The sequence below is a fragment of the Methylophilus methylotrophus DSM 46235 = ATCC 53528 genome, from assembly GCF_000378225.1.
GTDB classification, from domain to species: Bacteria; Pseudomonadota; Gammaproteobacteria; order Burkholderiales; family Methylophilaceae; genus Methylophilus; species Methylophilus methylotrophus.
Map to the genome: position 1 here is coordinate 1 of NZ_KB905142.1, position 57671 is coordinate 57671.

General features: G+C 50.3%; 47 protein-coding genes and 1 rRNA gene (1 of these 48 running past the window's edge). 42 read left to right on the plus strand and 6 right to left on the minus strand.

Annotated elements, in window-relative coordinates:
* Nucleotides 1-52: 52 nt before the first annotated feature.
* From rrf to F463_RS0106710, 15 genes are all read left to right on the plus strand, one after another.
* Nucleotides 53-166: ribosomal RNA gene (gene rrf / locus F463_RS0106640) — 5S ribosomal RNA — on the plus strand.
* Nucleotides 167-394: 228 nt separating this feature from the next.
* Nucleotides 395-1102, plus strand: coding sequence for a 2-C-methyl-D-erythritol 4-phosphate cytidylyltransferase (gene ispD / locus F463_RS0106645; RefSeq protein WP_018986282.1), 708 nt, complete (start codon nt 395-397; stop codon nt 1100-1102).
* Nucleotides 1099-1581: a 2-C-methyl-D-erythritol 2,4-cyclodiphosphate synthase gene (ispF, locus tag F463_RS0106650; protein ID WP_018986283.1), complete on the plus strand. Its 483-nt coding sequence runs from the start codon at nt 1099-1101 to the stop codon at nt 1579-1581. Before ispD ends, ispF begins: the two co-directional genes overlap by 4 nt.
* 6 nt (nt 1582-1587) lie before the next feature.
* On the plus strand, nt 1588-3417 hold the full coding sequence (locus F463_RS0106655; RefSeq protein WP_033413222.1) for an ABC transporter ATP-binding protein: 1830 nt from the start codon (nt 1588-1590) through the stop codon (nt 3415-3417).
* A 192-nt stretch (nt 3418-3609) separates the two neighbouring features.
* A complete protein-coding gene (gene gspG / locus F463_RS0106660) occupies nt 3610-4032 on the plus strand; it encodes a type II secretion system major pseudopilin GspG (protein ID WP_018986285.1) in 423 nt (140 codons plus the stop codon).
* Nucleotides 4033-4038: 6 nt separating this feature from the next.
* Nucleotides 4039-5211: a type II secretion system F family protein gene (locus tag F463_RS0106665; protein WP_018986286.1), complete on the plus strand. Its 1173-nt coding sequence runs from the start codon at nt 4039-4041 to the stop codon at nt 5209-5211.
* Nucleotides 5208-6890: a GspE/PulE family protein gene (locus tag F463_RS0106670; protein ID WP_018986287.1), complete on the plus strand. Its 1683-nt coding sequence runs from the start codon at nt 5208-5210 to the stop codon at nt 6888-6890. The genes F463_RS0106665 and F463_RS0106670 overlap by 4 nt, the downstream gene beginning before the upstream one ends.
* The gene (locus F463_RS0106675; protein WP_018986288.1) at nt 6871-7707 is read left to right on the plus strand and encodes a hypothetical protein; all 837 of its coding nucleotides are present in this window, start codon (nt 6871-6873) and stop codon (nt 7705-7707) included. The genes F463_RS0106670 and F463_RS0106675 overlap by 20 nt, the downstream gene beginning before the upstream one ends.
* Complete coding sequence (locus tag F463_RS0106680) at nt 7697-8263, plus strand: PilN domain-containing protein (RefSeq protein WP_018986289.1); 567 nt, start codon at nt 7697-7699, stop codon at nt 8261-8263. The genes F463_RS0106675 and F463_RS0106680 overlap by 11 nt, the downstream gene beginning before the upstream one ends.
* Nucleotides 8260-8877: a hypothetical protein gene (locus tag F463_RS0106685; RefSeq protein WP_018986290.1), complete on the plus strand. Its 618-nt coding sequence runs from the start codon at nt 8260-8262 to the stop codon at nt 8875-8877. Before F463_RS0106680 ends, F463_RS0106685 begins: the two co-directional genes overlap by 4 nt.
* Entirely contained in the window at nt 8867-9496 is a 630-nt protein-coding gene (locus F463_RS0106690) for a hypothetical protein (protein ID WP_018986291.1), read from the plus strand. The genes F463_RS0106685 and F463_RS0106690 overlap by 11 nt, the downstream gene beginning before the upstream one ends.
* 59 nt (nt 9497-9555) lie before the next feature.
* Nucleotides 9556-11541, plus strand: coding sequence for a type II secretion system protein GspD (locus tag F463_RS0106695; protein ID WP_088177812.1), 1986 nt, complete (start codon nt 9556-9558; stop codon nt 11539-11541).
* Nucleotides 11541-12053 (plus strand): type II secretion system protein, encoded by a 513-nt coding sequence (locus F463_RS0106700; RefSeq protein WP_018986293.1) that lies wholly within the window; start codon nt 11541-11543, stop codon nt 12051-12053. Before F463_RS0106695 ends, F463_RS0106700 begins: the two co-directional genes overlap by 1 nt.
* Nucleotides 12040-12432, plus strand: a complete 393-nt coding sequence (locus tag F463_RS0106705) for a type II secretion system protein (RefSeq protein WP_018986294.1) — start codon at nt 12040-12042, stop codon at nt 12430-12432. Before F463_RS0106700 ends, F463_RS0106705 begins: the two co-directional genes overlap by 14 nt.
* 13 nt (nt 12433-12445) lie before the next feature.
* Nucleotides 12446-12934: a type II secretion system protein gene (locus F463_RS0106710; RefSeq protein ID WP_033413240.1), complete on the plus strand. Its 489-nt coding sequence runs from the start codon at nt 12446-12448 to the stop codon at nt 12932-12934.
* A 6-nt stretch (nt 12935-12940) separates the two neighbouring features.
* Here the strand turns inward: F463_RS0106710 and F463_RS0106715 are convergent, their stop codons facing one another.
* Nucleotides 12941-13702 (minus strand): lytic transglycosylase domain-containing protein, encoded by a 762-nt coding sequence (locus F463_RS0106715; RefSeq protein ID WP_018986296.1) that lies wholly within the window; start codon nt 13700-13702, stop codon nt 12941-12943.
* Between the two features lie 176 nt (nt 13703-13878).
* Here F463_RS0106715 and epsA point away from each other — a divergent pair, with 176 nt between their 5' ends.
* The 17 genes from epsA to F463_RS0106800 all read left to right on the plus strand — a co-directional run bounded on the left by epsA (nt 13879) and on the right by F463_RS0106800 (nt 43922).
* Nucleotides 13879-14712, plus strand: a complete 834-nt coding sequence (gene epsA / locus F463_RS0106720; protein WP_245545157.1) for an XrtB/PEP-CTERM-associated transcriptional regulator EpsA — start codon at nt 13879-13881, stop codon at nt 14710-14712.
* A 265-nt stretch (nt 14713-14977) separates the two neighbouring features.
* On the plus strand, nt 14978-15700 hold the full coding sequence (locus F463_RS14165; RefSeq protein ID WP_018986298.1) for a PEP-CTERM sorting domain-containing protein: 723 nt from the start codon (nt 14978-14980) through the stop codon (nt 15698-15700).
* Nucleotides 15701-15757: 57 nt separating this feature from the next.
* On the plus strand, nt 15758-17254 hold the full coding sequence (locus tag F463_RS0106730) for a hypothetical protein (RefSeq protein ID WP_026295386.1): 1497 nt from the start codon (nt 15758-15760) through the stop codon (nt 17252-17254).
* Nucleotides 17255-17416: 162 nt separating this feature from the next.
* The gene (locus F463_RS0106735) at nt 17417-19063 is read left to right on the plus strand and encodes a ShlB/FhaC/HecB family hemolysin secretion/activation protein (protein WP_018986300.1); all 1647 of its coding nucleotides are present in this window, start codon (nt 17417-17419) and stop codon (nt 19061-19063) included.
* Between the two features lie 40 nt (nt 19064-19103).
* Nucleotides 19104-29114 carry a filamentous haemagglutinin family protein gene (locus F463_RS0106740; RefSeq protein WP_018986301.1) on the plus strand — a complete coding sequence of 3337 codons (10011 nt, stop codon included), beginning with the start codon at nt 19104-19106 and terminating at the stop codon, nt 29112-29114.
* 323 nt (nt 29115-29437) lie between these two features.
* On the plus strand, nt 29438-32515 hold the full coding sequence (locus tag F463_RS0106745) for an ExeM/NucH family extracellular endonuclease (RefSeq protein ID WP_018986302.1): 3078 nt from the start codon (nt 29438-29440) through the stop codon (nt 32513-32515).
* Nucleotides 32516-32572: 57 nt separating this feature from the next.
* The gene (locus F463_RS0106750) at nt 32573-33331 is read left to right on the plus strand and encodes a PEP-CTERM sorting domain-containing protein (protein WP_018986303.1); all 759 of its coding nucleotides are present in this window, start codon (nt 32573-32575) and stop codon (nt 33329-33331) included.
* 47 nt (nt 33332-33378) lie between these two features.
* Nucleotides 33379-35670 (plus strand): 5'-nucleotidase C-terminal domain-containing protein, encoded by a 2292-nt coding sequence (locus F463_RS15250; RefSeq protein WP_018986304.1) that lies wholly within the window; start codon nt 33379-33381, stop codon nt 35668-35670.
* 34 nt (nt 35671-35704) lie between these two features.
* The gene (locus F463_RS0106760; protein ID WP_245545158.1) at nt 35705-36205 is read left to right on the plus strand and encodes a PEP-CTERM sorting domain-containing protein; all 501 of its coding nucleotides are present in this window, start codon (nt 35705-35707) and stop codon (nt 36203-36205) included.
* A gap of 319 nt (nt 36206-36524) precedes the next feature.
* Nucleotides 36525-38201, plus strand: coding sequence for a DUF2341 domain-containing protein (locus F463_RS0106765; protein WP_018986306.1), 1677 nt, complete (start codon nt 36525-36527; stop codon nt 38199-38201).
* Between the two features lie 9 nt (nt 38202-38210).
* Nucleotides 38211-38621: an ExbD/TolR family protein gene (locus F463_RS0106770; protein ID WP_018986307.1), complete on the plus strand. Its 411-nt coding sequence runs from the start codon at nt 38211-38213 to the stop codon at nt 38619-38621.
* Between the two features lie 3 nt (nt 38622-38624).
* Entirely contained in the window at nt 38625-39029 is a 405-nt protein-coding gene (locus F463_RS0106775; protein ID WP_018986308.1) for an ExbD/TolR family protein, read from the plus strand.
* A gap of 2 nt (nt 39030-39031) precedes the next feature.
* On the plus strand, nt 39032-39736 hold the full coding sequence (locus F463_RS0106780) for a TonB C-terminal domain-containing protein (RefSeq protein WP_018986309.1): 705 nt from the start codon (nt 39032-39034) through the stop codon (nt 39734-39736).
* A 50-nt stretch (nt 39737-39786) separates the two neighbouring features.
* Nucleotides 39787-41397, plus strand: a complete 1611-nt coding sequence (locus F463_RS0106785; RefSeq protein WP_051082056.1) for a putative porin — start codon at nt 39787-39789, stop codon at nt 41395-41397.
* A gap of 132 nt (nt 41398-41529) precedes the next feature.
* Nucleotides 41530-42093 carry a hypothetical protein gene (locus tag F463_RS0106790; protein WP_245545159.1) on the plus strand — a complete coding sequence of 188 codons (564 nt, stop codon included), beginning with the start codon at nt 41530-41532 and terminating at the stop codon, nt 42091-42093.
* Between the two features lie 37 nt (nt 42094-42130).
* Nucleotides 42131-42820, plus strand: a complete 690-nt coding sequence (locus F463_RS0106795) for a CAAX prenyl protease-related protein (RefSeq protein WP_018986312.1) — start codon at nt 42131-42133, stop codon at nt 42818-42820.
* 124 nt (nt 42821-42944) lie between these two features.
* Nucleotides 42945-43922 carry an EpsD family peptidyl-prolyl cis-trans isomerase gene (locus tag F463_RS0106800; protein WP_018986313.1) on the plus strand — a complete coding sequence of 326 codons (978 nt, stop codon included), beginning with the start codon at nt 42945-42947 and terminating at the stop codon, nt 43920-43922.
* Nucleotides 43923-43992: 70 nt separating this feature from the next.
* Here F463_RS0106800 and F463_RS0106805 read toward each other — a convergent pair whose 3' ends face one another.
* The 5 genes from F463_RS0106805 to F463_RS0106825 are packed head-to-tail and all read right to left on the minus strand — an operon-like array spanning nt 43993 to nt 48531.
* A complete protein-coding gene (locus F463_RS0106805; protein WP_018986314.1) occupies nt 43993-45402 on the minus strand; it encodes a DUF4350 domain-containing protein in 1410 nt (469 codons plus the stop codon).
* A complete protein-coding gene (locus F463_RS0106810) occupies nt 45395-46141 on the minus strand; it encodes an ABC transporter permease (protein WP_018986315.1) in 747 nt (248 codons plus the stop codon). The genes F463_RS0106805 and F463_RS0106810 overlap by 8 nt, the downstream gene beginning before the upstream one ends.
* 12 nt (nt 46142-46153) lie before the next feature.
* Nucleotides 46154-46786, minus strand: coding sequence for a response regulator (locus F463_RS0106815; protein WP_018986316.1), 633 nt, complete (start codon nt 46784-46786; stop codon nt 46154-46156).
* Between the two features lie 13 nt (nt 46787-46799).
* On the minus strand, nt 46800-47153 hold the full coding sequence (locus F463_RS0106820) for a hypothetical protein (RefSeq protein WP_018986317.1): 354 nt from the start codon (nt 47151-47153) through the stop codon (nt 46800-46802).
* Entirely contained in the window at nt 47140-48531 is a 1392-nt protein-coding gene (locus F463_RS0106825) for a histidine kinase (RefSeq protein WP_245545161.1), read from the minus strand. The genes F463_RS0106820 and F463_RS0106825 overlap by 14 nt, the downstream gene beginning before the upstream one ends.
* 277 nt (nt 48532-48808) lie before the next feature.
* Here F463_RS0106825 and F463_RS0106830 point away from each other — a divergent pair, with 277 nt between their 5' ends.
* From F463_RS0106830 to F463_RS0106875, 10 genes are all read left to right on the plus strand, one after another.
* On the plus strand, nt 48809-50605 hold the full coding sequence (locus F463_RS0106830; protein WP_018986319.1) for a methanol/ethanol family PQQ-dependent dehydrogenase: 1797 nt from the start codon (nt 48809-48811) through the stop codon (nt 50603-50605).
* A 98-nt stretch (nt 50606-50703) separates the two neighbouring features.
* Complete coding sequence (gene moxJ, locus F463_RS0106835; protein WP_018986320.1) at nt 50704-51546, plus strand: methanol oxidation system protein MoxJ; 843 nt, start codon at nt 50704-50706, stop codon at nt 51544-51546.
* Nucleotides 51547-51583: 37 nt separating this feature from the next.
* The gene (gene moxG / locus F463_RS0106840; protein ID WP_018986321.1) at nt 51584-52192 is read left to right on the plus strand and encodes a cytochrome c(L), periplasmic; all 609 of its coding nucleotides are present in this window, start codon (nt 51584-51586) and stop codon (nt 52190-52192) included.
* Between the two features lie 82 nt (nt 52193-52274).
* Nucleotides 52275-52550 carry a methanol dehydrogenase [cytochrome c] subunit gene (locus tag F463_RS0106845; RefSeq protein WP_018986322.1) on the plus strand — a complete coding sequence of 92 codons (276 nt, stop codon included), beginning with the start codon at nt 52275-52277 and terminating at the stop codon, nt 52548-52550.
* A 127-nt stretch (nt 52551-52677) separates the two neighbouring features.
* Nucleotides 52678-53697 carry an AAA family ATPase gene (locus tag F463_RS0106850; protein WP_018986323.1) on the plus strand — a complete coding sequence of 340 codons (1020 nt, stop codon included), beginning with the start codon at nt 52678-52680 and terminating at the stop codon, nt 53695-53697.
* A 29-nt stretch (nt 53698-53726) separates the two neighbouring features.
* Complete coding sequence (locus F463_RS0106855) at nt 53727-54665, plus strand: DUF58 domain-containing protein (protein ID WP_018986324.1); 939 nt, start codon at nt 53727-53729, stop codon at nt 54663-54665.
* Nucleotides 54662-55588: a hypothetical protein gene (locus F463_RS0106860; RefSeq protein WP_018986325.1), complete on the plus strand. Its 927-nt coding sequence runs from the start codon at nt 54662-54664 to the stop codon at nt 55586-55588. The genes F463_RS0106855 and F463_RS0106860 overlap by 4 nt, the downstream gene beginning before the upstream one ends.
* Nucleotides 55589-55590: 2 nt before the next feature.
* Nucleotides 55591-56622 (plus strand): vWA domain-containing protein, encoded by a 1032-nt coding sequence (locus F463_RS0106865; protein WP_018986326.1) that lies wholly within the window; start codon nt 55591-55593, stop codon nt 56620-56622.
* A complete protein-coding gene (locus F463_RS0106870) occupies nt 56619-57221 on the plus strand; it encodes a hypothetical protein (RefSeq protein ID WP_018986327.1) in 603 nt (200 codons plus the stop codon). The genes F463_RS0106865 and F463_RS0106870 overlap by 4 nt, the downstream gene beginning before the upstream one ends.
* Nucleotides 57221-57671 carry the 5' end (the start) of a vWA domain-containing protein gene (locus F463_RS0106875; RefSeq protein WP_018986328.1) on the plus strand. The gene runs 653 nt beyond the window's last position, so the window shows 451 of its 1104 coding nt (coding positions 1-451); the start codon lies at nt 57221-57223; its stop codon lies off the right edge, out of view. The genes F463_RS0106870 and F463_RS0106875 overlap by 1 nt, the downstream gene beginning before the upstream one ends.

Genomic DNA, 57671 nt, shown 5'->3' on the forward strand with positions numbered 1-57671 from the left:
TGCATGTCACATGTCCCTTGTGGATATGTCAGGCATAACATTACCAGTTATGTTTGGGGACAATAGCGGTTTGGAACCACCCCTTCCCATCTCGAACAGGGCCGTGAAACGAACTTGCGCCAATGATAGTGTACTCTTCGTATGCGAAAGTAGGTCATCCCCAAGCTCCTTACACAAAAACCCAGCACAACACTGCTGGGTTTTTTATTGCTCCGCGCAGTTAGACATGACTATTCGTTAGTCATTATTCTTACTAAACATCAATAATCTTCATTATTGATATCGGTTATGCGTTTGCACATCAATAGCATCTAGCTAGCTCGTAACATAAAGTCCGTTCTCGATTGTCTGCTGAAACAAAAGTAAGTGAATCTCTGCATGATAAAATGCTTGGATGACTCAATACCATGTTTTGATTCCTTGTGCCGGCAGTGGTTCACGCATGCAGAGTGCCTCTCCGAAACAATATTTACCCCTGAACGGGAAACCAATCCTCCGTCATGCCATCGATATCTTTGAGGCGATGCCTATTGTTAGCCAAATATTTATTGTGATCGCTGCTGCGGATGCCTATTGGTCAGATGAGCTTTTGCAAGGCTGTCATAAAACAAAAGTATTGTCTTGTGGCGGTGAGAGTAGGGCAGCGAGTGTTTATCAGGGCTTACAAGCGCTGGTATCGCAAGTCGATAGTGAGGATTGGGTGTTGGTGCACGACGCTGCGCGTCCAGGTATTGATGCGGAGATAGTGCAGCGATTGATTGATGCAATGCAGGCACAAGATATTGGTGGCTTGCTGGCATTGCCTTTGGCCGATACCTTGAAGCGTGCAGATGCCACACAGCATGTTTCGGCCACGATTCCGCGTGAGGCATTGTGGCAAGCGCAAACTCCGCAAATGTTCAAAATAGGCATGTTGGAACAAGCATTGGCAAGTTGTTTAGAACGTCAACCTACCGATGAAGCCCAAGCCATGGAATGGGCTGGATATAGTCCCAAACTGGTATTAGGCGATTTAAAGAATTTAAAAATAACGTATCCGCACGATATTGCCGTGGTTTCGGCATTGATGCAGGCTACGCAGAGCGAACAGGATACACGATGATTCCTTTTAGAGTTGGTCACGGTTTTGATGTGCACGCCTTGGTGACGGAGCGAGACTGTATTATTGGTGGCGTGAATATCCCTCATTCTCACGGCCTGGATGGGCATTCAGATGCAGATGTCTTATTGCATGCGATTTGCGATGCATTATTAGGCGCGGCTGCGTTAGGTGATATTGGCAAACACTTCCCCCCGACAGACATGCAATACAAAGGCATTGATTCGCGGACATTATTGCGACATGTGATCGCCTTACTCAATGACAAAGGTTACCTCGTTGGTAATATTGATGCCACTGTAATTTGCGAGGCGCCAAGACTCGGCAAACATACTGGCCAGATGTGTATCAACATTGCGGCGGATTGCAAGATAGAGACCTCGCAGGTGAATGTGAAGGCGACCACTACAGAAAAACTGGGCTTTACCGGGCGTAGCGAGGGTATTGCTGCAGAAGCCGTTTGTATCATTTATTCCAAGTAGTTTTTTATGCGAGTGTTTAGCCGTTTTGAGTCATTGGTTTCTCCGTTTCCACGGGAAATCCTCACTCACCTTCCTACCCGTTTCTGGCCTTTTATGTGGGCATGCTCTTATGGCATGCGCCGTTATATCCTCGTCATGACCGTGCTTACGGCTTGTATTGGTTCGTTCGAGGCACTTTTGTTTGCATTGATGGGTAAGGTGGTTGATAAGCTGACAGCAATCTCACCTTCCCAGTTATGGACTACACACCATTCAACCCTATGGTTGGTAGGCGCGATCCTGATGGGCAGTACCTTGATCATCGTCCTGCAAACACTGCTTAAACACCAGACATTGGCAGGTAACTTTCCAATGCGTTTGCGCTGGCAGTTCCATCAACATATGCTGAATCAAAGCATGGGTTTTTACCAGGATGAGTTCGCAGGTAGAGTGTCGGCCAAGGTCATGCAAACGGCACTGGCTGTGCGTGAGGTATGGTTTATCCTGGCCGATATTATGGTCTATGTGTTGCTGTATTTCGCGACCATTGTCACTGTTGTTGGTAGTTTCCATCCATGGATGGTGTTGCCATTCTTAGGCTGGCTGTCATTTTATGCCTGTGCGCTATTCTATTTTATTCCACGTCTGGCCAAAGTTTCACAACGTCAAGCGGATGCGCGCGCCTTGATGACAGGGCGAATTACGGATGCCTATACCAATATTTCAACCGTGAAGTTATTTTCGCATGCCGGCCGTGAGGCAGACTATGCACAGTCGGCGATGCAGGAGTTTTTGGATACTGTACATGGTCAAATGCGCATGGTGAGCTGGGTGGAAAGCATCAACCACTTTTTAAATATGTGCCTGATTATCGCCAGTGGTAGCATGGTGTTGTGGTTGTGGTCGCAAAGTCTGGTGGCGGCAGGGGCGGTTGCGGCGGTGATGGCGATGAGTTTGCGCCTCAATGGGATCTCGCATTGGGTGATGTGGGAGCTGACCTCATTGTACGAGCAAATCGGGACCGTGCAGGATGGCATGAATACGCTGTCCATCGAAAACCGCGTGGTGGACGTGCCGGATGCCGTGGCCTTAGATGTGCCCAAAGGTGAAGTGGTGTTCCAGCAGGTGAATTTTTCTTATGAAAAACAAGCCCCCTTGCTGCAAGATTTTGACCTGCATATTCTGCCGGGAGAGCGTGTCGGCCTGGTGGGGCGGTCCGGCGCCGGCAAGTCGACCATCGTCAATTTGCTCATGCGTTTTTATGATATCCAGGCTGGACATATCCGCATTGATGGACAGGCGATTGATCGTGTGAAACAGGATTCGTTACGCCAGCAAATCGGCATGGTGACTCAAGATACCTCCTTGTTGCACCGTTCAGTGAGAGAAAATATTTTATATGGTCGCCCGGACGCCTCTGACGAGGAAATGATCATGGCTGCTAAACGCGCAGAAGCCCATGACTTCATACTGACATTACGCGATGCCAAAGGTCGTACCGGTTACGATGCGCATGTTGGTGAGCGCGGCGTTAAATTGTCTGGCGGCCAACGCCAGCGGATCGCCATTGCGCGTGTCATGCTTAAAAATGCGCCTATTCTGGTGTTGGATGAAGCCACCAGTGCGCTTGATTCTGAAGTCGAGTTGGCGATCCAGCATCACCTGGCACAATTGATGGAAGGCAAAACCGTGATTGCGATTGCTCACCGACTATCGACCATTGCTGCGATGGATAGACTCATTGTATTGGATCACGGCCGTGTTGTTGAAACCGGGACACACCATGAATTGCTGGCTCAGGATGCGATTTACGCTAAATTGTGGACTCATCAAAGTGGTGGTTTCCTAGGGGAATAATACACGCTAGAAAAGATTCACTTCATGTTTTAAATTGAAACCAGTGCCAAACAGCACTGGTTTTTTCTTGTGCGATTGCCCGCTTCAGGCGCCAACCAAATATTACAAATATGACAGACTGTCATATTACCGCCACTTTTCTGCAATCTAATCTGCTTAGTATTGTCATCAAATTTTCATGGAGTGTTTACGATGTTTGGTCGTTCTGTCCGCAAAAATCAAGGCTTTACCTTGCTTGAGCTATTGGTCGTGATGGTCATTATAGGTTTGCTGGCGGGCTATGTTGGACCTAAATACTTCCAGCAGATTGGTAAATCCGAGGTGAAGACAGCCAAGGCACAAATTGCGGCATTGGAACAGGCGCTGGACCAGTACCGACTCGACGTCGGGCATTATCCTGCGACTGAACAAGGTTTGCAGGCGCTCATGGCAAATGCGGATAACAATGCGCACTGGAGTGGCCCTTACCTGAAAAAAGAAGTACCGAACGACCCTTGGGGTAAACCTTACCAGTACCGTATGCCTGGACAGCATGGTGAATACGATTTGTTTAGTCTGGGCAAGGACGGGCAGGTGGGTGGCAGCGACGAAGCACAGGATATCACCAACTGGTAAACAGCCATGTACTATCAGGCAAAAGTTCTTAATGGCTCCACCCTGACCATGGTCGAGCTGCAAGCAGACGATGAGCAGGATGCCTATGCGCAGCTAAAGTCCAAAGGCTTGATGCCAGTGTCGCTGCATGCACAAAAAACAGCGAAAACTTCCAGGCGAGAAGCTTTTCCATTGGCATTGTTCAGCCAAGAGTTGCTGGCATTGCTAGATTCTGGCCTGAATTTGGTAGAGGCGATTGATGCACTTTCTTTACGCCAGGACCATACGCGGGCTGTTTTGCAAAGCATCCTGCAATCGCTACAGCAGGGCAAATCTTTTTCTGCGTCGCTGGAGCGCCAGCCGACGGTCTTTCCTCCTCTATATATAGCCACTGTCAAGGCGGCTGAACGCACCGGTGATCTGGGTAATGCCCTGTCGCGGTATATCGCTTATGACAACCAGGTATCCTTGCTCAAAAAGAAAATCATCAGTGCCTCGATTTATCCGATGTTGCTGATCGTAGTTGGTGGATTGGTCATTGCTTTTTTAATGGGATTTGTCGTCCCTAAATTCAGCAGTGTGTATGAGGGTACAGGCGCTGATTTGCCCTGGATGTCACTCATGATGCTTAGATGGGGCGCACTGATTTCACAACATGGCGGAACTATGATGGCGATCTTGGCAGGCATGATCATAGGCTTAGTGCTGCTGTTCAAAACGCCTGCTACGCGCCAGTCTCTGCTCAAAGCGATTTGGCGCATTCCGGCGATAGGTGAAAAACTGCATCTTTACCAGCTTGCCCGTTTCTACCGCACATTAGGCATGTTGTTGGCGGGCGGCACACCCATCATGACGGCGCTAGATTCGCTTGGTGGCTTGTTGGATAGCAGCATGGCCCGCAGTCTGCAACAGGCGAAAACCATGATCAGCCAAGGTCAGCCACTATCTCAGGCGTTTCAAACAGTAGGGATGACGACGCCCATTGGCGAACGCATGCTACTGGTCGGTGAGCGTGGCGGCAACGTCGCACAGATGATGGATAGAATTGCCAGTTTTTATGATGAAGAACTGGCGCGTTGGATCGACTGGTTTACCAAGTTGTTTGAGCCTTTATTAATGTTGTTTATCGGCTTGGTCATTGGTGTGGTCGTGCTCCTGTTGTATATGCCAATTTTTGAACTGGCAGGGCAAATCCAATGAATCAGCCCTTACCTGTGCTATCCGCCGATCTGCTGTCGCAGGCGCAAATGCAGGCGCTCCAGCAGCAACGACGTGTAATCGAAGTGCTGGAGGACTTGGTCCCTCTAGACAATGAATCCTTGGTCAGTCAGTTGGCCCATTTGCTGCATTACCCGGTGGCGACCATGCGTGAGATGCGCGAATGGCAAGTCGCTTTTGAGGTGGTCAGCTATAACGATGCGCAGCAGAAGGAATGTCTGGCGTTTTATGATGCGCAACAAACCCTCATTCTGGTGTTTGCCGACCCATTTAACCGCCAACTTCTATTGTGGGCTCAACATGCCGTACCGCAGGAGGTTGAATGGCGTTTGGCACACCGGTTAGAGATCAGCGCCTACCTGGCGGGTGAAGAAGAAACCATGCGCGCCATGGATGGTGTTGGACTGCCTGCCGAGCAGGGGCAAGAGGGCGACGAAGAAGTGGTCATGCAGCTGTCGCTCAAATCTATCCACGAAGACGCCAACCCTATTGTCAAGTTGATTAACTCGACGTTGTACGATGCCCTTAAAACCGGGGCCAGTGATATCCATCTGGAAACACATCCGGGCGGACTAGCTGTCAAATACCGGGTTGATGGCGTCATGGCCAGTATTGCCAATAGCCCCGGATTGGATAATGCAGAACAGGCGATTTCGCGAATCAAGGTCATGGCGCAACTGGACATCGCCGAGCGCCGTATTCCGCAGGATGGCCGTTTTAAAGTCCATGCCATGGGGCGCTTGATTGACTTCCGTGTTTCCATCATGCCGAGTGCATTTGGTGAGGATGCCGTATTGCGGGTGCTGGATAGAAAGGCATTAACTGAGCAGGCGCAAGGTCTGAGCTTGAAAGCCCTGGGATTTGATGCAGATGTCATCGCCCGCTTCAGGAAACTGGCCAGTGAACCCTATGGCATGGTACTGGTCACCGGGCCCACCGGTAGCGGCAAAACCACTTCACTCTATGCCGCGATTTCGGAAGTGAATACGGGTTTCGACAAAATCATCACCATTGAAGACCCGGTGGAATATCAATTACCTGGCGTACTGCAAATCCCGGTCAATGAAAAAAAAGGCCTGACGTTTGCTCGTGGCCTGCGTTCTATTTTGCGGCATGACCCCGACAAAATCATGGTCGGTGAAATCCGTGATGCCGAAACCGCCCAGATTGCCGTGCAGGCTGCACTCACCGGCCACCTCGTGTTTTCTACCGTGCATGCCAATAGTGTGCTGGATGTGATTGGCCGTTTTATGCACATGGGGGTGGATCCTTACCATTTTGTCTCCGCCGTGAATGGCATTATCGCCCAGCGCCTGGTACGCGCCTTGTGTCCGCAATGCGCAGAACCGTTTGTGCCAGATGAGGAAATGGTTACTGCCTCCGGATTGACTTTGGAGCAAGCATCCAACATGCAGTTCAAGCATGCCAAAGGCTGCGGTCACTGCCGCGGCACTGGTTACAAAGGGCGTAAAGCCGTCGCAGAAATACTGGTGCTCAATGATGAGTTGCGCGAGATGATTATCGCTCGGCAACCGATACGACAATTAAAAGAAGCCGCGGCCAGGAATGGCATGCGCACCATCCGCGAAGCCGCGGTGAGCGCTGTGGCCGAAGGCATGACCAGTTTGCAGGAGATCAACCGTGTCACGTTTATTGCCTGATATTCGGTGGTGCGGTTTAACCAGGATACTGGTTTTGTCTGACCAGTTGTGGGCTGAGCATTGGCCAGCGGGTTTGCGTTCGCGCCGGGTAGTTGTGCAGGTCGCTTGGCCTGGCCCACAAGACCAGCCTCTTTCAGCGGCCTTGCAGGCCGGCTTGTCCCAACTCCCAGCGACACGTTGGCAACGCATAGAAGTTTATCTGGCAGACAGGCATGTGCATTTGCTGCTATTACCCGCGATGGCGCAGTCATTACAAGTATTTAGCTGGTCTGGTGAAGAGCAATTGGCTTATGCGCGAGCTGTGTTGATGCAAACGTATGGTGAAACCGCGCGTATATGGCCATTTCGTTTGCAGGATATCCGCCAGCCACAAGATTGCCTGTTAGCGGCAATCCCTGCACTGCAATCAACGGAGTTGCATGAATTACTGAAAGGAAGCGCGGTGCAATGGTCAGTGCAGCCATATGCTTCGGCCTTGTGGGCACGCACACGCTTACCTGAGAGTGGGAGTGTGCTCATGGCAGAATCCCAGATGTTGCGCCTGATACAGTTAGAGCAAGGCCGTATTTTGCATGTGTCCAGCTTGGCAGTTGACCTGTCTGACCTGGCGTCAATCACCGCCTGGCTGATGCGTGAACGTACCTTGCTGAGCGTCCAAGCCTCCGCATGTTACTGGCTTATCGAGCCAGGTTGCAGTGCCATGGCCATGACAGGCGGCCATGTAAAACAGGCATTGTCTGCACACTTTCCCCTGCAAAATTTATATGCTACGCATGCGGTGACCACCTTGTGGCAGGAGGTGATGCATGTGGCTTGATCCTGATTACCAGCTGGAGTTTTCCCGGCCAGCATTTGCCTGGCGCAGGTTGCGTTGGCCAGGCGGGCTGGTGATGCTGGGCCTCGCAGCATTGGTTGCCGTCGAATACAACCGGGTGGTTGATCAGCAGTCGCAATTGCAAATATTGGTAGAACGCCAGCAACAACTTGTTGCCTTGGGTGCCAATCAGGTCCAATCCGCGCCCGCACCGCTACAGGTAGTCGCCAAGCAGGCTGCGGTCAAACTGAGCCAGCCTCAACAAAAAGCAGCAGAAAAAATTGTGCAGCAGCTAAATGTGCGCTGGTTTGATTTGCTGCAGGCGCTGGAATCGCAGCAGGTACCAGAGATTGCCTTGTTGCAGCTATTGCCGGATGCCAACCGGGGGCAATTTGTGCTCTCTGGAGAAGCAAAGAGCTACCAGGCCTTGCTCAAGTATGTTAGCCAATTGCAAACAGTGGAGGCGCTTGACCAGGTGCATTTGCAGAAACACCAGGTCAACGAAAGCCATCCACAACGTCCGGTCAGTTTTGAAATCCAGGGAGGGTGGCAGCCATGAGTCAGTTGCGTTTGCCAACCCTCATGACCTTGCTGTGGCTGGTGCGCCGCTGCTCCTGGTATCTGGGCTGGATACCTATGCTGGTTTCCGGCATGTTGTTACTGATATGGGCAGGATTACTGCAGCAGCAAGCAGCCCAAGAAATACAAATCGATGCGCTGCAAAGCGACATCCGCCAACTGGCCATCAAACCAGTGGAACAGGCACCACAGGAAACTGTTGTGATCGAAAAAGTGCAGACCGTGACGCCTGAGCCGGTCCAACTGTCTTCGCTTTGGCAGCAATTACCTGCTTTTAGTGATTTATCTCCCCGCATGATACAGATCGCCAACCTGGCGCAAAAACGGCAAATACTGCTTAACGTGGGGGATTACCAATGGCAGGCGCATCAAGTTAAAGATGCCAGCCATGACATTCAGCAGTTTGATATGCGTTTCACTATCCAGGCTGATTACATCACCTGCAGACAGTTTATCCTGGATGTATTGCGCAAATATCCTTCAATGGCATTGACCGGATTAGAGCTGCGTAAAAATGAAACGGTGCAGCCGACCATTGAGGCCACACTGACATTTTCAGTGTTTATCCGCGGAGAACAGGCACATGCCTCCTGATTCCAAAGCTGCCACCTCCCCGATAGTATGGGTTGCATTTCTGTTTACGCTGGGGCTAGTGTATTGGCAATGGTCGCAAGAGGGCAGCACTGTCCCATCTGAAAACATGTTGGCCAAACCAGCCTTGCCATCACGATCCCCCGCTACCGAGGCTGTCACTAGCCCCGAATCAGTAAGGGCCGAGGAGCCTGATGTTACCAATGCTTCTGACACATCATCCGAAGTAGCCACCTACTTTACACGTGCGCTACCTGTAAAAAAAGCCAGTCATGTTTTATTTGCCGCGCATGAGTGGTTGCCCCCGCCACCTAAACCACAACCGCCACCGCCACCCCAGGCACCACCGTTACCTTATGCCTATGTTGGCAGCATGCAGGATGTCGCAGAGAGTGACATCGTCATTCTCTTGCAACAGAAAAAACTATTGTTACCCAAAATTGGTAGCAAGGTCAGTCCACAGTGGCGGCTGGACCGTGAAGATGCCCAAGCGGTGTATTTCACTTATTTGCCGCTAAATAAAGTAGTGAAGTTAAGTAAAACAAAAACAGTCACAGCCAGCCAGCGCCAGGCCCCTGCCAACGCTGAAAACAATTATTCAGAAGAAATGTTTAACCAATGAGCGCTTTAAATTTGAGTTCAAACGCTATTCTAGGGAGAGGAGCCCAGTACGTGCCAACCATGGTCGTAATGGGTTTGTCAGTATTGATGCTATCGTCTTGCGGCTTGTTTCCACCCAGACTAAATGCGACGACCCCCGAGGGCAAGGTGCATGAGTTGGCGCAGCAAGTCGCCGAACATCCGACAGATGTGGTGTTGCGTAACCGCTGGTTCCGCGAACGTGAACTGGCGATTAATGCCTTATCGGCAGAGGCGGAGGCAGCGGATGCCAAAGGCGATATTGCTACCGCTAAACAAGTGTATGCCCGTATCCTCACCTTGGATCCGCATCATGTCAAAGCACTGGATTATGAACGCGCCAGTGAGCGTGACATCGTCTTGCGCAAACAGCTTGAACAGGCCAAGCAGCATCTGGATAAACCAAAGCAGGCTTTAAAAGAAGTGCAGGATATCTTGCTGGAGCAACCCGCCAACGTAGAAGCACGGGCGTTGGAAAAACAGCTGCTCGCACAAGAACCCAAAGCGCGTGTTGCCTTGCCACAATTGCAAAGCAACTTTAATAAACCCGTGACACTGGAATTACGTGATGCCAATGTCAAAATTGTATTCGAGGCCTTGTCACGTGCCACCGGCATCAACTTTGTGCTGGATAAAGACATCAAGCCTGAAACCAAGGCCTCGGTATTTGTGAAAAAAATGCCGATTGAAGATGCCATTGATATGGTACTTTCGAGCAATGGTTTGCAGAAAAAGGTGTTGTCGCCCACCAGTGTGCTGGTATACCCGGCCACCCAGCAAAAAAACAAGGATTACCAGGACCTGCTAATCCGCAACTTTTATTTTGCCAATACCAGTGCCAAACAATGTGCCGATATGTTGCGGACCATCCTGAAGATACGCGATGTATATGTAGATGAGCGTCTCAATATGTTGGTGTTGCGCGACAAGCCGGAAGTGATGGCGCTGGCAGAAAAAATGATCAAGGCCCAGGATATCGCTGATCCGGAGGTTATGCTGGAAATTGAGGTCATTGAGGTTACCCGCAACAAACTACAGCAATTGGGGATTGGATATCCTACCAGCCTGACCGTGCTCAATGACCCACTCACTCTTGAAACTATCAAGCAGATCAAATCTAGTACCGTCGGTGTGAGTCCAGCACCGAATGTGCAATTTAGAGCCACCGACAGTGACCTTAATTTACTTTCCAATCCACGCATCCGGGTTAAAAACAATGAAAAAGCCAAAGTGGTTGTCGGTAACAAAGTGCCTGTGATTACGACCAATGCCATTCAGGGCGGAGTTACTTCGGAAAGCGTCTCTTACGTAGATGTAGGGTTAAAGCTCGATGTGGAGCCCAAGGTGATGCTGGATGACTTTATCAGTATCAAGGTCGGACTGGAAGTCAGCTCACTGGGTGAGGCGGTCACCCTCAGCAATAACTCCAAGGTATTCAATATTGGTACACGAAACGCCAGCACGGTACTGCGTCTCAAACATGGGGAAACACAGATCCTGGCTGGCCTGATTCAGGATTCTGAACGTAAAAATGCCAACAAAGTCCCAGGGCTGGGTGACATTCCCTTGTTGGGCCGCCTGTTCTCGAACAATACCGATGAAAAAAATAAAACGGAAATTGTATTAGCAATTACCCCTAAAATCCTCAGTAATGTCACCTTGCCTGAAGCTACTTTTTCTGAGTATTGGAGTGGAACAGAAACGGTCATTTCAGACAAGCCACTATTGAATAACCAGCCAGCGACTCTCAATCAAAGCCGTAGTCAACAAATCCGCGAGTTGCAGTTACAGCGTCAACGTGAGTTGAATGATGGGGACAATGCTCAGGACGGTGATGCATCTGAGTCCTCACCTCCTGAGACTGCACCTGCCAGCGAACCAACGGCGATCCCGCCCCCTGACGCGGCACCTGTCAATTCGGGTGCCTCAACAGCACCAGCCAATGCGGCGGGTGGCTTGACCAACAATACCAGTGACTTGCCCGAACAAGGCACCACAAGCTTACCTGCGCCCAAGGAGATACCTTAATGGGAAAATGCGCGCATTGCTTGTCTCATACGCGTTTTTACTCTGGGTTTACCCTAATCGAACTCATGGTGTCACTGGTGATTGTTGCGATCATGGCCAGTGTGGCAACCCCCATGGTCCAGCTGACCCTGCAGCGGCAAAAAGAACAACAGCTACGCGAACATTTGCGGGAAATACGACGTGCGATAGATGCTTATAAAAAAGCCGCTGATGACGGCCGTGTGAAAAAGAATGCCGATACCAGTGGCTATCCTCCAAATCTGCAAATATTGGTGGAGGGGGTCGAGGACGCCAAGGATGCCAAACATGCACGTATTCGCTTTTTACGGCGAATTCCGCAGGATCCTATGTTAAATGGGCAGGCCAATGCCAGTTTAGGTCAAGCCCCAGCGTGGGGCTTGCGTAGTTATGACAGTCCGCCAGATCAACCGCGCTACACACAAGATGTGTATGACGTTTATTCACTGAGTCCCAGAACAGGAATCAATGGAGTGCCTTATGCACAGTGGTAGAAAGCGCAAGACCGCTACCGGTTTTACCCTGGTGGAACTGCTGGTGGTGCTATCAATCCTGGCATTGCTGCTTTCTTTAGCTGTCCCACGTTATTTTTCGGGGGTGCAACGCGCCAAGGAGCAGGCACTCAAGCAACAGCTCACGACCACGCGCAAGGCCTTGGATGAATTTTATGCGGATCAGGGACAATACCCCGACACCCTGCAAGAGCTGGTCGACAAGCATTATCTGGATAAATTGCCATGGGATCCAATAACCGAACGTAATGATGGCTGGGTCATCACGCCACCAGAATTACCGCTGGTTGGGGGCGTGTATACCTTACACAGCAATGCAGAAGGCCAAGCCACTGACGGTTCGGCATATGCCGACTGGTAGGGCTTTTGGCGACATGTCTAAACAAATGGGGTTTTCTTATATAGGCGTCATGGTGACGCTGGTGATTGCCGCGATTGGCCTACAGGGCGCGGCCGTCATGTGGCAACAGCAAAGCCAGCGCAGCAATGAGGCAACGTTGTTGGAAACGGGCGAGGCCTACCGATTAGCGATTGGCCGATATTACGAATCTACCCCGCAGCCAGTCAAACAATATCCGGTGCGGCTGGAAGAGCTGCTTGAAGACAAGCGCTTCCCGGTATTAAAACGCCATATCCGCAAACTTTACCCTGATCCATTTGTTGCGAAACAAGGCATGACATTAATCATAAAAGACGGCCGCATTATCGGTGTGCATAGCCAGTCGTTATTGGCACCCATCCGTAACGTCGGCTATCAAGCGTTTCAGGAAGGCTTTCAAAAAGCCAAGCACTATAGTGAGTGGCAATTTATCTATGAGCCGAATACGCTGGCAGACCTCGAGCAGGCCTGGGTGAATCGCTAAGGCCTGTTAGTGGTTGACTTGGGGTGAGCGAGCTTTAAAGCTTTGATAATACCCCAGCACCCTGGGTACATATTGCCGGGTTTCGGTAAAAGGGGGAATGCTGTGTTGATGTGCTTTCACTGCTGCCGGGCCAGCATTATAGGCTGCCAGCGCCAACGTCACATCGCCTTCAAACATGTCTACCATGCGCTTTAAATAACGTGAGCCCCATAGTATCTGCTGAGGGACGGACCATTGCCTCACAGGCACTGTCGTCATCGTCTTGGCCGTGGCTGGCATTACCTGCATCAGACCAAAAGCGCCCTTACGTGAAACGGCTCTGGGATTGTAGCCGGATTCGGTAGCAATCACGGCATGAATCAGCGCCGGCTCCAGCTGTGTTACTTCTGCCGCTGCCTGCACCTCTGACTGGTAAGGCAGCTTGCCAGACTGCCAGCGAACTGGCTTGGTATGGTTTGCTGTCGTTAATTCCTCTGTTGGTATGGCTTCTGTGTCTGTATTGCTAATCACAATTTCAGATGCGTCTGTATTATCCAGCACGATGTTTCCGGCAAGTATCTCATGTTCATCAGTCACGCCTGCATGAGCAATATTTTGCTGGCAAACCAGAATCAGGCTAAGCCAGCAAGCAGCGAATAGGCTTTGGTTAAGTCTAGGGCAAGTTGAAAACATGATGGGGAGGATTCTGGCATGCGCATGTGACAACGCCAAGACAGCCGGACTGATGCATTTCAGCCGCTGTTTGTCGGTCTGTCGCAGCTTTACCATGCTCAAAACGTAAGCCGATGTAAAGAAAAATCATTGTAAAACAACGTCTTGCCAGCATAGTTCTCTTTTTAGTCCGATGTCATGAATTCATCAATGAACTGACATGCCGCAATCATTTTTCTGTCACAAATCATGCGCAAACTTGCTGCACATTAAATGATAAATGTGTCGTACACATGGATACCACAATGACAGGGATAGATCAGGTCAGCGACCAATGGGCGTTGGCGCTGAATGAAGAGCAGCGTGCAGTATTTATGGAAGTGATTGAAGAATCGTTGCGCTTGCAGCATCGCTCTCACTTCTTTAACTGGTTACAACGCGGGTTTCAGTGTTTACTTGCTCACGAGGTCGTCGTGATCGGCGTGCGTGGTTTGGAGCGCGCTAGCTACGATTATGAATATCTGACCTCCAGCCGCTACTTTGGTGATACCCAGTTTGACCAGGTGCTGAGTGAAGAAGATGGCCTTGTTCATGAAGCCTTCACGCGCTGGAGCCAACTGGGCATGCCAGTGTTTTATCATACAGACACGTTATCCCAGCAATACAGTCAGTATGCTGTTGAGCATGTAGAGGCAGATCGCATGCTGGCTTCTGAGCTCAAACGGTTTGTGGTACATGGCTTTGGCAATGAGCATAGCCGCATTGCAACCATGGTGATGTTCGGGCGCTTGAGTTCACCAGCGAATGCCCAAACGGCTCATCTGTTAGAGCTTTTAATGCCACACCTTCACTGTGCCATTGTGAAAGTGACTGCAAATAAAAGTCCTTCTGTGCTGTCTACGCCTGCGCGCAATGGTCGTATCAAACCCTTAAGTAAGCGTGAACTTGAAGTGCTGGAATGGCTGCAGGCAGGTAAAACCAATTGGGAAATCGGGGGCATCATGCAGGTCAGCCCGCTCACCATTAAAAACCATGTGCAGAATATCCTGCGCAAGCTGGATGTAGAAAATCGCAGCCAGGCCGCCAGCAAGGCTTTGAAACTAGGCCTGATTCATAGAAGCCAGTAAATTTTCAAGCATGAAACTCACAAGAATTTCATGCAAACATAGTCCGATAGGACTAGTCATGTTTTAAAGAATGTCATCTCCCCTCCTTAAACTCTTTCAAGTTTGATCGGCTGGCAAGTGCATTTTGTTTCAGCTAGTCCATGTGGACTAACTGCAAATCACATGTATGACATGCTGGCCTGACAATATTCGTGTGTTGTGTTTTAAATCGCCATCTTGATGGTTTGTTCTTTCAGCAGTTTTAAAAATTTTTAAGGAGAAGTTTATGAAATTTCAATATAAAGCTTTAGTAGCAGCTTTGGCGTTATCTGTGTCTTCATTCGCAGGTGCAGCAACGACAGCTTCAGGTGACGGTAGTTTTTGGTTGACCTTGATTGATCGTGACACCAGCACTGCAGTGTCTTTTGAAACTGGGTTGACTTACAGTACTTTTAACACCATTGGTCAAGGTGCAGCAGCAAGCTTCACGTTGCCATTTACTTTTGACTTGTCAGCTGACTCAGCATTTCAAAGCTTTATGTCAACTGCAAGCAGCAATTTGTTTTACGCTTTGTATGCTGGTGATAACCTGGGTACGCAAACCTCAGCAGGCAGCCGTGGCATGATCATCAGTTATGACTTACGCGAAGATCAGTCAGTTGTCACGATGAGCCGTACGCAATTGGTCACATCTAATTCAGCCATCGATCTAGCGCTTGCTAACAACAATATGGCTGATTACTACAGTGCAGACAAAGCTGCTGGCAATGGTGCGACCACAATCAGAGAAGTGGGTGAGGCCATGGGTTTGATTCAGTACACCAACAGATCAAACAATGCCACCGACAATTATATCTTTGCTGATAACAATAATCCGATCACTGTGAACTTTACACGTGCTGGTGTGCTGAGTATCAGTGCTGTACCAGAGGCAGAGAGCTATGCCATGTTTATGGCTGGCCTGGGTTTGATGGGTGCTGTGGTTCGCCGTCGTAAGGCCGCCAAATAATGCGCGTTGGGGATGCATATCCCCAATGAACATCAACTTATTTTTAAGGGAACGATTATGAAACTGAAACATATTGCATTTGCAATCGCCGGCATGTCATTTAGTTTGCTGGCTAATGCTTTGACACCCGCACAAATCGAAGCTGCACGCAGCGCTGGTACATTACAGCAAGCTTGGATTTCTGGCGCAACTGCACCAACCAAAACCATTTACGAGGCTTGGAGCCGCGGCTGTAATCAGGCTCAAGCTAAATCCATTTATACGACAATTGCCGCTACAGACGCTAATGGCAATCCTACATCTAATGTGCCGGGTTCATTGGGTAACTATGTCGCGTACGCATGTACCCGTGGTAACACGCCTTCTGTATTGTATGTGACCTTAGATGGTGGTTCGCTCAACGCCTACACCCCACACACGATTAATGCCAAGTTGGCACGTATTCGTTATGCAGGTACTGCATTAAACACTGCCAATGGTTGCGCATCAACAACCACTAGCTACACTGATGCGACAGACACACGCAACAATGCCACTGTTTATAAGCAATGTAAGCAAGTAGGCAGCAACCTGCCTGCCACAGGCCCTACTCCAGCAACGAATGCAGCTAACGCTGCGGCAGTGGCTGCTGACGCCAACGCGCCACAATTGCCAGTGGGTGGTTTTTCTGACGTAGAAGCAGCCTTGTTCCCAGCCAGCATTGGTGGTGGTAGCCTGGCAGGTAAAGGCACTGAAGCAAACGCCGGTTTGCTGCAAGGGTTTGGGGTAGCGGTCAGTGTGCCTTTGTACCGTAAACTGCAAGAGGTGCAAGGCATCACAGAAACATCCGGTTTTGATGTTGCCAACGCTCCTTCTTTGACCAAGGCGCAAATCACAACTATTTTGCAAGATGGTGGTGCTGTGAGTGCAGCAGAGTCCTGGGCGCCGATTTTTGGCGCGGATAATACAGGTGAAGAAGCTGTGATTGTGCAACGTCGTGTGGATACCTCTGGTACACAAGCTAGTTCCAATGCTTTCTTTATGGGCAATCCATGTTTGGGTAATGCAAGTCAATTGATCCCTGCCGCAACCACCTCTGGTGCTTATCAGGTTGTGCTGAACTCAGGTTCAGGCAACGTCAAAGGCAATATCACCACTGCGACTACTAACAATCGATTCGCTATTGGTGTGTTGTCTTTGGAGAATGATTATCGCGTTGAAAGTGCTGCCAACGCCGGTTATCGTTTTATCAAAATTGATGGCGTGCATCCTGAAGATGGCGATACCACTAACGCGCGCGTGGCCATGGCCTCAGGTAAATACCCATTTGCAATGGAGTTGAAAACATTTGTTTCAAGCAATCCAGTGTTTGGTGCAGCTAATAGCTTTGCTCGCACCATTGTTCCAACCTTGGCAACTGCGTTGAAAAATCCAGCAGCTGCACAGTGTGCCTTGTTGCCACGCGGTATTGCTTTAACGGCAGATGGTGGCAACACTTCTTGCGAGGCCGGTGTGACACGTGCTGTATTAACCAAGTTTGGCAAAAACTGCGCACCAGCGGTGTTGTTTGAGTAATTGATTTTTTACAGCCTTTACCGAGGTTGTGTGAATACAACGCACCCCCACAAGGGGTGCGTTTTTTATTGTTTGTCGCGTGTAACGGACTAGTCCGTTTCATGAGCTTGAAACAAAACTTTAAGAAAATGCAGGCTCTATTGATTTTCTAACGAGTTTGTTTTGCATCTGTCTATCCTGCCCCATTATTGTTTTGCTTTGGCTGCACTGTTGAGTGCAGGCTATGCTTTACCTTCATTGGCCGAAAATGTTGAGTCTCAAACAGACCATATCAAGACCGCCGCTGCTCCTTCAGCAACGCCAGAGGTTCTCACCTTTGATGTATTTGAATTTCAGGTGGATGGCAATTCCGTATTCACCAATGCTGCCATCGAAAAAACAGTCTACCCGTTTATGGGCGAGCAAAAAACGATTGAAGATGTTGAGCAGGCGCGTTCTGCCCTGGAAAAAGCCTATCAGGATGCGGGCTATTTAACTGTTTCAGTGTCTATACCGCAGCAAGAGGTGAACGCTGGCCTTGTAAAGTTGCTGGTGACTGAGGGGGCTGTAGAGCGGCTAAAAGTAGTAGATAGCCAATACAACACCCATACTGAAATTAAAGCACGCGCGGGTGAGTTTGCAGAGGGAAAAGTGCCACATTTCCCCACAGCGCAAAAAGAGTTAGCGACCTTAAACCGCAATCAAAACCGTCAGGTCAATCCTGTGCTACGCCCAGGTCAGACGCCGGGTAAAGTGGAAGTCGATTTAAAAGTCCAGGACAAATTGCCATTGCATGGTAATTTGGAGCTGAATGATCGGTATGCACCTAACACCACAAAGTTGCGCTTAAATGCCGGGTTGCGTTATGAAAACCTCTGGCAAAAAGATCATAGTTTGGGTGTGAATGTTCAGGTATCACCTGAAGATACCAGCGAGGTGAAAGTATTTTCTGGCACTTATATCATCCCACGTTTAAATGGCGATTACTTTGCTGCTTATGCCGTCGTTTCTGACAGTAATATTGCTGCTGTGGGTGATATCAATGTCGTGGGTAACGGCTACATTGCGGGCGCACGTTATATTCACCCCCTACCATTGCTGGAAGGGTATTACCATAGCCTAACCCTTGGCGCTGATTACAAAATATTTAAAGAATCCCTTACCTTGCAAGGCGCAGATACCAATATCAATACGCCTATTTCCTATTTTGCAACCTCATTAGGCTACGACGCCACTGCACAAAGCAGCTTGGGCCAAACTCAAGCCTCTTTGGTGCTGAATATGGCCCCTCGGTTACTGGGGAATACCTCAAAAGAGTTTGATGCCAAGCGCGATGGCGCCGGAGCAAACTATATTTTTATACGGAGTGATGTGAAACAGTTGTATACGCATCCCTCAGGTTGGGCTGTTCAAGGCAAACTGGCCTGGCAGCTTGCCAGTCAACCACTTATCTCCACCGAGCAATTCACTGCTGGTGGGCTGGATTCTGTGCGTGGTTATCTTGAGTCTAGTCGATTAGGCGATAGTGGGTTTTCTGGTTCTGTTGAATTACGTACACCCTCTATCAATAAATATTTCAAAGAGTACCGCTTTGCAGAGTTCATAAAAGAACTGTATGCGTTTACTTTTATTGACGGTGGTTACGTAAAAATTCGCAATGCTGCAGGTTTGGAGCCCAGCTATGAGCTCTATTCCGCTGGTTTTGGTGCCAGATTAAAAACGCATTCAGGTGCTTTTGCCTATGTGGATTACGCAAAAGCTTTTAATGATGCACCCGAAGTAGACAGCGGCGATTATCGTCTGCACTTCAGGGTAGGTTACGAGTGGTAGTGTGCGTCAGATTTGAGCGCGTTGAAGTGGGAGAGTGACGATGAATAAAGGTATTTATCAGTTAGTGTTTAGTCGTGTGCATCATGCCATGGTGGCTGTTGCAGAAATTGCTTCTTCACGTGCAGGTGATGGAAAATCGCGTGCGCGCCGCGCGGCTTCTATTTGGCTGGCTTTATCCTTCTCGCCCCTACCGTGGGCAGTGATGAATGCATTTGCAGAACTGCCCTCCGGGATTGAGATCCGTGATGCCATCAACGCGCAGGGCGTGATTAATAATGCCACCCAGATTACCAGCTCCAGCGCCAATCACATCAGCTTTCAGCAGCTGGTGCCACAGGCGATTGTCAACTATAACAAGTTGAATCTTGACCGCGGCCAATCGTTCAACGTCGATATGCAAGCCGGGTGGTCCATGCTGAATCGTGTACACAGTGTCGACCCCAGTGTACTCAATGGTAACGTGAATGCGGCAGGAAATATTTATTTTCTCAATGCCAACGGTGTAATCATCGGCAAAGACGCTGTTTTTAACGTCGGCTCGTTGTATGCGGGCACGCTCAATATTACGGATGAGTTATTCAAATCTGGGTTTGTCAATGAAGCTGGGTATACCAGCGCTTTTCAATTGGTAGATACCATCAATTTAACCCCTGAGCAGGCCAACAAAATTAACACTGCTGAAGTGCGGGTAGAGAGTGGTGCGCAAATTAATGCGGCTAAAGGCGGTAAAGTCTTGCTGTTTGCGCCCAACGTTAATGTTGAGAAAAACGCCATTATTAAAACCCCGGATGGCCAAACCATTTTGGCCGCGGGCAAGACCATTTATCTTAAAAGTAGCCAGGATCCTGCGGGTATGCTAGTGGAGGTGTCGTCTGGTGGCACAGCCACGAATCTGGGCGAAATTATTGCGGCACGTGGCAATATCACCATGATGGGACTGGCGGTGAATCAAGGCGGCAAGCTCTCAGCGTCCACTTCAGTGCGTGCTAATGGCTCGATTCATCTGATTGCACAAGAAGATGTCACCGTGTTGAATGGTCAAGTCACGCAACGACGTAATGGTTTGATCACGCTCGGCAAGGACAGTGTGACCGAGGTCACCCCAGAGCTGAATGATAAAGAAGAAGTGCTTGCTTCTTTGCCTTTCAAGACATCCAGCATTAATTTAGAAGCGAGCTTGATCAATATTGATGGTGCCATCAGTGCCAAAGGTGGCAACGTGACGGCCACCACAAACGTGAATGCTTCAGCCTTGTTAAATAGCCCAATCGCGCAGCGTATTCATCTTGGTGAAAATGCCAGCATTGATGTTTCGGGTGTGGATGCCCTTGCCCCGATGTCACGTAACCAGCTGACTGTACAGCTTAACTCCGACGCGCTTAAAGATAATCCGATTTTACGTGGGTCAGCGTTATTTGGAAAAACCATTTTTGTGGATGCGCGTAAAGGCACAGATCTGTTTGATTTGAAGCCTTACATAGACTCCACCCGCTTGGCGACAGTTGCTGAAAAAATGACCAATGCCGGTAAAGTCACGCTGTCAAATGCGAATGAAATTATTGTTGAAAAAGGCGCCAAGATTGACGTTTCCGGTGGTTCAACCACTTATTCAGCTGGCACCGTAAAGGAGTCCATTCTTGAGTTTAATGGCCAGTTAGTCGCTATTTCTGAAGCTAAGCCCGGTGTGGCTTATGAACGGGTTGCTGATACGACAACTGTGGTAGACCGTAAATGGGGCAGTTCAACCACATATAGCCAGGGCAATATCAATAATGCCGTCCCAACATATTTTGAAGGGGCGAATGCCGGTACCGTGAGCTTTGTCTCACCCATTGAGAATGGCTTTGTACAAAAGTTGGTGGTGGATGGGGATTTAATAGGTAATACCAAAGTCAGTACGCAGCAATTGCTTGCCAATACCGCGCCCAAAGGCGCGAGCTTAATTGCCAGTGCTCTCAATTTAAACTGGGTGAACAACGCCAATAACTTAGCCTCCAATTTTGCTTTTGGCGATGTGCTGAACGGCGGTGATAGCTTCATATCAAGTATCGGCACACAATTTCTGCGGCAAGGCTTTAATCGCATTGATTTTTCAAATGTGAAAAACCTCAATGTCAATACTGCCATTCAACTAGACGCCAATGGTGCACTGACTTTGGGGCGAGCGGGCGATACCCTGACGCAAATTAATCAAAACATCACTGCACAAGGCGCAAACGTTGCCATGAATGCAAACTTAACCCGCATTGCCGATAACGTGACGGTGACCACGGCGGGGACGTTTGTCAACGATAGGGCTGGGGTGCAGGGGGCGCTCACGAAAGAAACCGCAGCAAATGCCGGTAATATCACCATTGGCCGTTTGGTGACCGGGGGAGGCGTGAAAATAGACGCCAGTGCTGGAGCGTATGTCGATAACGCGGGAGTATTGCATTTAGGTAAGGCAGGTAATATCAGCTTACAAACCACTGATCAAGGGTTATCGCCAACACTGAATTTGTCAGCATATGGTTTTGACCGTGGTGGCTCACTCAATATTCGATTTAGTGAGGGCGAAAAAACTCATCTTTATATCGGGGCAGATAACGCACCAAATGGTCCGCTCGACTTTAGTATTGATAATGTCTTTTTTAGCAAAGGTGGTTTTTCTAGCTACCGGCTGAGTGCATTTGATATTGATATCGGTGCAGCAGGTCAAACGAATCCCAGCACCATATACGGGGTGGCTCAAAATTTAATGATGCGCTCTGGTTTTCAGAGCACTGCAAGTCGTGACAGTATTTTTGATGTGGCAAGGTTAACAACACTGCCCGATGCTACCCGTGCACCTGTTTCATTTACCTTTGATACTTATCGAGTCGCTGATGATTTAGGCACGCTCACCTTGCACGAAAAAGCACACATTAAAACCGATATCGGTGGCAGCGTCGCATTGTCGGCGGGTAAGCAAGTGAATGTATTGGGGGATATTACCGCGCATGGGGGGCAAATTGCGCTGAGTATTGCTGATGACGACACCACTTTGCCTGAAGATGCAAGCCAGATGGTGTTTATTGGTGAAAACGCGCAGTTAAATGTCGCCGGTACCACCATCACCATGCCGGATTCTCGTGCGGGAAAACTCAACAACAAAGTGGTTAATGCCGGCAGTATTACGATTAATACTGACGATAACATCAAAGGCGCTGTGGTTATTAAACAAGGTGCTGTTCTGGATGTCTCTGGAAGCCAAACGCAAACACATACACGCACCAATCGTGGTTTTGTTTTGGAGACGCTTTACGGTGATGCGGGCAGTATTGATATCTATGGTGTTGGTAGTCTGTTAGTGGATGGCACCTTGCGTGGTCAAGCCAATGGTACGGGGCGCGGGGGCAGTTTAGGCTTGTTTTATCAGTCGGTGCCTTTTGATTTTATTGATCCGTATCCCAACCAAAGTGGTCGCTTCTTAGTTACCAATAATCAACAAGTATTGACTGGTGGTCTGCAAGCGGGTGACGCTCTAAAAGATATTAACTTGCCCGCTAGCTCTAGCCAAGGTCGCTTGCAAAATGCCCAAATCTCGGCGCAACAGATAGAGGAGGGCGGTTTTGATCATGTCACCCTGGCAAGCTATATTAATGATCCGACCAATCCAAATAATCGGATTAATTTTGCGTCCGATTTAGATCTAACCATTGCCGGGAACTTAAGACTGAATAGCCCAGTGTTGAGTGTGCTTGATAACGGGCATGCCAAAATAAACAGTGGGCACTTGCAGTTGTTCAGCCGAACAACAACTATAGATCCAAGTGTATTCTCAAGTAGTAGCGGACAATTGAGTTTAAGTGCCAATCAAATTTATATTGATGGCTTGGTGGCGGTCACAGGGACAAATAAAACTATCCTGTCTGCGAACAAAGATATCCATGGGCAAGGTGAGAAAACCGCCGTGCTGTCAAGTACGGTTGCCGACCCTGCTGGCCTTAGCGTCGCAGGCGAATTGCAATTACATGCGCGCCAAATTTATCCGAATTCAGGGGCTAAGCTTAGTTTTGAAGCGCAGGGGCCAAATAGTCTGATCACAGTTCAATCTAATGGTGTTGCGCCGACTAATGTATTGTCTGGGGGCGGCACGTTATCATTGACGGCAGATCGTATTGTGCAAGCGGGTGTATTGAAAGCCCCCTTTGGCCAGATTAAATTAAATGCCGCTGATCAAGTCACATTGGCGGCAGGCAGTCTGACATCCGTATCCGGCAGCGGGCAAAATATCCCATATGGCGAGACGATTTCTTCTGGTCAGACTTTTAACCCCAATGCAGGTGTATCGCAAAAGCCGATTGAAAAAGAAATTGCGATTTCTGCACCGAACGCAGATTTACAACAGGGTGCCGTCATGGACTTGTCGGGCGGCGGTGAATTATTTGCCTACGAATGGATTAGTGGTGGGGTTGGTGGCACTCAAGATATTTTGGCGCAATCGAATACCTACGCTTTGATTCCAAGTATGCAAACCGAATTTGCTGCGAATGATCGTTTGTATGAGGGTAGCTCTGCTGGGGTCGGGACAGGTCAGACCATTTATATCACTGGTGTGAAAGGGATTCCTTCAGGCACTTATACCTTGATGCCTGCCCGATATGCCTTGGTACCCGGTGCCTTTATTGTGCAGAAAACTGATGTTGCATTGGCGCGCGGCCAAACCGCTAGCTTACAAGATGGCAGTGCTTTAACGTCTGGCTATTTTGCCGATTTAAACACCGGTGCCAGAGATGCTAACTGGTCTAGCTTTAGGGTCATTGATGGTAGCGTGTTACGCCCTGCTGCAGGCACGGTTTCAAAAGCACCCTCGCAATATGTGGTGACCAATGCCAGCAGTTTTTTTGCAAACCCGCTTAAAACCAACGGCGTTGATATTAAAAATACCGATGACGCAGGTAAACTCACTTTGCTGGCGCAGCAACTGAATCTGGATGCCAGTGTACAAGCGCGTAAAGTCAGCGGTGCTGATGGCTTGGTGGTGGATATTAGTGCCAATGCGATTCGAGTGGTGAATCAGCGTGATAACACCGACCCATCCAGCTTGCAGTTAGAGGCCAGCAAACTGAATGCCTTAAATGCGGATAGTATATTGCTGGGTGGCACACGAAATGTCGCTAATAATGTGACGAATGTCACTACGCAGGCCAGCAGCGTGAGTATTGAAAACGATGCCAGTCATGCTTTGAGTACGCTAGAGTTTTTGGCAACTGCCAATAATAATGTCAGCTTGTTAACTGGTGCGGTGATTAATACTGGCAATTCAGCTTCTCAGCCAAAAGCAGTCAATTTGAATACGACGGGTGATGGCGCCTTCCTCGGTATGTCTTCGCTCAGTCAGTTGGAATATACCCGTACAGGCAGTTCTGTAAATGCGACTTCCGGGGTGTTGGATATTGCAGCTAACACACAACTCAGTGCTGGCAACTCCCTGGTGATCGATGGTAGTCAAAATGTCAGCTTTGCCGGAAACATTGCACTTGGTGAGAATGCCAATGTGACCTTGGGTTCAAACCGTATCCTGATTGGTGATGTGCCAGCCAGCCAAAATGGCTTGGTGGTGAGCAACCAGACGCTGGCACAGTTAGGTGATGTTTCTCGTCTAACCCTAAATAGCTACAGCACGATTGATACTTATGGCAGTGTAGATTTTGGTAACAACCGCCTTAATCTGACAGTGAATGCCGCAGGCATTGCGGGACATTTGGCTGATGGGGAGACTGCTGCGCCAGCCAACGCAGCGGTGACCATCAATGCTAAATCTTTCGCCCTTAAAAATACTGTAGATGCCAACTATAACTCTCCATCTGACCCGTCTGGTCGCCGTTTACAGATTAATGCTGAAACGGTCAGGCTGCAGGGCGACCTGTCGGCTGTGCTGGATAGCACTAGCATGGTTGCCAGTGCTGACAGGAACACCATCGGTGGGTTTGATAGCGTGTACGTGGATGCTAATACACTCACGGTAGCAGAGCGTGGTGCGTTGGACCTGCAGGTAAATCAGACCACACTGAATGTAGGCAGAATTAATACTGAAAGTTCTGCCAACTATGCCGTTGCAAGCACGGGGGCATTAACCTCAACACAAAAGACAGTCAGCAACCTGCCGACGAATAGCAATATTGGCGGGAGACTCACGTTACAGGCCGATCAGCTTTTGGTGAATAGCCGGATTGAAGCATTGGCCGGGCAAGTTAATTTGCAAGGTACCAGCCAGTTAGAGTTAGGTAGCCAAGCGATTGTTTCAGCATCATCAACGACTAAAAACTTTGCCAATAAAGCCAGCGATGTCGATGCTGGTAAAGTGCAATTGAATAGTGGTGGCAACATTATTATCGATCAAGGTGCATTGGTGAATGTTGGTGCACAAGGCAGTGCCAACGCCGGACAAGTGACATTGTCGGCGACATCGGGCAATCTACAATTACAGGGTCAACTGAATGGTCAAGCTCAAGGTAGTGGCAAAGGTGGCATACTGGCAGTCGATGTCGGCACCATGCCTTCACTGGTTGCGATTGACCAGCAGGCGACTGGTTTTAGCCAGAGTCGCAGTTATCGGGTACGCAACGGGGATGTCAACATTGATGGCACCGGTGCACAAGCACTGACCGCCAAACAAGTGCTAGTTTCCGCTGATCAAGGAGCAATCACTGTAACTGGCACGATTGATGCCAGCACTACAAAGTCTGGCAGCATTGCACTGTATGCACGCGACGATGTGACGCTTGAATCTGGTTCATTGCTGCGGGCCAATTCATCCACTGCCGGTGTTGAAGGCGGTAAAGTGACCCTGGCAACAGCTAGCGGTGCACTCAATCTAAATCAAGGTTCGCGCATTGAGGTGGCAGGTGGTATCGGCGGTGATGGGGGCGAGGTTCACTTGCGCGCACCGCGTACGGGTGGCGGTTCAGGGAATGGTGTCGCGGTCAATAGCCTTGACAGCAGCATTAGCGGCGCGCAGAGCATCGTATTAGACGCATTTAGGATTTACAACAATGTTTCGACCATTACAACAGGTACTGGTACTGGGGCGACATTGGGCTTTACGACACTTGCCAACGATGTCAATAACTTTATGGCGAACAAGGACAACATATTAGCCAGTTTGGGCATGTCAAACGATAGTCGCTTTCATTTACGCGCCGGGCAAGAGATTCGTTCCAATAACAATCTCACGGTTGCCGCCGATTGGAATTTGTATACCACCTCACGTGCGGGCGATGAGCCAGGAATCCTGACCTTGCGTGCCACCAACAACCTGAATGTGAATGGCTCAATCAGTGATGGTTTTGAAACGGCAGCAAGCAGCGCCGCATTGGGTACGGGTGACTCTTGGAGTTATCGTCTGATTTCTGGGGCTGATACCGATGCCGCCAATGTGATGGAGACTGTGGCAGCGACATTGGATGCAGATGGTAAGAGCCTGTCTGGTAACCTGATCTTAGCCAATAATGAATTGATACGCACGGGTACAGGTAGCATTGATATTGCGACCGGTGGTGATTTGAATTTGGCCACGGCGACCTCTGTCATTTATACCGCCGGAGAAAAAGCAGCTGATTTAACTGGTTTTACTGACCCAATTACAAGCCAGCGGCCCACTTATCTTGATAATGGTGGTGATATTCGAATCGATAGCAAAGGGAATATCTTTGGGGCAGAAGACGATAGCCGACAAGCGATTAATCAATGGTTGTTCCGCCAAGGCGGTAATAATCAACTGAAAGACACATCTTGGTGGATACGTACCGACCAATTTAGACAAAGTTTGGCAGCACTGGGCGGTGGTAATGTCAGGGTCAATGCCGGCAGAAATATCGCTAACTTTTCTGTTTCTATTCCGACCACAGCACGCTTCGATAACTTTGGCACAGGCGCCACTGGAAACAATGTCGTTAATGGTGGTGGTGATTTAACGGTGACTGCACAAGGCGATATCTTTAGTGGTATTTATTTTATCGGGCAAGGAACCGGCACCATTAAAGCGGGTGGCAGCATCTCCGCAGAAGAGGGTAAAAACTACGGCACCGTACTGGCGATGATGAATGGACAATTTGATGTTTCCGCTGGCAAAGATCTGCGCATTGAAGCCACTGTGAATCCAACCTTATTGCCTCAATCCATCACCAATGCACCTAATAATGATAGTACGATCCATAACAGCTATTTTAGCACTTATGGGCAAAGTGCTGCGGTCCGCATGACGTCTCTAGGAGGTGACGTCAATTACGCCGCTAATGTCAACACGCTTCTTGATGCCTCTAGCGGTCTTCGTAGTGGAGTGAACGGCGGATTGAGTTTGAATCCGGCCAGCTTGGACATGACTACCTATGTTGGCAATGTGACAGTGGGGCAGGCCTATTTATCGCCGTCATCGCTGGGTAATTTGCAACTGTTGGCAAATAATGACGTCAGGATCGGGAAATTGTTAATGTCTGATGCCAATCCAACGGGTATTTTCAATATTAATACTCCGACGCGTTCGACCCAGTTGCTTGATGACCTCATTTTACTCAGCTTTTTCAACTTGCATGCAAGTAGCCCGCTTCATGCGAACAGTACAACGCCTGCTCGTGTTGTGGCTGCCACCGGTAACATCAGAAGTAATGATGATACGGAGCCAGGTTTGTTGATGTTAGCTAAAGAAAGTCATTTGGTCGCCGGTCAGGACATTACGCGTTTAAATATCGGTTTACAAAATAACCGTACTAGCGATGTGAGCGTGTTACTTGCTGGACGTGATGTCAATACACAAAATGTGGTGATTGGAGGGCCGGGTGAGTTGCTGGTACAAGCGGGCAGAAATATAGACTTAATCTACCCACTTGTCACGAGTATACAGGCAACAGGCAACACAGGGACCAGTAACCCAGTGTATGAGTTTACAAGCGCATTTAATGCAAACACCGCTCTCCCAAGCAATGGAGCGTCAATTACGATGCTTGCTGGAGTTGGAGATAACTTACGCTTACAAAATTATATTGACACGTACATTGCGCCAGGTGGCTCGGGTCCGGAAACGATACGCAGTAATTCGCAACGCTTGGCTGAATACAAAGCGCAAACTGCAGAGTATTTAGTCAGTTTTATGCGACAGTTAACGGGTGATCAGAATCTGACGTCGGACGAAGCTTATACCCAGTTTAATGCGCAGTCAGATGCGGTTAAAACTGTCTTCGTGAATCGTCACCTGACCACAGAGCTGATCAACTCTGCAAATGATTTTGCAAAAGCGCGCAATCATGACCGAGGTAATAACGCATTGGCTACCTTGTACCCAACCAAGCAAGCGGGGGATATTTTGTTGTTTAACACCAAAGTCTCCACTAACAGTGGCGGTAGTATTGATTTGGTCACGCCAGGTGGCCTGATTAACGTGGGTGTACCAGGGCGAGGTGGGGATATCGGTATTATCACCGAAAAAGGCGGGGCGATTCGCGGTATCTCAGATGGTGATTTCTCAGTCAATCAATCTAAAGTGATTACCCAGTTTGGCAGTGATATTGCCATTTGGTCAACAAACGGCACGATTGATGCGGGTAGAGGTTCGAAAACGGCGACCTCTGTGCCAGAACGTATTGTGCAAACCGATGTATTTGGTAACACGGTGGTTGAAGTGAGAGGTGTCGCTGCAGGCAGTGGTATCCGTGCTCAAACTTATGACCCTGATGGGCCTAATGAAGGTAGGCCTGAAGACGTGCCTAGAGCAGGCAAGGTAACGCTCACTGCGCCGGTCGTCGATGCTGGCGAGGCAGGGATTGAAGCAGGTGATTTGACGATTGTGGCCCCTGTGGTACTGAATGCGGGCAATATTCAGGTTCAGGGCGTTTCTAGTGGTGTCCCTGTTGCGGCAACTGCGACCATGGCTGGTGTCACCGCAGGCGTTTCACCTGATGCTGTCAATGCTGCTGCACAAGCGGTTGCGCAAAATGTGGCCAATGCAGCGGTTAATAACGACATGGCTAAGCCAAAATTACCTTCAATTATTTCTGTAGATGTCATTGGTATCGGGCAAGAATCGTCCCGCTAAATATTATGTTTACGAAAAAGCCCACCGCATGGTGGGCTTTTTTTTGGTTTTTTTGGGTAGGCAAATGCTTGATACAGGAAGCTATCTAGAATTTAGGCGGAGCTGTTCGTAGACAGACCAGGCAAGCCATACGCGGCATTCAGGCGATGAAGACTAGTCTGACGGCTTAGTGATTGACCTAAAAAAGTATGAATTGGAGGGGATTACAGCGGATTTTCTAGTCCAACCTGACTAGTGCGCTGGTGCCAAACTTAATATTGGCGGCAATTCAAATTGCTAAAGTATTCAGGATTTTAATCGAGCGAAAAACTTCGGAGTCCTGAATGAAATTTAAAAAAATGCATTGGGCACTGGCCTGGTTGGGTCTGTCCTCCTTAAGTATCCCTGTCTATGCCGAGGTGGTGATTAGCCAGATCTATGGCGGTCAGGGCAGTGTCTATAACCAGGATTACGTTGAGTTATTCAACAACGGTAGCGTGGTGGTGGATATCAATGGCTGGTCTGTGCAGTATGCCAGCGCCACGGGTACTGGCAACTTTTCTGCCAACGGTGTGACCACCCTCGCTGGCGTGTTGCAACCTGGCCAATATTACCTGGTGGGTTTGCGTAGCACGGCCAACGGTTCAGCTTTGCCTACGCCAGATGCCAGTAATAATGGCACTGACATGAGCGGGACCAACGGCAAGGTGGTGTTGGTCAAGAGCAGCACTGGCCTCACTTGTAACGGCGGCTCTAATGTGTGTAGCAGCAGCCAGTTGGCGCAGATTGCCGATTTGGTAGGTTATGGCACGGCCAATTTTGCCGAAGGCTCGACAGCACCGGCAAGTTCAAGCAGCACGGCATTGCTACGTAAGAATAATGGCTGTCAGGATACCAACCAGAACGGCAGCGACTTTGTGACTGGCGCACCCGCACCACGCAATAGCAGCAGCGCTGTGAATGTCTGCGGTGGAGGCAATACGGGAGGTGGCACAGGGAATCAACCGATTGTCACTTCTTGCCCGGCGATAACGCTGCAAGTTGGTGAGGTTGGTGCGGCTCAGGTGCAAGCGTCTGATGCTGACAGTGTGGTCAATGCCGCGACCTTGGCTTCTAATGCGCCGAGCGGCGTGAGCCTGGTGAATTTTGCTGCGGCCAGCAGTGATGGCCAGTCAGCCAGCGCGACGTTGCAATTGGATGGCAGCCTGCCTGCAGGGCAGTACACGGCCGATATCCAGTTTGCCAATAATGAAGCGCAGACGGCAACTTGTACCGTCGATATCACGATTAAAAATACCAATATCACGCGCATTTACGAGATTCAGGGCAGCGAATTGGGGATTGCGTCTGTGAGCCCGCTTAATGGCCAAACCGTCACGACAGAAGGCGTGGTCACTGCAGTTTTCCCTGGTCTGAATGGCTTTTACCTTCAAGATGCCACCGGTGATGGCAATCCACAAACCTCAGATGGCGTATTTGTGTATCTAGGCTCAGGCGTGACACCTACCGTGAGCAAAGGGCAAAAAATCCGCCTGACGGCCAATGTGACTGAGTTCAATACCATCACCGAACTGGTCAATATCAGCGGCTTGCAGGTGATTGGCAGTGGCAACATTCTGCCAACAGACATAACCTTGCCAGAAGTGACAGAAGGTGACCTGGAAGCCTATGAAGGGATGCTGGTGCGTATCACCGCGCCGATGACCGCATCACAAAATTACTTCCAGGGACGTTATGGCCAGGTGACCTTGTCTGCCGAAGGCCGCATGATCAAACCCAGCAATATTTATCCAGCCAACTCGACCGCCGCGGCACAGTTAGCCGATGAAAATGCGCGTCGACGCCTGGTGCTGGACGACGGTAGCAGTGCACAAAACCCCAACCCGATTCCGTTTATTGGCGAAGACAATACCTTGCGTGCCGGCGATGTAGTGGAAAACCTGACCGGCGTGATCGACCACGGCTTGATTACAGCCTCAGGCACAGGCCCACGTGATTACAAACTGCACCCGACCGAGCCGGTACAGTTTAGCCGTGTCAATTTGCGGACAGCGGCACCCGCCAGCGTGGCAGGTAACCTTAAAATCGCCAGCTTTAACGTACTCAACTACTTCACGACCTTTACCAATGGTGCCACTGCCAGCGGCCAGACCGGTCAAGGCTGCCGTTTGGGTAATAGCGTGTCAGCCTCTAACTGCCGAGGTGCCAATAACCTGGTGGAATTTAACCGCCAGCGTAACAAGATTATCCGTGCCTTGACTGCCATGAATGCTGACGTGGTTGGCTTGATGGAGATTCAGAATAATGGACTCACTGCGGCACAAAATCTGGTCGATGGTTTGAACGCGGTATTGGGCGCCAACACGTATGCCGTGATCGCTGACCCAGTGTCAGGGACTGGCACAGATGCCATTAAAGTGGCCATGATCTACAAACCGGCCAAACTGACACCAACTGCTGGGGCATTGTCCGATAACGACAGTATCAACAACCGTCCAACACTGGCACAAACCTTCCGTGCAGCCAATGGCGAGAAGTTCTCTGTCTTGGTCAACCATTTTAAATCCAAGAGCTGCTCGGATGCTGCAGGTGCTAACCAGGATCAAGGTGGTGGTCAGGGTTGCTACAACCCGCAACGTATCGCCCAGGCCAGCCGCTTGCTGCAATTTATCAATACGGTGCAAGCGCAGTCTGGTGATAGCGATGTGATGGTGATTGGTGACTTGAATGCTTACGGCAAGGAAGATCCCATCCTGACCCTGGCGGCAGCTGGTTTGCAAGACCAGATTGCCCGCTTTAATGGCGACAGCGATTACTCCTACGTGTTTGATGGCGAATCTGGTTATCTGGACCATGCCTTGGCCAGCAACAGCATGGCCGCGCAAATAACAGGCACATCGCACTGGCATATTAACGCCGACGAGCCGTTTGTGATTGATTACAACACCGAGTTCAAACCGCAAGACCTCTATACCGATAGCCCTTACCGTTCTTCTGACCATGACCCGGTCATTGTCGGGGTGCAGTTGGTAAAAACGGTCAACGGCAGTGCTCAACGCGACACCCTGGTCGGCACCGCTGGTGATGACGTGCTGACAGGTGGTCTGGGGGCAGACACCCTCAGCGGCCTGACTGGACGTGACACCTTTGTTTACCAGAGTATGCGCGATGCCGCGGACACCATTACCGACTTCACGCCGGGAGAGGATCAACTGGACATCACCGAGTTGCTGCAGAGCATAGGCTACAACGGTAGCCAGCCTTTTGCCGATGGTTTTGCGCGCTGGGTGACCGTATCAGACGGTGTGCAATTGCAAATTGATACGGATGGCACTGGTGGCCCGGCAACAGCCAAAGCCCTGGTGACTTTGAAGGGATTAGCCATGAACCAACTGGATGCACAACGTGATGTGCGCTGGTAATCAACCATAACAAATCAGTAAGTTGTTTTTTAAAAACCGAGTGAGAGGATATTTAAGATGAAAAAAATCAGTTTAATCGCCGCCTTGTTGCTGTCCAGCCAGGCTAACGCAGCCCTGAATGCCGGTGACATCATGTTCACAGCCTTCAATGCCGACGAAGATGGTTTGTCCTTCGTGACTTTTGTCGACATCGCCGCCAACACCACCCTCTACTTTAGCGATAACGAGTGGACTGGCAGCGCGTTCAATACTGGTGAAAGCTATAACCAGTGGGTTTCAAGTAGCCTGGTTACTGCAGGTACTGTGGTGCGTTTCTCTGCTTACGACAAAACCACCCTGTCGGCCTCTACTGGTGTGTTATCCCGCGTAACAGTGAGCGGTAGCAGCAACTGGGGCATTGGTAACGATAAAGAAACGGTCTATGCCTACTTAGGCACCGCTGCCACTGCACCAACCACCTTCCTGACGGCAATCACCAATGGCAAATTTGCCAATGATGGCTCGCTAACCAACACAGGTCTGACCAAAGGCGTGAATGCGATTGAGTTGACTGCCAAAGCTGGCGCTTCCAGCGAACCGGATTATGCGGAGTACAACGGTGTACGCAGTGGTTTGAACAATTTTGCTGACTACAAAGCACAAGTCGCTAATGTGAATAACTGGAACGTAGACACGACGAACAATAGTACTTCCGCTGCATTAATTCCAAATACTGCTGCTTTTAGTGTCAGTGCCGTGCCTGAAGCAGATAGCGCCGCCATGTTGCTGGCTGGCTTGGGTGTATTGACTCTGGTACGTCGCCGTCAATCACGTTAATCATCAATGAGTGCCGTGATGCATCACGGCACTGTGTGGAGAATGCAATGTTTAAACTGAAACAATTAACTGCTTGTGTCGCACTGACCTTGACTGCCAGTGTGACCTGGGCGGAGGGTGTGACTGTATTACATGTGGGCGACCAGGAAAGCTGGTTATTGACAGCACAAGGTAATTTGCGCGATAACTCCGGTCAGGCGATTTCATTTTATGGTGGTGTAGATCGTCTGGCGACCGTGATCAAAAATGCTGAAACAGCCGCGCAAGCTGCAGGCCGCCACGTGCTCAAGCTGAATGCGGGTGACGCCTTTTTACCAGGCCCTCGTTTGAATGCCAGTTTTCAAAATCTGGGCAGCGCTTACATGGGTGGTCAGGACTTCTATGACACCATCGCTTTGCGTCACATTGGATTTGATGCGATTGTGTTTGGTAACCATGAGTTTGACCTCGGTGCCGATGTGGCTGCCCGTTTCGCTGAAGTGTCAGGCAGTACCTACTTGTCTGTGAACCTTAATTTTGATGCCACAAACCCCTTTGCCAGTCTCAAGGCTGCAGGCAAAGTTGCTCCATCAAAAATCATCACGACCAGCGCGGGCCACAAGATTGGCCTGGTAGGTGCAACGACACCATTGTTGCCTAATATTTCCTCTCCAGGACCAGTCAATTTGATTGGCTTTGATGCCAACAACACCGAGGCACAAAACCTGCAGGCGCTGATTCCGCTGATTCAGGCGGAAGTGAATCGCTTGCGTAACGAGCAAGGCGTGACAACCGTCATCCTGATCAGCCATCTGCAAAATGCTGCCAATGAAATCAATGTGGTGATTCCTGCCTTGACCGGTGTTGATCTGGTGTTGTCCGGCGGTGGTCATGAGTTAATGGCCGATCCTGATGATGCACTGATCAACGGTGGCGTGGCTGCGACCTACAATTCGCATCCAGTGAATGCCGTAGATGCCAATGGCCGCACAGTGCCTGTGCTTACCAGCCACTTTGGTAACCGCTACGTCGGGGAGCTCAACTTCACGATTGATGATAGCAATGGCACCTTTGTGGGCATTGACTCCAGCAAAATGATGCGTGTCAGCGGTGCCGCCGCGGATGCAGACCGTGTGAGTGGCGATGCCACGATCCAGGCACAAGTGGTGACGCCAGTGCAAAATTACATTGCAGCACTGAACGCACAAATCATAGGCACCACAGCTGTCAAACTCAACGGCCCGACGCATACGACCTGTGCTGCACTCCCATGTACGTTTGTGGCTGGTGTGCGTAACGCTGAAACCGGCCTGGGCAACCTGGTCGCTGACGCAATGCGCTTTGCCGGTAAAACAGATGTCGCGATCCAGAATGGCGGCGGTATCCGAACCAATATTGCATCCGCTGGCAACGTATCCGTAGGCGATACTTTCAATATCCTGCCATTTACCAACCTGGTAAAGCGTGCGCCCGGCATGAATGCCACCCAGCTTAAAGATCTGTTGGAGCATGGCTATGGCGACACCAGCCCAACTGGCCGTGCCAATGGCCGTTACCCACAAATCTCTGGCATGCAGGTGATCTACGACAGCCGCAACCCTGCCCGAACCACACAAGGGACTGGGAGCCGCATTCAGCGTGTGGTGCTGGATGACGGCACCGTGCTGATTGATAACGGTGTTGTGGTCAATAACCGTACTTTCTCATTTACCACCATAGACTTTACGGCAGCGGGTGGCGACGGTTATCCATTTGCGGCTAATGCAGTGGAGTTTGAAAACAGCCCATTCACCATTACCTATCAGGAAGCACTGGCTAACTTCATTCAAACGCCAAAATCAGAGGGTGGCCTGGGTCGCTTGAATAATAGTGATGGTGATGAAATTACTGTGAATATGTATGGCCTGGAAAACCAGTATGACAAAGGTGGCCGTTTGATTGACCTGGCGATTGCCAATTCAACCGCTGGTGTCACGCGCACTGGCACGGCTGCACGTGATGTACTGGTGGGCACCGCAGGTGATGACATGATCAACGGTGGCCTGGGTGTGGATACGCTCACTGGTGGCGCAGGTAACGATGTATTTGTTTATAACAGCATGCGTGAAGCGGGTGACACGATCACTGACTTTACGCCTTATGCAGACAAGCTGCAGCTGACGTCCTTGCTGGCTTCACTTGGAGTATCTGCCAATAGTGCCCTCACAGGTGGCTACCTGCGCTTGATGGACGTGACTGGTGGCGTACAACTGATGGTCGATACCGATGGTGCGACAGGTCCTGCCGTAGCTAAACCATTAGTGACCTTGAAAGGTTTGACCGCCAAACAAGTGTCGCCAGCCAGAGATTTCATACTTTAATGTTTACTAAAGGAATTTTGCAATGAACACATTCATGAAAAAAATCACGTTGGCTGCCTTGTTGACAGTCGTCATCCCAGCCCAGGCAGCTATTCAATCCTGGCAGTTTAATGGTCAAGTTGAATCCGGTTACTACAACGGTACCAGCTATCAGGGTCAGTTCAGCCTTGATGATGCCGGTCTGTTGGCATCGGGCACTGAACTGATCAATCTGAGCAGCCTGAACTTCACTTTTGGTGGCAACCTGTTCAACCTGGCAACGCCTGCTCTGGCCGATGCCACTGCCGTATTCCAGGATGGCGTTTTTACTGGCCTGGAGTGGTCCGTAGATTCCAACAGTCCGGCGATCGGGTTTAGCTTTATTGCAGGTGGCAGCGATACTTCGGATGCGTACTTTACCTATGACACGACTCTGGGGTTCTCTGGTACTGGTAGTCTGGCCTATGCCGCGGCTGTACCAGAACCGACACAAACCGGCCTGATGCTCATAGGCTTGGGTCTGTTTGGCTGGATTGCGGCACGTCGCCAATCCTGATTATTTCTGCATCAACGCGTTTGCAATGAACGCAGCAGCCCGGTTCGCCGGGCTTTTTTATTGGGATACCTGGAATAAGTGGCTATGCGGGCAAATTGCTGCGTTGCGCGGTACTCGCAACCTCGCTGTACACTGCGTACTATCTCGGTTTCTGCGTTCCGTGCGCCTTGCACTTCATCCCGCTCGCTCACTTATTCCGGCTATCCATTGTTTAAAAAAATCTGGCACTGAACAGATATAGTCCGACTAGTCCGATCTTAATCTGTCTGCAACATTCACTCTATAGACTTGCTGCTCGAATTAACTTGTCAGCGAAGCTATGAAGAAAACATTAGGTTTATTGGTTGGATTATTGGGGCTCAGCCTCTCCACTTCCGTGTTTGCCGCCTGGAACAAAGATTGGGCGACACAACAGAAAATTACCATAGATACCACCAATATTAAGGAAGCCGTCAACCAGGCCCCAGTATTGGTGCGTTTGCATTCCGGTAATTTTGATTTTACCGGGGCGAATGTGGACGGTGCTGACCTGCGTTTTATTGCCGCAGACGACAAAACAGAACTCAAATTCTCACTGGAAAAATATGATGCAGTGAATGAATTGGCGGTGGCCTGGGTTGTGCTGCCGCAGGTTTCTTCCGCGAATAAAGACCTTGCGATCAGTCTTGCCGCTGGCAATGAATCAGCCACGTCTGCCAGTGATGCACAAGTGCTCAATGATCCCGCCCTGCTGGCACGCTTTGCCTTCTCTGACAATGCCTTGCTCAAAGACACTGGCCCCAACCAATTGATCGCCATGGGTAATGCCACTGTGCAAAAGGCCGGTTTAATTGCCGAAAGTGCCAACCTTAACAATAGCCCATTGACCATCACCTTACCCGCTGCGCCCGTTCTGGCAAATGGCGGCACCTGGTCGGTGTGGTTAAAGCCGGCCAATCTGCCACAAACGGCGGAAATTTTTAAAAGCGGCAACGTCACCTTGAAACTCGAAGGCAGTACGCTGGTGTTGCAAGCCGGTACCGCCAACACGCAAGGTGGTGAACTGAAGCCTGGCCAGTGGCAGCACATTGCGCTGGTATTCCAGGGTGACCAGGCCATCATTTATGTGAATGGACAGGTGGCAGGACAAGTGGCGGCCAATGACGCGCAAGCTGCCGCCAGTGTTACGCTCGGCCAAAATTTAAGCGCTGAAGTTGATGAGCTGCAATTTGCTTCAACGGCACGTAGTGCATCCTGGCTGGCCCTGGTGGCCCAATCGCAAGGCGCGGATGCCAGTATGGTGAAAGTGATTCCGTCAGATGCTGAAGAGGAAGGTGAGGGTGGCGAAGCCAATTACATGGGCATCCTCATTGACAGCCTGACGGTGGACGCCAAGGTGGTGATTGGCATTCTGGCTGTCATGTTCGCCATCAGTGCCTGGGTCATGGTTAGCAAGGCACGCCTGGTCAGCCGTACTGATAAAGACAATGCTTTATTCCTCAAGCGCTTTCAGCAATCCAATACTACAGACTTATTGACTCTAGATAAAACCGGTAGTTACACCCATTCCAGCCTATTTGGTTTATACAAAGCGGGCCTGCGTGAAATCAAAAAGCGTGAAGTGGATGGCAAAGTTGCTTTGGGTGGCGCGTCCATTGATGCGATTAAAGCCGCAGTGGATGCTGACTTGGTACGTGAAACCCAGCGCATGAACAGCATGATGGTGCTGCTCACTATTGCAATTTCCGGTGGTCCTTTCCTTGGCCTGTTAGGGACAGTGGTCGGTGTGATGATTACATTTGCCGCGATTGCCGCTGCGGGTGACGTCAACGTTAACGCAATTGCGCCAGGTATTGCGGCCGCCTTGCTGGCGACTGTGGCTGGTCTGGGCGTGGCGATTCCTGCGCTGTTTGGCTACAACTACCTGGCTAGCCGCGTCAAAAACATCACCATCGCCATGCAGATTTTTGTCGATGAATTTATCACCCGTACTGCTGAATTGTACGGTAAGGAATAAGGCTGGGAAATGTCAGAAGGCGTCAAAGAAGAGAACCAGCTCTACGATGAGATCAACATTACGCCCATGCTGGACTTGGCGTACGTACTGCTGGTGATTTTCATCATCATGACCACAGCATCCGTGCAAGGTGTGAAAGTCGACATGCCGCATACCGTGAACTCTGCAGCGCTGGCCAAACCGCAAATGCGCGCCATTACCGTGACCAGTGATGGCAGTGTCTACCTTGATGCGTTTCCGGTGGATATGGCGCAACTGGAGCAGCGCCTGGCGCAATATAAAAGCAGCAACCCCGAGTTGCCCGTGGTGCTCAAAGGCGATGCTGCTGCCCATTATGAAAAGGTCTCAGAAGTGCTAGAAATCTGTAAACGGCTGGACATCACCGAAGTCGGCCTGGTGACTAAGAAAGTGGTGGAATAAGCCATGCAGGTACAAAACGATGCCCAACCTTACGACACCATCAACATTACGCCCATGCTGGACCTGGCCTATGTACTGCTGGTGATTTTTATCCTGATGACGACGGCTGGCGTGCAGGGGCTGACCATGAACTTGCCCAAGCCATCCAACAAGCCGAGCACTGAAAAACACGATATCAAAATCGTACAGGTGCAGCAGGGCGGCACGCTGACCATCAATGGGGTTGGCGTGAGCATGGCCGAGCTGGAAACCCAGCTTAACCAGGCTAAGGCCATGGACCCGAAATTCAACGTCATGATTAAGGGTCAACCACAGGCGCCTTATGCAGGTGTGATAGGCGTGATTGACCTGGTAAACCGCCTGAAAATTGAAAACGTCGGCCTAGTGACCGGCAAGATCGGGACATAAGCATGGTATTGCATGAGACAGATGCAATGGCAGAAGAAACACCTGTGTCTGCCACACGCTTATGGACAACGCGCATATTGATTGCCTTGCTGGTATTGGCAGTACTGGCGGGGATTGGCTATGGCATTAAAAAACTGTTTTCTGGGGGCGCCCCACAAAAAAAGCAAATCACGACCGTGAAGTTGCTACCTGATACGCCCCCACCTCCGCCGCCACCGCCGCCTAAAGAGCCGCCCAAGGAAACCCCAAAAGAGCAGCCTAAAGAGGCGCCAAAGGAGCCTGAACCGAAACCGGTGGAAGCGCCGCCTGCAGAGAACCTGAAAATGGAGGGTCCTGCCGGTGACGGTCCTAGCGCGTTCCAGGCCGGTGCGGTGAATAACGAATACAAGGGTGGGGCAGTTGCCACCATAGGTTCGGACGGAGGCGTCAAGTTCCGCTGGTATGCCGGATTGGTCAAATCGCAGATTGAGCGTGCGATTGAGCGCGACAAGAAACTGACGCAAGGTCAATACAAGATCGTGGTCAGTGTCTGGTTAAAACCTAACGGGCAATTTGAAAGATTATCTGTTGAGCAGTCTGATTCAACACCAGAGATTGAACAAGGGATACGTGAAGCCCTGAATGATTTACCCGCCATGCAGGAAAGCCCCCCTGAAAACATGCCGATGCCTATTCGTATGCGGATCACGGCAAAAAAAATGGGCTAATTCATTAATACACACACCAAATGTGGAAACTAAATACTGTGAGTGAGGATATGCAGACTCTCAATACCCCTTTAAAAAGAACTACAGTTGCCGTATGGTTGTTTACCCAGTTAGCGGCGACAGGGAGTGCACATGCGGATGAACGCGAGTCACTGGAGCAATTGCGTGCAACGACGACTAACCTGATTGAATTGCTGGTGCAGGAAGGCGTGTTGTCGAAACAGAAAGCTGACGCCCTGCTGCAAAAAGCCGCTGCTGATGCCAAAGAACATAGTCAGCAGGCTGAGTTTAAAGAGAACGTGCGATCTGAAGTTAATAAAGCGATTGATGAAAAAACTGTGCGTGTGCAATATATTCCGCAGCATGTAAAGCAAGCAATGCGTGAAGAAATTGAACATGATGTGATGGAGAAGTTGAATTACAAGGCTGGAGAGCGTTTGGGCATGCCTGAGTGGATAGATCATGTCAGCTTTCATGGAGATCTACGTTTGCGTGGACAAGAGGACAGTTTTGATGGAGGAAATGCAGACTTTGAGGTCTTGAGTGATGATCCCTTGCGCGCCATGAATTTGGAAAACTCCTCGGAAGAGCGACGCCGGTGGCGGGTGAGAGCACGTTTGGCAGCGGATGTTAAAGTTAATGACTGGTTAACTGGTGGGATTCAATTCGTGACCGGTTTGCCCAACACGCCAGTGACTCCGAACCAAACAGAAGGGATTGCTCAAGGTAAATATCAATTCACACTTGATCGCGTATTTTTGAAAGCTCAAGTCGCACCTTGGTTCAATGTGACAGGTGGCCGCTTTGAAAATCCTTTCGTTTATACGGATATCTTGTGGGATCCGGATTTAGCGTTTGATGGATTTGTAGCTAAATTTACACCTGCTCTTAGCGAACGGCTAAGCAACTTTACGACAATTGGTGCCTTCCCAGTGGAAGAGGTTCAGTCATCCTCAACTAATAAAGCCAAGGATAAGTGGCTGTACTCCCTACAAACAGGAATCAACTGGGCAGCCACTCCAAAGACTAATGTGAAAGTGGCTTTTGCTTACCATGATTTTAAAAACGTAGAAGGCCAACTGAACTCGGTCGGACTAAACGACTTCAGAAATACAGCCCCCTTGTTTAGACAACGAGGTAACAATACTTTTGACATCAATAGTAATAATGCGGGATCAGATCCTTTGTATGGTATTGCATCAAAATTTGAGTTGATTAATTTCCTGGCACAAGTGGATGTGTTGCAATTTGACCCTGTTCATCTCACGTTTACCGCAGACTATGTGAAAAATATCGGCTTCGATAGAGACGATATTTTAAGACGTACCGGGAATCTCTATGCCCAAGAAACCGATGCATACAATTTCCGCATGGATTTAGGACATAACAGTTTTAATGGCCCTTTTACTAGATTGATAAAAGCCAATGAATGGCAGGTTTCATTAGGCTATAAGTACATTGAAGCTGATGCGGTGTTAGATGCCTTTAACGATTCTAACTTTAGACTAGGCGGCACAGATACTAAAGGCTGGTATGTGTTTGGCAATTATGCAATTGATAAAAATGCCTGGTTGAGTGCACGTTATATGAGTGCAGATACTGTGAGTGGAAAGCCATTTTCTGTAGATGTATTATTGTTTGATTTGAATGCACGCTTTTAAAAGAAGCTAACTATGAAATTTGTTGAACACATAGCTCAATTAGTCTGTTTTTTTGTCCTTAGCATCTGTATTGTTCAGTCGGCTATAGCTGCCGAAAAGCAGGATAAAGCCGCCAAGCGCGCAGCGATTCTGATGCAAAAAATGAAGCAGGATCTGGAAGCTGAAAAATCGGCCTTGCAAACGCAATTTGAGCAGGAAAAAAAGGATTTGTCACAAGCGCTTGATCATGCACAAACTGAGCAGCGGTCACATTCGGCAAAACTGCAAGGGCAAGTAAAACGCAACCAGCAATTACAATCAGAAAACCAGAAACTGACTCAGGAAAATGAGGCATTGTCGGCCCAGTTAAAGCAATTGCAAACGCAATTGGCTGAGCAGGGCCAGCAGCTTGAGATCACCCAGGAAGCATTGAAAGCAGCAAAAACCGACCTGGACACCAATGACATGCAGCGTAAGGCCCTGGTGGCAAAAGTTGGTGCGTCGCATCAGCAGCTGGTGTCATGTGAGGAAAAGAACAGCCGCTTGTACAACTATGGGCACGAGTTGATCAGTCTGTATGACGATGCGAGCGTGTATCAGAAAATCATGCGTTCAGAGCCATTCTTTCAACTCAAGCGTGTCGAGCTGGAAAATCTCCTGCAGGATAAACAGGCGCAGTTGCTGGAAAATAAAGTTGATACAATAGCCACGCCCTGACTATTTGCAGGGGACGTGTGTTTATTGAGCGGCTGGCATGATGACTGCATTTTTGAATTCCTGGTTCACCCGGCATGAACGTGCCCGTATTTACCCGTTTGCCGGATTTATATTATTACTGGCGATAGAGCCCTGGCTGGCTGTTGTGTTAACACGGTTGGGGATAGGCGCAGAACCTACCTACTTATTGCGTAGTCTCCTGGCTTTGTGCCTGCTGCTGAACTTCTGCCGTGATTATGTCGAATTGCGTGTGGCACCTAGTTTTAATCAGGCACTTATTGCCTTGTTGGCGGGCGGGGTTGTATTTTTGCTCTGGGTCATTCCTTATCCTGTCTGGTTGGGTGGGCATGCTGCAACTATTGCACCGGCCATGCCTATGCAAAGTCATGCAGATATCTTCTGGTTGATTTGCCGCTGGAGTGGCTCGGCCTTGATCGTGCCAGTGATCGAAGAGCTGTTCTGGCGGTCTTATTTGATGCGCAGGCTGGACAATACAGACTTTATGTCGGTTTCACCTGCTGTTGTGACGACTTATGCAATTGGTGTAAGTAGCGTATTATTCGCGGTGGAACATCAGCTTTGGTTAGCAGGGCTGTTGGCAGGGCTGGTATATGCCTGGTTATACCGTCAATTCCAAGTGCTCTGGGTATCAATACTGGCTCACGTAACAACCAATGCCGTGCTGGGGATCTGGGTGGTATATGGTGGTCACTGGCAGTACTGGTAAACAGGGTGTGATAGCATGTGATTTTCAGTGACGATGAGCATCGTTAAAGACGGGCCTGTGGCAGGCCGTCATCAGTTGGTGACTGTCGTGGCAGGAAACACAAAATACCAAATATTGAAGGGTGATGATGAAGAAAATCGCATTAATCGTGCCAGCACTGTTGCTGGTCATGGCCGGGTGTAGTAAACACGAAGGTGCTGCCAAAGGTGGCTCACAAGTGGTTGCGAAAGTGAATGGCAGTGAAATCACCGTGCATCAGCTGAATTTTGCTTTGTCCAAAATGGGCAAGCTGGATCAATCGCAAGTCAAGGCGGCGTCTGAAAAAGTGTTGCAGCAAATGGTAGACATGGAGTTGCTTAAGCAAAAGTCTGTGGATGAAAAACTGGACCGTGACCCTAATGTGTTGCAAGTCCTCGAAGCGACCAAGCAGCAAGTGCTGGCGCAAGCCTATATGCAGAAAGTGGCCTCGAAACAGGCGGCTCCCTCAGAAGATGACATCAAGAAGTTTTACGATACGCATCCCGAACTATTCAGCGAACGTAATGTGTATGTGATCCAGGAATTTGCCATCAAGGATGGTAACGAGCACGCCAGTGAAATTGAAGCGGGGATCAATGATGCAAAAACCGGGGATGACATTGCCAATTGGCTGAAAGACCATAACCATATGTTCAGTGTGAATGCCAGCCGTAAAGCCGCTGAGCAATTGCCGCTGGAGCTGCTGAAAAAAATGAATACGCTGAAGGCAGGTGATACGCTGGTGGTGAAAAGCCCACAGGCGCTGGTGTTGCTGTTCTTGGCTAAAATTGACCGCCAGCCGGTAGATCTGGAAAAAGCCAAGCCAGTGATCCAGCAATTCCTGGTCAACTCCAACCAGCAAACCTTGATCAAGAACGAGGTAGCGGCATTGCGTAAGGAGGCGAAAGTCGAGTTTTACGGCGACTTCTCCAAAATGACCATGGATGGCAATGCAACCGTACCAGCAACGCCAGCGGTCAAGCCGGATACCGACAAACCTGAAGCGCCTTTGGCTGCACCTGCGTCGGAGTCCACGCAGCCAGCGCATAATCCAGCGATTGAGAAAGGCTTGTCTGGCCTCTAATTGGTACAGATATTGTCAAACCCCGGCCATGCCGGGGTTTTTTATTGCATGTTTATCAGGTAAAACAGGCTTAGTGGCGATGCTTTCTGCGCCAGCTAAGCCAGCCAGCAAACAGTAATAGCGCAGGCAAGCCAAACTGGAAGCTGTTAAACAGTAGGATCAGCCAGAGTTGTTGCTGAGGCAGGGCAATCACGCTATCACGTAATGGCGTGACCGGTAGGCTGATGCTGGGCTGGTTGTTGACCACCCATTGCAAGCTTTGCATGGTGAGCGCCAGGTTTCCTCCGCGCTGCAGTTGCGCATTGGTAAAGAACTGACGACTGCCCAACACCAGAATTCTTTGTAATTCACCGGAAGGACGCTTTTTCTCCATCGCTAGCGCAATGGTGGCTGGCCCACGGATATCGGTTTCCGCATTAAAAGCGGGTATTGTCCCGGCGTGCTCGCTACGGTAAGCATGACTCACCCATCCATGTTCTGCCCCTGCCACCAGAGGAATCACCCGCCAAGGGTCGCCATACTGCCGCGGACGATGGATGGCATGTGCATGGTCAAAGAATGTCCGTAAGGAGAAGTCCTGGGTTGGCCCCTGGCTGGCGTAGCGCTGTGTACTAAGCGCATGCAGGGGAATATCAAAATGGCGATTGGTCAGGTCTATCACTGTGCCCTGGCTGATCTGCAGGCCCAGGGTGTCTGCGATGGTTTGCAAGCCTTGTTTTGACGCTGAATCCGTCAGCCAGACCAGGTTTCCACCCTGTGTGATATGTGTCTGGATGGCTTGCACTTGCGTTGCCGTATAGGGTTGCATGGCCCCGGCCAGGACTAATGTGGGTAGCTTGTTGCCCAGGCCAAGCTCAAAAGCTTGACTCTGTCTGACTTGCAAGCCTGCATTATTCAGTGCCGCCGCCAATTGGCTGGCACCTTGCGCTGAGGTATCGTCCAGTTCAGCTTCTCCATGGCCATTGGCAAACAGGACGGGCGCACGTTCACCATGTTGCAGTTGCAGTAGCACATTGGTGAATGCTTCTTCTGTGTAAGGCAAGTACATGCGCTTTTCCTGGCCGCGGTAACGGATGATCATTTCGCCCTCTTTTTGTATTTGCTGCTGGCGTGCCAGTGCCGGGGCATTCGATGGGTCTATAAACTGGAGATCTATTGCGGGATGCAGGTACTGGTAGCGCTGTATCAGTGCCGTGATTGATTTTCTGAAGTAGCGCCCCTTGTAAGGGCTGTTGCTGCAAAAGGCTGTCACCTCTATGCGGCTGGGTAATTGCTGCAACACCTGATTGCTGGCCGCAGACAAGGTGTTGCGGTGATTATGTGTGGTGTCAGCCATGAGATTGAACTGCCAGGAGACCACCCCTATTAAAATAGTTATCAGCAGCAATACCGGGATTGCTAAGTGGTGTTGCCACCAGCCTGCCAAGACAGCCCGCCAGTGTTTTTTTGATTGGAAGTATGGTGGTTCTAAGTCAGCCATAAAGTCGGTCCGCATGTAAGCGGCGGATTGCAAGTAAAACAAAAAACAGCGCAAATAATACAAAAAACAAGACGTCGTAGCTATTGAGCATGCCCGAGGCAAACTGGCGGTAATGTTGCATCAGGGAAAAGTCATGAAATAAGGCCTTGGAGTGATCACTGAAAAACTTATCCAGTAACAGCCAGAAAGACAGGGCAGTGAGGCTGCAAAAGGCCGCCAGTATCGGGTTGGCGGTCAGGCAGGAAACGTAGAGACCAAGCGCACTGCTGGCTACCATCAGCAACCACAGGCCAAAAGCATGCGTGATCAGGTAGGGCAGGTCGATTTCTGCCCAGGGTAACAGCAGGGCAATCATCACCACCATGCTGATAATCAGCAGGCTCAGATAGCTGACAATCCCCAATAACTTACCCAGAATCAGCTCGCTCATGCTCAGCGGGGCACTCATCAACAAGGCCATGGTCTGGTTCTTGCGCTCTTCACTAATCAACTTCATGCTCACCAGCGGGACCACAAACAGCATCAGCACGGCTGCCACGCCAAACACACCTTCGGCCATAAATTGGGTGATGCCTATGCGCTGTACCTGCCAGTGAGCACTGTGCATGATTTCAAAGTACTGGTTGAAACTCAGGCTGTAATAGGTGCCCACAATCGCCTGGAAAACAGCCAGTACCAGCCAGCCCATGGGCGTCGCAAACAGGCTGCGCAGTTCTTTGCGGGCAATGACCAGAATCATGATGCTGCCTGCCTAAAGTCCTTTGATAATGCCAAAACGGACTGCAATATGTACCAGCTGGCCGGTGGTTTCCACGCCGAGTTTCTGCCGCACGCTGGTCTGGATATTGGCAACGGTCTTGTAGCCGATATGCATGGCCTTGGCGATGGCCGCCAGGGCTTCACCATGGGCAATCCGGCGGAATACCTCGAACTCTCTTGGAGAAAGTTTCTGTATCGGATTTTCCTGGCTTTCCAGATGGTACATCGACAGGCTTTGCGCCAGTTCGTTGTTGATGTAACGCCCGCCCTTGAGTATTTTCTGCACTGCTTCCAAGACCACTTCTGGTGGCTCGGTTTTGGTCACATAGCCCCGTGCGCCGGTCTGGATGGCACGCGTGGCGTAAATACAGTCATCATGCATGCTGAAAATCAGCACGCGCATCTGTGGCTTGCGATGCAGAATGCGTTTGAGCGTCTCCAGTCCGCCAATCCCTGGCATGTCTAAATCCAGGATGAGCAGGTCTGGATGGTTTTTCTCTACCAGTGCACAGGCTTCTTCGCCACTGAGCGCGTCGCTGGTCACTTCATGATTGGCCTGCTCAAGCAATGTGCGCAGCCCTTGCCTGAGCATGGCATGATCATCTGCAATCATTACTTTTGCCATGTGTTTTTATGCCTTATTTCTTATTGGCAAAGGTGATGTTCACACATTTGTCATTGGCAAAGGTGAGTTCAGCCGTATTAAAAAATTTGTTTGGCGCGTACTGGATTTTGCCGCGGTAATACCACATTTCAACGCTGTCACTTTCCCCGGCAATCGCCTGGCCTTTTTCGCGCAGGATCTGGTCGGCGTTGTGTGGCTTGATAGCCGTTTCCTTTTTCACCGGTTTGCCCAGGTTCTCTTCTACATATTGGCGAGATTTGCCACTGTAGGCATCCAGAAAAGGACGTTCTTCCGTCTGCAAATCTTTGGCGGAAAGGGATAGTGGCAAAAGGAAAGCAAGCAGGGCCAGCCAGTTACGGTGTTGCATAATCGTTTACTCCTGAGTTTGAAGTGGAAGTTTCTGTTGGCAGGGCATGCTGCGGCCCCGGTAAAGGAATCAGTCCGGTAATCATGGTGCCAGCCTGCAAGCCACTCATGAGCTTGAAACTGCCTTGTAGCGACTCGATACGTTCACGCATGCCAACCAGGCCGACGCCTTCTGTGGCTTGTGTCGTATCCATGCCTTTGCCGTTGTCACGGATTTCAATTTGCAGCGCGGGTTTGTCCTGGCGCATCATTACCTTGATGTCTATCCAGACTTCGCTGGCCTGCGCATGACGTGAGATGTTGGTGAGTGCTTCCTGTACTACGCGGAATGCCACGATATTGATGTCTTCATTGAGTGCCTGTTCGCCGATATCTAGCGCAAGGTGACATTCAATCCGCGCATTCAGCTTTTTCCAGTCGTTGACTAGTCGTTCTACGGCGCCAATCAGTCCAAGCGAATCCAGCGCGGGTGGCCGCAAATGTTTGATCAGCCTGCGAATGGACTGCTGTACATGTTGCGTGTTAGAGGCAATGCGGACGGCAATGACATTGGCCTGGTCCGGTGAGCTTTTCTGCAAGGCCAGGGCATCCATGCGGATGGCGGTCAGGTATTGCCCGGTTTCATCGTGGATCTCGCTGGCAATATATTTGCGCTCCTGTTCCTGCACCTGCATGGCATGGCGCGCCAATACCCTGTTTTCTTTCAGTGTACGCTCAAGATCTTGCTCTACCAGGCATTGCTCGGTCATATCGACCAGATAACCATGAATCTGGGCAGCATCATGAATATCTTCAGCCGGGACGTAAATAAAGCGGGCGCCGACATAGCAAGGCAACCCATCCGGCCGACGGATCTGCAGTTTATTGAAATTGATTTCCTTGTGATGCTGCAACTGCAGCACAAACTCCGGCCAATGAAAAGAAAACAGACGGCTGGCATTGCGGTTGGTGCTGAGCGGGCGGCAGATACGGTCAAAAGCACGATTATGCATGCCAATATTGCCTTCAACATCCAGCACCACGTTGCCCGTCAGGTCGCCATCAAAAAGCGTGATATAGAGTTGCTGGCTGTTGCGTAACTGCATTTCAGTTTGTTTGCGGCGCTGAATTTCTGCGTGGATCTCCTGCATGCGTCGCTGGCTGAACCACACACTCAGTAACACAAACACAAACAGGGTGAGCGGGATTTCATCCAGTTGGGCATATTCATAGGTCAGCAGCCAGGCGGTGACACGTTCGGCCAAGTCAAATTGTGACGACAAAACAAAAGTCAGTGCCACGCCTGCGATCACGATGAGCGTGTCACGACTGGAGCGGCTTAATTTGCCCAGCTTTTGAATGTCAGTAATCACAGGGATAGACCGGTTATAAGAATGCATGATGAGGTGACCAAATACTTCCAAATTGCTTCTGCACGCGAATATGAGGGTCATGTACAGACATGCGCACTATAGACCACATTCATTGCCATTGCCCCGTGAAAAATTCCCTTTATTGGCCGGTCTGTAGGAATGAATTCTTGAATCCATCATAGGGAATCTTTCATCTATTGCCTTTGTTAGAAATTATTAACAATTCGGTTCGTGAAGTGCGGCATTCGGGGGGGTGTCTGCCACAACACTTAAAAAACGCATTCTTAAGAGATTAGGAGAAAGTATGAAACTGAAATCATCCCGTGCCGTTGTTGGCGCTTTGGTTGGGGGCTTGTTTGCAAGCATTTCCGGCCTGGCTGTGGCAGATGCTGACCTGGACAAGGCATTGAACACCCCAGGCGCCTGGCCAGTCGCGACTGGTGGCTATTACAGCCAGCACAACAGCCCATTGGCGCAAATCAACAAATCAAACGTTAAAAACGTCAAAGCAGCGTGGTCATTCTCCACCGGTGTACTCAATGGTCACGAAGGTGCGCCATTGGTGATTGGTGACATGATGTACATCCACTCCGCTTTTCCAAACAATACATATGCCCTGAACCTGAACGATCCAGGCAAAATTGTTTGGCAACACAAACCCAAGCAAGACGCTTCCACCAAAGCCGTGATGTGCTGTGACGTGGTAGACCGTGGCCTGGCTTATGGTGCTGGCCAAATTGTTAAAAAACAGGCAAATGGCCATTTGCTGGCTTTGGATGCTAAAACCGGTAAGATCAATTGGGAAGTGGAAGTGTGTGATCCTAAAGTTGGTCAAACACTGACACAGGCACCATTCGTTGCCAAAGACACTGTGTTGATGGGTTGCTCAGGTGCGGAGCTGGGTGTGCGCGGTGCAGTAAACGCCTACGACCTGAAAACAGGTGAGTTGAAATGGCGTGCATTTGCAACCGGTTCTGACGAGTCTATCCGTCTGGCTAAAGACTTCAACAAGGACAATCCACACTACGGTCAATTCGGCCTGGGTCTGAAAACCTGGGAAGGCGATGCCTGGAAAATCGGTGGCGGTACAAACTGGGGTTGGTATGCTTACGATCCTAAATTGAACCTGTTCTACTACGGTTCAGGCAACCCAGCACCATGGAACGAAACCATGCGTCCTGGCGACAACAAATGGACAATGACTATTTGGGGTCGTGATCTGGACACCGGTATGGCTAAATGGGGCTACCAAAAGACGCCACATGATGAGTGGGACTTTGCTGGTGTGAACCAGATGGTGCTGACTGATCAACCAGTCAACGGCAAAATGACACCATTGTTAAGCCACATTGACCGTAACGGTATCTTGTACACACTGAACCGCGAAAACGGCAACCTGATCGTTGCTGAAAAAGTGGATCCAGCCGTGAACGTGTTCAAAAAGGTTGACCTGAAATCAGGTACGCCAGTACGTGATCCAGAGTTCGCAACCCGTATGGACCACAAAGGTACCAATATTTGTCCATCTGCGATGGGCTTCCACAACCAGGGTGTTGACTCTTACGACCCGGAAAGCCGTACCTTGTACGCAGGCCTGAACCACATTTGTATGGACTGGGAGCCGTTCATGCTGCCATACCGTGCTGGTCAGTTCTTCGTTGGTGCGACTTTGGCCATGTACCCTGGCCCTAACGGCCCAACCAAGAAAGAAATGGGTCAGATCCGTGCATTTGACTTGACCACTGGTAGAGCTAAATGGACCAAGTGGGAGAAATTTGCAGCTTGGGGCGGTACTTTGTACACCAAAGGTGGCCTGGTTTGGTACGCAACACTGGACGGTTACCTGAAAGCCTTGGATAACAAAGACGGTAAAGAGCTGTGGAACTTCAAGATGCCATCCGGTGGTATCGGTTCTCCAATGACTTACTCCTTCAAGGGTAAACAGTATATCGGCAGCATGTACGGTGTTGGTGGCTGGCCAGGTGTTGGTCTGGTGTTTGACCTGACAGACCCAAGTGCTGGTTTGGGTGCGGTTGGTGCGTTCAAAGAACTGCAAAACCACACACAAATGGGCGGTGGCCTGATGGTGTTCAGCCTGTAATTCAAGTCCTGAACCTGTTGATGTAGTGTGCAGGGTGGCCGTCAGTCGCAAGGCGGGCCGGTCGCCCTGTTCTCAGCCCTAGAGTGAAGAGAGCAAATATGTTTCCTGATGTAAAAAAAGTCCGTGCTGGCTGGGTAAGTGCCTGCCTCACGGTGGCATTCAGCCTCTTGGCATTGCCTGCCATGGCTGCAAATGCACTCAATGTCTGTGCTGGTAAGGCCGAGTTACCTTTTTCAAATGACAAGCAAGAAGGCTTTGAAAACAAGATTGCAAGCGTGATTGGCAAAGCGTTGAATATGCCAGTCAACTACTTTTGGTGGACCAATCCACTCACCCTGCAAAAAGACATGGAAGCGGGTAAGTGTGATGTGTTGATAGGCACTGACCCAAATGACCCACGTGTGCTGACAACCAAGCCTTATTATCGGTCAGCCTATGTGTTTATTACGCGCAAAGACCGCGAAATTGATGTGACCTCCTGGGATCATCCCTACCTTAAAGAGAAGAATTTCCGTATTGGTGTGATGCCGGATAGCCCTGGCAAAAACATGTTGCTGCAAATTAATCGTTTTGACGACATGTTTGACTACTTTACTGAAATCCAGAATTTTCAGTCCACTCGCAACCGTTACATTCACGTCGAGCCTTCCCGGTTGGTGAATGATGTGGCCAGTATGCATTTGCATATGGCGATGTTGTGGGCACCAGAAGCTGCGCGTTATGTGCGTGCCTCCGAAGTACCTTTGAATATGGTGATCGTCGAAGATACCGCCAAAAAAACCAACGGTGAAAAAATCCCCATGCACTACAACGTCGTCATGGGCGTCAACAAGCAGCGCCCCGAGCTGGTGGATGCTTTGAATCGTGTCATTGATGCACATGGCACAGAGATTACTGCCATCCTTAAAGATGAAGGTATTCCTCTGTTAAACCTGCATTAAGCCACCCTATTTTGTTAATCAAGTTTTGGAGTTTGAATTGAAAGAATCTCAACAATTGCAGGTACAACATCCGCAATCACGCCGTGCGAAACAACAGCTGGCGGTGGCTTTTGGCGTATCAGGCCTGGTGATGGCTGCTTTTTTAACGGTGGCCTGTGCAAAAGAGGATGCGTCTGCAAATGCCAAAGAGAGCGCTAAGAGCGCCCCTGTGCAGCTTGCTTTAAAAGATGGTCCTGCACTGGAGTTCCGTGGCACGCTGTCCGGCGATGTGCTGGATGTCTCCCCGATGGAGGGTGAAACCTTCAGCCCCGAAGCCAAGCACTTTCTTGCAACAGGCGAAAATCCATATCGCAACAATGAAGAGGCCATCAAAAAAGGCTATACGCTGTTTTCAACCGCCTGTTCTGGATGCCACGGACATTTGGCGGAAGGTAAGTTAGGCCCGGCCCTGGCGGATGAATATTGGACCTATCCCAAAAATGAAACGGACAAAGGCATTTTTGAAACGATTTATGGTGGCGCAGCCGGCATGATGGGGCCGCAACAAGGCCGCCTGCAAGTCGACGAAATTATTCAGATTATTGCCTGGATTCGTCATCAAGCAGAAGAAAACCAGAAAAACGGTGGCGCAGCCCCGCACGGTTAACAGGATTGCCGGATCGTCTCGCTGGTGGGCATTCCGGTAATTAAAACAAGACACCAGCTAATTTGTGATTAAGGAGAAAGTGATGAAACACGTATTGACATTACTGGCAGTTGCCGGTGTGTTTGCAGTGTCAAATCAGGCCCTGGCATACGACGGTCAAACTTGTAAAGAAGCCGGCAACTGCTGGGAAGCCAAACCAGGCTATCCGGAAAAAATTGCGGGTTCAAAATATGACCCGAAACATGATCCGGTAGAGCTCAACAAACAAGAGCAAGCCATCAAAGCCATGGATGAGCGTAATGCAAAACGCATTGCCAACGCAAAATCCAGCGGCAATTTCGTGTTTGACGTGAAGTAATCAAAAAAATCCCCCCAAGGAAGCTGACATCGTTTCCGGTGTCGGCTTCATCCCCAGTATGTGACATACCGGTGTCGACTGCATGCAGTCGATAGTGGCCTGTTTCATCCCGAATCATGGATTATGTATGGAAAACAACATTGAGTTGCCAGCCTGGCGCGAACGCGCGCTGGCGTTTGAACAAGCATTAAACACTGTCGTCGTTGGTATGCCGGAGCAAATTCGTGCGCTGACAATTGCCATTTTTTCGCGCGGCCATGTGTTACTGGAAGGCGATGTGGGTGTCGGTAAGACCACCTTGCTGCGCGCTGCGGCACATTTGCTGGGTGGTGGTTACCAGCGGATTGAAGGTGCCATCGACCTGATGCCCAGCGACTTTCTTTATCATGCCTATATTGACGAGCGTGGCCAGGCGGCAGTCAAGCCAGGGCCGTTATTACAACATGATGAGGCTTTGTCCGTCTTCTTTTTCAACGAGATCAACCGTGCCCGCCCACAGGCACACGCCTTGTTTCTGCGCCTGATGGCCGAGCGTTCGGTCAACGCCTTTAACCGTGAATACCATTTCCCACACTTAACCGTCTTCGCCGATAGAAACCGTCTGGAACGTGAGGAGACGTTTGAAATCCCTGCTGCGGCCCGGGACCGTTTCCTGATGGAAATATCCGTCAAGGCGCCGGATGATAAAGACCTGCAGCGTGCGCTGATGTTTGACACCCGTTTTTATGATGTTGATGCGCTGGTCAGCCAGCAGCCGTCAGGGTTGACCCCTTACGATCAGCTGAATGCGGTCGCTGAGGCCGTTCAATCTACAGTCCGCGCTGAAATGCCATTGCAGAACTACGCGGTCGATTTGTGGCGGGTGTTGAAAGACCCGCAGGCGGCAGGCATTCAGCTGCAGGATGTCGATATGTCACGGTTGCTGGCGGGTGGTGCCAGCCCGCGCGGCATGGCGATGCTGATGCGCAGCGCAAGGACACGTGCCTGGCTGGAAGATCGCGATTATTTAACGCCAGATGATATTCGCGCCGTATGGCCATTTGTGGTGACGCATCGTGTGTTCTTCAATGGCGCGTATGCCTTGCAGCATGAGCGCCTGGCACCACTGCTGTTGCAAGCGGTGCTCGACAAAGTGTCAGCACCTTAGGGCAATGATAAGGCAAGAGGTTGATCCCAATGATGGCCAATTCGTCTGCGCCTAGCGCCATGTCCCGTCGCGTTTCCCGTGTACACAGCGCTTTTGAGCCTGCACTGTTTTTTTACACGATTCAGTGGCGGTCCAAGTCCTATCACGCCGGGGCGACCCTGACCGCACATCATGGTAATGGCAGTGATTTTGCCGGTTTTTCTTCTTTGTTGGCATGTCCTGATCCCAAACGCATTGATATCAGGGCGAGTGTGCGTACCGTCCCCCGTCAATGGCTGGTGAGGACCTATCTTGAACGTGCCGCGATCCGTGTCTTTGCCATTGTCGATCTTTCAAGTTCCATGTTTTTTGATGGCGAGTCCAATATGCGGCAACAGGTGACTGAGTTTGTCTCTTCGCTTGCCTGGTCAGCGACGAGACAAGGCGATGCATTTGGCATGTGTGCGGCAGCGGACAACCCTATCCCGGCCTGGCAGGTCATGCCTACTTTTCAACCCGGCACCGCACACATGATTGCGCAGCAAATGACCAGATACTGGCAAGCCGCAGGTGCCAGCGGAGGGGAGGGCAAAGGCGCAACTGCAATGCCGGAAGCCATGGAAGCGATAGGCCCGCAACGTGCGCTGGTCTTCCTGCTGTCAGATTTTTACTGGGCCGATGATTTGTTACAGAAAATACTACAAGCAGGTCAGGGTCACGATGTGATTCCGGTGGTTCTGCGTGACCGCTCCGCCACTGAAGGCTTACCTGCTTTTGGCTGGGCAAGGTTGCGTGACATGGAAACAGGTGAAGAGCGCAGCTGGATGCTCAGGCGTCGCTTGCATCAGCAGATCGTCGCCAATGCCCAACAGCAGAAACAGGCACTGAATGCACAGCTATTAAAAGCAGGCACACGTGCCCCATTGTGGCTGAGTCCTGGCTGGCAGGCGGAAGATATCAGTCGGCATTTAATGGAGACCATGGCATGACTGCGGATATAAACCGCCTGAAAAATAAAACTGGCCTGTTGATGCTGGGTAGCCTGCTATTCTGCCTGGCGGGCCTAAATGAGGCGGTTGCGACAAGCGGCGATCAGCTGCAAGTGCGTGCCGAGAGCACGACGCGGGAGGTCGATTACACGCTGGGCAGTATTGCAACACAGCATATTACCTTGCATGTGCCGCCAGGATTTGAACTGGACGCCTCCAGCTTGCCACCGCCTGCGCAGAATGAGGCGATCGAGTTACGCGAGGCCCACTGGGAGATCAAGGATACCAAGCAGGAGCGCCTGATTCTGCTTACTATCGACTGGCAGATATTTGTTGCGGGCGATACGGTGAAAACCATGCCGCTGAAAAAGCTGCATCTTGAATTCAAGCGGGGGCAGCAGCGACTGACGGTGGATGTGCCCGCGGATAAAGTCATTGTTTCCAGCCTGTTGCCAGCGCGTATTGATGCAGAGCACGTCAAATTGTATCCCGATGCGCCACTGCCGGCTTGGCCGCTGTCACGCCAGCTTTGGCAGCTGGCTGGCTGGGCAGGTTCCTTTGGTCTGGGCCTGGTTTACATGCTCTGGTACTTTGGTGTGATCCAGTTGCCACAAGAAAAACGCATGCCGTTCAGGCAGGCCTGGCGGGCGATGCGTGCGCTCAAAGAGCAACAGGCGCATGCTCCCATGCAGGCGATGCAATTACTCAGCCGTGCCATGGACCAGTTTGCGGGCTACGCGGTAACCGCAGAGAATTTGCCTAAGCTATTGTCCACGCATCAGGCTATCCAGCCCTACAGCGAGGCTTTGCAAGATTTCTATCAAGACTTGCAGCACACTTTTTTTGCCGGTAAACCAGCCGCCTGGTCGCTGGATAAACTGAAACAGCTGGCTAAAACCCTGAGTCAGATGGAGATTTCTTGAGCATGTGGCATGAAGGCGCTCAGGCAGTACTCATGGCTGCCGGTTTTGGTGATGATTGGGGGCTGGCGAATCTGTGGCCATTGATCCTATTACCACTGGCAGTCTTGCCATGGATATTGCATGGACAAATGAATTTTGCGCATCCTGCCTTGCAGGGCTTGCCTGCAGACCCCTTGTCAGTGTGGCTGGATCGCACCTGGAAAATAGCCATTAGCGCGCTGATCGTGGCGTTGAGTGTTGCCTTGGCCGGCCCCTACCTGAAGTCGCAATACGTTGAGAAAGTCGGTCGCGGTGCACATGTGATGATCGTGCTCGACCGTAGTGCCAGCATGAATGAGCCCTTTGTGAAAAAAGGCGATGCCGCTGACCGCGTCCAAAAAATGGAAGTGGCAAGACAGGTACTCAAAACCCTGGTGGCTCAAGGCCATGATGACCTGATGGGCATGGTGACCTTCAGTACCTCGCCTATTCTGGCTGCGCCCCTTGGCAATGACCGCGGTTTTGTACAGGCGGCACTGGATGCCACCGAGGCCGGCGGGATGGGTTTCACTGCTGTGGCGCGTGGCTTGGGCATGGCGCTGGACTATTTTGCTGACCAGCCGGTGACGGGTGCCCGGGCCATGGTGCTGGTGTCGGATGGCGGGGCGCACCTTGATGGTAAAACCCAGGATATGTTGCGTGCCATGTTCATGCGCCAGCAGGCTTCGCTCTACTGGATTTATCTGCGTTCTGAAAGCGGTGTCAGCCTCAAGCAAAGCCTGGCAGAAGGTGAAAATATCGATGCTTATCCAGAATATGCCCTGCATGAGTATTTTCAAACGCTGAATGTGCCTTACCGGGTGTATGAAGCTGAAAATCCGGAAGCCGTGATGGCGGCAGTGCGCGATATTGCCACCTTGAAAAATAAACCGACCAGGTATCTTGAACCAGTGTCCAGGCAGGATTTAAGCCAGTATGCGTACTGGTTGGCATGGCTGGCAGCGGTATTACTGATGTGTATGTTTGGACTGGAGTTGAAGCGGTGGCAGGCATGAATGAAAGGTTTGCAAGCGTGATGCGGCGCGGCGTGCTATGGGCAGCTGTGCTCATGCTGGTTTCTTTGGTGATGTTGGCCAGGCAACTGGTTGAAATATATCAGGCACATGTCTATCGCCAGAGCCTGGCGCCGCATGTATTGATTCAGAACACCCTTCTGAGCGCTAACCAGACCCCACAGGCACTGTTCGCCAATGCCGTGTTTTATGACAACCAGCTCAAGCCTGAGCAGGCCCTGGCGCAATTTGCCGCCTTGATCAGTAAGGTGAGCGAGGCCGACCCGCTACGCAAGCAGGCCTATTTCAATTCCGGCAATATTTACATGCGCACCGCCACCCGCCTGCTCGAACAGCGTGGCCTGCCCGCCTGGGATGAAGCCGGGCCGCTGGTTGCCCTCGCCAAGGAAAGTTATCAAAAAGCCTTGAGAATAGATCCTGACTGGTCAGAAGCGAAATATAACTATCATCTGGCATTGCGCCTTTCGCCGACGACGCATGGCATGTCCGGGCCGCAACAGTATGAAGATGAGCAAATCAAGGCCGAGCAAGAGCCAAGTGGCTGGCCTGCCATGCCTGGTAACCCAAGAGGCATGCCTTGATGGGAGTCAGTTTTTCTGCCTTGAAAGATCAAGGGCGATCCTGGCTGGCTGGTTTCAGCACAGGCCATCAAGGATACTCATTCTGGCGCAAACTCAGTCTGCTCGTGATGACGGGATTATTAACGCTGGCTTTGTTCAAACCGCATTTCATGCTGCCCAACCGCGTCTATGACTGGTATTTCGTGGTGGATATTACGCAAAGCATGAACGTGCCCGATTACCAGGTGGCCGGGAAAAGTGTCAGTCGGTTGCAAGTGGCCAAGCATAGTATACGCAAAACCTTGTCCGCTTTGCCTTGCGGCTCGCAAGTGGCCTTGGGCATGTTCACCGAGCGGAATGTGGTGAATGTCGTCAAACCGGTCGAAGTCTGCAGTCATTTTGCGGCGTTGGACCAGACGGTGGCAAGCATGGATTGGCGGATGGCCTGGGCGGCAGACTCCTTTATTGCCC

Excerpts from the sequence above, each read along its gene's own strand:
- F463_RS0106860 (WP_018986325.1), top strand. The coding sequence starts at position 54,662 with ATGACTGCGGATATAAACCGCCTGAAAAATAAAACTGGCCTGTTGATG.
- F463_RS0106685 (WP_018986290.1), top strand. The coding sequence starts at position 8,260 with ATGAGTCAGTTGCGTTTGCCAACCCTCATGACCTTGCTGTGGCTGGTG.
- F463_RS0106665 (WP_018986286.1), top strand. The coding sequence starts at position 4,039 with ATGTACTATCAGGCAAAAGTTCTTAATGGCTCCACCCTGACCATGGTC.
- F463_RS0106815 (WP_018986316.1), bottom strand. The coding sequence starts at position 46,786 with ATGGCAAAAGTAATGATTGCAGATGATCATGCCATGCTCAGGCAAGGG.
- F463_RS0106760 (WP_245545158.1), top strand. The coding sequence starts at position 35,705 with ATGAAAAAAATCACGTTGGCTGCCTTGTTGACAGTCGTCATCCCAGCC.
- F463_RS0106785 (WP_051082056.1), top strand. The coding sequence starts at position 39,787 with ATGCAGACTCTCAATACCCCTTTAAAAAGAACTACAGTTGCCGTATGG.
- F463_RS0106740 (WP_018986301.1), top strand. The coding sequence starts at position 19,104 with ATGAATAAAGGTATTTATCAGTTAGTGTTTAGTCGTGTGCATCATGCC.
- F463_RS0106715 (WP_018986296.1), bottom strand. The coding sequence starts at position 13,702 with ATGGTAAAGCTGCGACAGACCGACAAACAGCGGCTGAAATGCATCAGT.
- F463_RS0106845 (WP_018986322.1), top strand. The coding sequence starts at position 52,275 with ATGAAACACGTATTGACATTACTGGCAGTTGCCGGTGTGTTTGCAGTG.
- F463_RS0106800 (WP_018986313.1), top strand. The coding sequence starts at position 42,945 with ATGATGAAGAAAATCGCATTAATCGTGCCAGCACTGTTGCTGGTCATG.
- F463_RS0106690 (WP_018986291.1), top strand. The coding sequence starts at position 8,867 with ATGCCTCCTGATTCCAAAGCTGCCACCTCCCCGATAGTATGGGTTGCA.
- F463_RS0106750 (WP_018986303.1), top strand. The coding sequence starts at position 32,573 with ATGAAAAAAATCAGTTTAATCGCCGCCTTGTTGCTGTCCAGCCAGGCT.
- ispF (WP_018986283.1), top strand. The coding sequence starts at position 1,099 with ATGATTCCTTTTAGAGTTGGTCACGGTTTTGATGTGCACGCCTTGGTG.
- F463_RS0106680 (WP_018986289.1), top strand. The coding sequence starts at position 7,697 with ATGTGGCTTGATCCTGATTACCAGCTGGAGTTTTCCCGGCCAGCATTT.
- F463_RS15250 (WP_018986304.1), top strand. The coding sequence starts at position 33,379 with ATGTTTAAACTGAAACAATTAACTGCTTGTGTCGCACTGACCTTGACT.
- gspG (WP_018986285.1), top strand. The coding sequence starts at position 3,610 with ATGTTTGGTCGTTCTGTCCGCAAAAATCAAGGCTTTACCTTGCTTGAG.
- F463_RS0106850 (WP_018986323.1), top strand. The coding sequence starts at position 52,678 with ATGGAAAACAACATTGAGTTGCCAGCCTGGCGCGAACGCGCGCTGGCG.
- F463_RS14165 (WP_018986298.1), top strand. The coding sequence starts at position 14,978 with ATGAAATTTCAATATAAAGCTTTAGTAGCAGCTTTGGCGTTATCTGTG.
- F463_RS0106870 (WP_018986327.1), top strand. The coding sequence starts at position 56,619 with ATGAATGAAAGGTTTGCAAGCGTGATGCGGCGCGGCGTGCTATGGGCA.
- moxJ (WP_018986320.1), top strand. The coding sequence starts at position 50,704 with ATGTTTCCTGATGTAAAAAAAGTCCGTGCTGGCTGGGTAAGTGCCTGC.
- F463_RS0106810 (WP_018986315.1), bottom strand. The coding sequence starts at position 46,141 with ATGATTCTGGTCATTGCCCGCAAAGAACTGCGCAGCCTGTTTGCGACG.
- F463_RS0106830 (WP_018986319.1), top strand. The coding sequence starts at position 48,809 with ATGAAACTGAAATCATCCCGTGCCGTTGTTGGCGCTTTGGTTGGGGGC.
- F463_RS0106705 (WP_018986294.1), top strand. The coding sequence starts at position 12,040 with ATGCACAGTGGTAGAAAGCGCAAGACCGCTACCGGTTTTACCCTGGTG.
- epsA (WP_245545157.1), top strand. The coding sequence starts at position 13,879 with ATGGATACCACAATGACAGGGATAGATCAGGTCAGCGACCAATGGGCG.
- F463_RS0106770 (WP_018986307.1), top strand. The coding sequence starts at position 38,211 with ATGTCAGAAGGCGTCAAAGAAGAGAACCAGCTCTACGATGAGATCAAC.
- F463_RS0106695 (WP_088177812.1), top strand. The coding sequence starts at position 9,556 with ATGGTCGTAATGGGTTTGTCAGTATTGATGCTATCGTCTTGCGGCTTG.
- F463_RS0106710 (WP_033413240.1), top strand. The coding sequence starts at position 12,446 with ATGTCTAAACAAATGGGGTTTTCTTATATAGGCGTCATGGTGACGCTG.
- F463_RS0106655 (WP_033413222.1), top strand. The coding sequence starts at position 1,588 with ATGCGAGTGTTTAGCCGTTTTGAGTCATTGGTTTCTCCGTTTCCACGG.
- F463_RS0106700 (WP_018986293.1), top strand. The coding sequence starts at position 11,541 with ATGGGAAAATGCGCGCATTGCTTGTCTCATACGCGTTTTTACTCTGGG.
- F463_RS0106765 (WP_018986306.1), top strand. The coding sequence starts at position 36,525 with ATGAAGAAAACATTAGGTTTATTGGTTGGATTATTGGGGCTCAGCCTC.
- ispD (WP_018986282.1), top strand. The coding sequence starts at position 395 with ATGACTCAATACCATGTTTTGATTCCTTGTGCCGGCAGTGGTTCACGC.
- F463_RS0106820 (WP_018986317.1), bottom strand. The coding sequence starts at position 47,153 with ATGCAACACCGTAACTGGCTGGCCCTGCTTGCTTTCCTTTTGCCACTA.
- F463_RS0106855 (WP_018986324.1), top strand. The coding sequence starts at position 53,727 with ATGATGGCCAATTCGTCTGCGCCTAGCGCCATGTCCCGTCGCGTTTCC.
- F463_RS0106670 (WP_018986287.1), top strand. The coding sequence starts at position 5,208 with ATGAATCAGCCCTTACCTGTGCTATCCGCCGATCTGCTGTCGCAGGCG.
- F463_RS0106745 (WP_018986302.1), top strand. The coding sequence starts at position 29,438 with ATGAAATTTAAAAAAATGCATTGGGCACTGGCCTGGTTGGGTCTGTCC.
- F463_RS0106795 (WP_018986312.1), top strand. The coding sequence starts at position 42,131 with ATGATGACTGCATTTTTGAATTCCTGGTTCACCCGGCATGAACGTGCC.
- F463_RS0106825 (WP_245545161.1), bottom strand. The coding sequence starts at position 48,531 with ATGCATTCTTATAACCGGTCTATCCCTGTGATTACTGACATTCAAAAG.
- F463_RS0106805 (WP_018986314.1), bottom strand. The coding sequence starts at position 45,402 with ATGGCTGACTTAGAACCACCATACTTCCAATCAAAAAAACACTGGCGG.
- F463_RS0106790 (WP_245545159.1), top strand. The coding sequence starts at position 41,530 with ATGCAAAAAATGAAGCAGGATCTGGAAGCTGAAAAATCGGCCTTGCAA.
- F463_RS0106780 (WP_018986309.1), top strand. The coding sequence starts at position 39,032 with ATGGTATTGCATGAGACAGATGCAATGGCAGAAGAAACACCTGTGTCT.
- F463_RS0106775 (WP_018986308.1), top strand. The coding sequence starts at position 38,625 with ATGCAGGTACAAAACGATGCCCAACCTTACGACACCATCAACATTACG.
- F463_RS0106730 (WP_026295386.1), top strand. The coding sequence starts at position 15,758 with ATGAAACTGAAACATATTGCATTTGCAATCGCCGGCATGTCATTTAGT.
- F463_RS0106865 (WP_018986326.1), top strand. The coding sequence starts at position 55,591 with ATGTGGCATGAAGGCGCTCAGGCAGTACTCATGGCTGCCGGTTTTGGT.